General features: G+C 71.6%; 45 protein-coding genes, 2 pseudogenes and 2 CRISPR repeat arrays (1 of these 49 cut by a window edge). Of the genes and pseudogenes, 22 read left to right on the top strand and 25 right to left on the bottom strand.

The features are described 5' to 3' along the window. Positions 1 to 347 precede the first annotated feature (347 nt). On the bottom strand, positions 348 to 2,339 hold the full coding sequence (locus tag FOF52_RS07055) for a beta-galactosidase (protein WP_248593025.1): 1,992 nt from the start codon (positions 2,337 to 2,339) through the stop codon (positions 348 to 350). Between the two features lie 72 nt (positions 2,340 to 2,411). Here FOF52_RS07055 and FOF52_RS07050 point away from each other — a divergent pair, with 72 nt between their 5' ends. The 4 genes from FOF52_RS07050 to FOF52_RS07035 all read left to right on the top strand — a co-directional run bounded on the left by FOF52_RS07050 (position 2,412) and on the right by FOF52_RS07035 (position 11,075). Beyond that, on the top strand, positions 2,412 to 4,673 hold the full coding sequence (locus FOF52_RS07050) for a glycosyl hydrolase family 95 catalytic domain-containing protein (protein ID WP_248593024.1): 2,262 nt from the start codon (positions 2,412 to 2,414) through the stop codon (positions 4,671 to 4,673). Positions 4,674 to 4,872: 199 nt separating this feature from the next. Further along, positions 4,873 to 5,781 carry a fructosamine kinase family protein gene (locus FOF52_RS07045; protein WP_248593023.1) on the top strand — a complete coding sequence of 303 codons (909 nt, stop codon included), beginning with the start codon at positions 4,873 to 4,875 and terminating at the stop codon, positions 5,779 to 5,781. A 151-nt stretch (positions 5,782 to 5,932) separates the two neighbouring features. Further along, positions 5,933 to 8,230, top strand: a complete 2,298-nt coding sequence (locus FOF52_RS07040; RefSeq protein ID WP_248593022.1) for a TIM-barrel domain-containing protein — start codon at positions 5,933 to 5,935, stop codon at positions 8,228 to 8,230. Between the two features lie 64 nt (positions 8,231 to 8,294). Then, a complete protein-coding gene (locus FOF52_RS07035; protein WP_282573918.1) occupies positions 8,295 to 11,075 on the top strand; it encodes a cellulose binding domain-containing protein in 2,781 nt (926 codons plus the stop codon). A gap of 294 nt (positions 11,076 to 11,369) precedes the next feature. Continuing rightward, positions 11,370 to 14,635: a CRISPR direct-repeat array (repeat unit 29 nt; unit sequence CGGTCCATCCCCACGTGCGTGGGGTTCAC). A gap of 204 nt (positions 14,636 to 14,839) precedes the next feature. Here the strand turns inward: FOF52_RS07035 and FOF52_RS07030 are convergent. The 4 genes from FOF52_RS07030 to FOF52_RS07015 all read right to left on the bottom strand — a co-directional run bounded on the left by FOF52_RS07030 (position 14,840) and on the right by FOF52_RS07015 (position 16,140). Continuing rightward, the gene (locus tag FOF52_RS07030; RefSeq protein ID WP_248593021.1) at positions 14,840 to 15,151 is read right to left on the bottom strand and encodes a hypothetical protein; all 312 of its coding nucleotides are present in this window, start codon (positions 15,149 to 15,151) and stop codon (positions 14,840 to 14,842) included. Beyond that, positions 15,148 to 15,360 (bottom strand): hypothetical protein, encoded by a 213-nt coding sequence (locus tag FOF52_RS07025; RefSeq protein ID WP_248593020.1) that lies wholly within the window; start codon positions 15,358 to 15,360, stop codon positions 15,148 to 15,150. Before FOF52_RS07025 ends, FOF52_RS07030 begins: the two co-directional genes overlap by 4 nt. 85 nt (positions 15,361 to 15,445) lie before the next feature. After that, positions 15,446 to 15,685, bottom strand: coding sequence for a hypothetical protein (locus FOF52_RS07020; RefSeq protein ID WP_248593019.1), 240 nt, complete (start codon positions 15,683 to 15,685; stop codon positions 15,446 to 15,448). A 2-nt stretch (positions 15,686 to 15,687) separates the two neighbouring features. After that, on the bottom strand, positions 15,688 to 16,140 hold the full coding sequence (locus FOF52_RS07015) for an ATP-binding protein (RefSeq protein WP_248593018.1): 453 nt from the start codon (positions 16,138 to 16,140) through the stop codon (positions 15,688 to 15,690). 331 nt (positions 16,141 to 16,471) lie between these two features. On the opposite strand from FOF52_RS07015, the gene FOF52_RS07010 reads away from it, so the two are divergent. Together FOF52_RS07010 and FOF52_RS07005 are read left to right on the top strand one after the other, a co-directional pair. Then, complete coding sequence (locus tag FOF52_RS07010; RefSeq protein WP_248593017.1) at positions 16,472 to 17,272, top strand: helix-turn-helix domain-containing protein; 801 nt, start codon at positions 16,472 to 16,474, stop codon at positions 17,270 to 17,272. Beyond that, the gene (locus FOF52_RS07005; RefSeq protein WP_248593016.1) at positions 17,269 to 17,460 is read left to right on the top strand and encodes a DUF397 domain-containing protein; all 192 of its coding nucleotides are present in this window, start codon (positions 17,269 to 17,271) and stop codon (positions 17,458 to 17,460) included. Before FOF52_RS07010 ends, FOF52_RS07005 begins: the two co-directional genes overlap by 4 nt. A gap of 143 nt (positions 17,461 to 17,603) precedes the next feature. Further along, a CRISPR array of direct repeats spans positions 17,604 to 20,558; the repeat unit is 29 nt; unit sequence CGGTCCATCCCCACGTGCGTGGGGCTCGG. A 452-nt stretch (positions 20,559 to 21,010) separates the two neighbouring features. Here FOF52_RS07005 and FOF52_RS07000 read toward each other — a convergent pair. From FOF52_RS07000 to FOF52_RS06990, 3 genes are all read right to left on the bottom strand, one after another. Continuing rightward, entirely contained in the window at positions 21,011 to 23,944 is a 2,934-nt protein-coding gene (locus FOF52_RS07000) for a type I polyketide synthase (protein ID WP_248593015.1), read from the bottom strand. Positions 23,945 to 24,096: 152 nt separating this feature from the next. Continuing rightward, positions 24,097 to 24,762, bottom strand: coding sequence for a class I SAM-dependent methyltransferase (locus tag FOF52_RS06995; protein WP_248593014.1), 666 nt, complete (start codon positions 24,760 to 24,762; stop codon positions 24,097 to 24,099). A gap of 296 nt (positions 24,763 to 25,058) precedes the next feature. Next, positions 25,059 to 26,354, bottom strand: a complete 1,296-nt coding sequence (locus FOF52_RS06990; protein WP_248593013.1) for a styrene monooxygenase/indole monooxygenase family protein — start codon at positions 26,352 to 26,354, stop codon at positions 25,059 to 25,061. 193 nt (positions 26,355 to 26,547) lie between these two features. Between FOF52_RS06990 and FOF52_RS06985 the strand changes: the two genes are divergently transcribed. After that, a complete protein-coding gene (locus tag FOF52_RS06985) occupies positions 26,548 to 27,342 on the top strand; it encodes a hypothetical protein (RefSeq protein ID WP_248593012.1) in 795 nt (264 codons plus the stop codon). Between the two features lie 33 nt (positions 27,343 to 27,375). Here FOF52_RS06985 and FOF52_RS06980 read toward each other — a convergent pair whose 3' ends face one another. Together FOF52_RS06980 and FOF52_RS06975 are read right to left on the bottom strand one after the other, a co-directional pair. Then, entirely contained in the window at positions 27,376 to 28,038 is a 663-nt protein-coding gene (locus tag FOF52_RS06980) for a response regulator (protein ID WP_248593770.1), read from the bottom strand. Further along, a complete protein-coding gene (locus FOF52_RS06975; RefSeq protein WP_248593011.1) occupies positions 28,026 to 29,186 on the bottom strand; it encodes a sensor histidine kinase in 1,161 nt (386 codons plus the stop codon). The genes FOF52_RS06980 and FOF52_RS06975 overlap by 13 nt, the downstream gene beginning before the upstream one ends. 175 nt (positions 29,187 to 29,361) lie before the next feature. Between FOF52_RS06975 and FOF52_RS06970 the strand changes: the two genes are divergently transcribed. Beyond that, complete coding sequence (locus FOF52_RS06970) at positions 29,362 to 29,784, top strand: DUF6069 family protein (RefSeq protein WP_248593010.1); 423 nt, start codon at positions 29,362 to 29,364, stop codon at positions 29,782 to 29,784. A gap of 13 nt (positions 29,785 to 29,797) precedes the next feature. Here the strand turns inward: FOF52_RS06970 and FOF52_RS06965 are convergent, their stop codons facing one another. Beyond that, the gene (locus FOF52_RS06965) at positions 29,798 to 30,205 is read right to left on the bottom strand and encodes a hypothetical protein (protein WP_248593009.1); all 408 of its coding nucleotides are present in this window, start codon (positions 30,203 to 30,205) and stop codon (positions 29,798 to 29,800) included. Here FOF52_RS06965 and FOF52_RS22145 point away from each other — a divergent pair. Together FOF52_RS22145 and FOF52_RS06960 are read left to right on the top strand one after the other, a co-directional pair. Beyond that, positions 30,111 to 30,509: pseudogene (locus FOF52_RS22145) on the top strand (alpha/beta hydrolase); the annotation flags it as partial. The gene FOF52_RS06965 and the pseudogene FOF52_RS22145 sit on opposite strands and share 95 nt — an antisense overlap. Before the next feature lie 94 nt (positions 30,510 to 30,603). Continuing rightward, the gene (locus FOF52_RS06960) at positions 30,604 to 30,918 is read left to right on the top strand and encodes a prolyl oligopeptidase family serine peptidase (RefSeq protein WP_248593008.1); all 315 of its coding nucleotides are present in this window, start codon (positions 30,604 to 30,606) and stop codon (positions 30,916 to 30,918) included. A gap of 720 nt (positions 30,919 to 31,638) precedes the next feature. Here FOF52_RS06960 and FOF52_RS06955 read toward each other — a convergent pair. From FOF52_RS06955 to FOF52_RS06910, 10 genes are all read right to left on the bottom strand, one after another. Next, a complete protein-coding gene (locus FOF52_RS06955; protein ID WP_248593007.1) occupies positions 31,639 to 32,394 on the bottom strand; it encodes an ABC transporter ATP-binding protein in 756 nt (251 codons plus the stop codon). Between the two features lie 100 nt (positions 32,395 to 32,494). Further along, entirely contained in the window at positions 32,495 to 33,952 is a 1,458-nt protein-coding gene (locus FOF52_RS06950; RefSeq protein ID WP_248593006.1) for an ABC transporter permease, read from the bottom strand. Positions 33,953 to 33,990: 38 nt separating this feature from the next. Beyond that, entirely contained in the window at positions 33,991 to 35,037 is a 1,047-nt protein-coding gene (locus tag FOF52_RS06945; protein WP_248593005.1) for an ABC transporter permease, read from the bottom strand. 498 nt (positions 35,038 to 35,535) lie between these two features. Continuing rightward, the gene (locus FOF52_RS06940; RefSeq protein ID WP_157080130.1) at positions 35,536 to 35,865 is read right to left on the bottom strand and encodes a hypothetical protein; all 330 of its coding nucleotides are present in this window, start codon (positions 35,863 to 35,865) and stop codon (positions 35,536 to 35,538) included. After that, positions 35,810 to 37,336, bottom strand: a complete 1,527-nt coding sequence (locus FOF52_RS06935) for a hypothetical protein (protein ID WP_248593004.1) — start codon at positions 37,334 to 37,336, stop codon at positions 35,810 to 35,812. The genes FOF52_RS06940 and FOF52_RS06935 overlap by 56 nt, the downstream gene beginning before the upstream one ends. After that, entirely contained in the window at positions 37,321 to 38,076 is a 756-nt protein-coding gene (locus tag FOF52_RS06930; RefSeq protein WP_248593003.1) for an ABC transporter ATP-binding protein, read from the bottom strand. The genes FOF52_RS06935 and FOF52_RS06930 overlap by 16 nt, the downstream gene beginning before the upstream one ends. A gap of 227 nt (positions 38,077 to 38,303) precedes the next feature. After that, a complete protein-coding gene (locus FOF52_RS06925) occupies positions 38,304 to 38,510 on the bottom strand; it encodes a hypothetical protein (RefSeq protein WP_157080131.1) in 207 nt (68 codons plus the stop codon). Positions 38,511 to 38,840: 330 nt separating this feature from the next. Next, positions 38,841 to 39,752, bottom strand: a complete 912-nt coding sequence (locus FOF52_RS06920) for a carbohydrate ABC transporter permease (protein ID WP_248593002.1) — start codon at positions 39,750 to 39,752, stop codon at positions 38,841 to 38,843. After that, positions 39,749 to 40,768, bottom strand: a complete 1,020-nt coding sequence (locus tag FOF52_RS06915; RefSeq protein ID WP_248593001.1) for an ABC transporter permease — start codon at positions 40,766 to 40,768, stop codon at positions 39,749 to 39,751. The genes FOF52_RS06920 and FOF52_RS06915 overlap by 4 nt, the downstream gene beginning before the upstream one ends. Continuing rightward, the gene (locus tag FOF52_RS06910) at positions 40,761 to 42,434 is read right to left on the bottom strand and encodes an extracellular solute-binding protein (RefSeq protein WP_248593000.1); all 1,674 of its coding nucleotides are present in this window, start codon (positions 42,432 to 42,434) and stop codon (positions 40,761 to 40,763) included. Before FOF52_RS06910 ends, FOF52_RS06915 begins: the two co-directional genes overlap by 8 nt. 169 nt (positions 42,435 to 42,603) lie before the next feature. Here FOF52_RS06910 and FOF52_RS06905 point away from each other — a divergent pair, with 169 nt between their 5' ends. Both FOF52_RS06905 and FOF52_RS06900 read left to right on the top strand, forming a co-directional pair. Beyond that, positions 42,604 to 43,854 carry an ROK family protein gene (locus tag FOF52_RS06905; RefSeq protein ID WP_248592999.1) on the top strand — a complete coding sequence of 417 codons (1,251 nt, stop codon included), beginning with the start codon at positions 42,604 to 42,606 and terminating at the stop codon, positions 43,852 to 43,854. Positions 43,855 to 43,890: 36 nt separating this feature from the next. Beyond that, complete coding sequence (locus FOF52_RS06900; RefSeq protein WP_248592998.1) at positions 43,891 to 46,677, top strand: glycoside hydrolase family 3 protein; 2,787 nt, start codon at positions 43,891 to 43,893, stop codon at positions 46,675 to 46,677. Between the two features lie 45 nt (positions 46,678 to 46,722). On the opposite strand, the gene FOF52_RS06895 is transcribed toward FOF52_RS06900, so the two are convergent. Then, positions 46,723 to 47,391, bottom strand: a complete 669-nt coding sequence (locus FOF52_RS06895) for a hypothetical protein (RefSeq protein WP_248592997.1) — start codon at positions 47,389 to 47,391, stop codon at positions 46,723 to 46,725. A gap of 439 nt (positions 47,392 to 47,830) precedes the next feature. On the opposite strand from FOF52_RS06895, the gene FOF52_RS06890 reads away from it, so the two are divergent. The 8 genes and pseudogenes from FOF52_RS06890 to FOF52_RS06855 all read left to right on the top strand — a co-directional run bounded on the left by FOF52_RS06890 (position 47,831) and on the right by FOF52_RS06855 (position 52,777). After that, the gene (locus FOF52_RS06890; RefSeq protein ID WP_248592996.1) at positions 47,831 to 47,980 is read left to right on the top strand and encodes a hypothetical protein; all 150 of its coding nucleotides are present in this window, start codon (positions 47,831 to 47,833) and stop codon (positions 47,978 to 47,980) included. Beyond that, positions 47,980 to 48,819, top strand: a complete 840-nt coding sequence (locus FOF52_RS06885; RefSeq protein WP_341849769.1) for a helix-turn-helix domain-containing protein — start codon at positions 47,980 to 47,982, stop codon at positions 48,817 to 48,819. The genes FOF52_RS06890 and FOF52_RS06885 overlap by 1 nt, the downstream gene beginning before the upstream one ends. Positions 48,820 to 48,933: 114 nt before the next feature. Next, positions 48,934 to 49,068 (top strand): lasso RiPP family leader peptide-containing protein, encoded by a 135-nt coding sequence (locus FOF52_RS06880; protein ID WP_232306654.1) that lies wholly within the window; start codon positions 48,934 to 48,936, stop codon positions 49,066 to 49,068. Positions 49,069 to 49,194: 126 nt separating this feature from the next. Next, a pseudogene (locus tag FOF52_RS22140) lies at positions 49,195 to 50,343 on the top strand (asparagine synthase-related protein); the annotation flags it as partial. Between the two features lie 184 nt (positions 50,344 to 50,527). After that, the gene (locus FOF52_RS06870) at positions 50,528 to 51,031 is read left to right on the top strand and encodes an asparagine synthase-related protein (RefSeq protein ID WP_248592994.1); all 504 of its coding nucleotides are present in this window, start codon (positions 50,528 to 50,530) and stop codon (positions 51,029 to 51,031) included. Next, positions 51,031 to 51,306 (top strand): PqqD family protein, encoded by a 276-nt coding sequence (locus FOF52_RS06865; protein ID WP_068755505.1) that lies wholly within the window; start codon positions 51,031 to 51,033, stop codon positions 51,304 to 51,306. The genes FOF52_RS06870 and FOF52_RS06865 overlap by 1 nt, the downstream gene beginning before the upstream one ends. Positions 51,307 to 51,308: 2 nt before the next feature. After that, the gene (locus FOF52_RS06860) at positions 51,309 to 51,722 is read left to right on the top strand and encodes a lasso peptide biosynthesis B2 protein (RefSeq protein ID WP_341849824.1); all 414 of its coding nucleotides are present in this window, start codon (positions 51,309 to 51,311) and stop codon (positions 51,720 to 51,722) included. A gap of 29 nt (positions 51,723 to 51,751) precedes the next feature. Continuing rightward, positions 51,752 to 52,777 carry a protein-L-isoaspartate O-methyltransferase family protein gene (locus FOF52_RS06855; protein ID WP_068755506.1) on the top strand — a complete coding sequence of 342 codons (1,026 nt, stop codon included), beginning with the start codon at positions 51,752 to 51,754 and terminating at the stop codon, positions 52,775 to 52,777. A gap of 44 nt (positions 52,778 to 52,821) precedes the next feature. Here the strand turns inward: FOF52_RS06855 and gltX are convergent, their stop codons facing one another. Further along, positions 52,822 to 54,237 (bottom strand): glutamate--tRNA ligase, encoded by a 1,416-nt coding sequence (gene gltX / locus FOF52_RS06850; RefSeq protein WP_083948052.1) that lies wholly within the window; start codon positions 54,235 to 54,237, stop codon positions 52,822 to 52,824. 1,085 nt (positions 54,238 to 55,322) lie between these two features. Between gltX and FOF52_RS06845 the strand changes: the two genes are divergently transcribed. Further along, the gene (locus FOF52_RS06845) at positions 55,323 to 55,625 is read left to right on the top strand and encodes a sigma factor-like helix-turn-helix DNA-binding protein (RefSeq protein ID WP_248592993.1); all 303 of its coding nucleotides are present in this window, start codon (positions 55,323 to 55,325) and stop codon (positions 55,623 to 55,625) included. A 170-nt stretch (positions 55,626 to 55,795) separates the two neighbouring features. Then, positions 55,796 to 55,978 carry a hypothetical protein gene (locus FOF52_RS06840; RefSeq protein ID WP_068755510.1) on the top strand — a complete coding sequence of 61 codons (183 nt, stop codon included), beginning with the start codon at positions 55,796 to 55,798 and terminating at the stop codon, positions 55,976 to 55,978. A gap of 179 nt (positions 55,979 to 56,157) precedes the next feature. On the opposite strand, the gene FOF52_RS06835 is transcribed toward FOF52_RS06840, so the two are convergent. Further along, entirely contained in the window at positions 56,158 to 57,429 is a 1,272-nt protein-coding gene (locus FOF52_RS06835; protein ID WP_248592992.1) for a TIGR02679 family protein, read from the bottom strand. Next, a protein-coding gene (locus tag FOF52_RS06830; RefSeq protein WP_248592991.1) for a TIGR02680 family protein crosses the window boundary here: on the bottom strand, positions 57,426 to 57,671 show its final stretch. 3,966 nt of this gene lie beyond the right edge of the window; only the last 246 of its 4,212 coding nucleotides appear in the window; the start codon falls outside the window, past its right edge; the stop codon is at positions 57,426 to 57,428. The genes FOF52_RS06835 and FOF52_RS06830 overlap by 4 nt, the downstream gene beginning before the upstream one ends.

The raw sequence follows: 57,671 nt of genomic DNA, 5'->3' as shown, positions 1-57,671 counted from the left end.
ACCCCCTCGACGTGACGGGCCGGACCGTCCGTGGTCCCTCCCGCAGCCCCGGACCCCCTCCCGGGCACGGGGGAGCGTCGGCCGTGGCCGCCACGGCCGCGGCCGACGCGGCACACGGACGGCTGTGACGGACCCGACCCCTCGGTGCTCCCCGCCGAAGCCCCGGCCTTTCCTCCCGGGCCGGGCAGGGCGGAGACGGGTCGGCCGCGGTTCCTCCTCCTCCCGACCGCGCCGACCCGTCACCGTCCGGGCGTGAGGGCCGGGCCGTCCAGATCCCCCCGCCTGGCTCCGTTCCCCTCCCCGGGACCAGGCGGGGGAGAGCGTCGGCCGTGACCTTCCCCTCCCGGTCACGGCCGACGCGCCCCCCGGAACACGGCAACCCCTCCGGGGGGCACGGTCAGCGCCGCGGCGTCGACGCCGGAGAGCACGTCCTGGCCGTTGCCGGGCAGGTCCACAGCGGCCGCGGGCACCGGCCGACCGCCGTGGTTGAGCACGAACACCCAGGTCTCCTCCCGGGTGTGCCGACGTACCACCTCCACGTCGGGGGGAGGGGTGGTGCGCGCGGGCGGGCAGGCGCGGGACAGGACCTTCCCCAGGGCGTCGTCTCCCAGATCGCAGGAGACGTACCAGACCTGTCCCGCGCCCCGCCCGGTGCGGGTCACGGCCGCGCGGCCGGCCAGCGGACCGTCCGCGTAGCGCGCCTCAACACGGGCGTCGACCACGTCGAGGTACTCGCTCCAGGACCGGGCGCACCCCCAGTCGGAGCCGTCGGCGCCGCGCACCCCCACCCGCTCCTCGCGCGGGTCCAGCGGGTGGTGCTGCAGGACGCGCACCCCCAGCAGGTCGCGCAGCGCCCCCGGACAGCCCCCGCGGTGCACCCGCGCGTGCTCGTCGGCGGTGCCGCTGAGATAGGTGGCCACCAGGGTGCCGCCGCGCGCGACGTAGTCGGCCAGGGCCCGCGCGGTCTGCTGCGAGGCCAGGTACAGCATGGGCGCCACCAGCAGCGGCAGGTCGGGCAGCGGCGCGCGCGGGGAGGCGAAGGCGGTGGTGCGGCCCTGGCGCCACAGCACCCGGTGGACCTGGCGGACCGCGGCGAGGTAGTCCAGGTCGGGGGAGGGCAGGGAGGGCGACTGCAGCGCCCACCAGCACTCCGGGTCCCACAGCACGGCCGCGTCCTCGGCCACCCGGGCCCCGCCCACGTCGGCCAGGCGGCCCAGCAGCGCCCCCAGTTCGCACACCTCGGCGAAGACCGGGGAGTCGGTCCCCGAGTGCGGCAGCATCGCCGGATGCCACTGCTCGGCGCCGCCCGCGGAGGCCCGCCACTGGAAGAACATCGCCCCCCGGGAGCCGCGCGCCACGTGGGTGAGGCTGTGCCGGAGGACCTCGCCGGGGGCCTTGGGGCGGGTGCGCGGGCCGAGGTGGCCGGTGGCCTGCTCCATCAGCAGCCAGGGGCGCCCCCCGCCCCAGGAGCGGGCCAGGTCGGCGGCGAAGGCGTGCTGGTGGGCGGCGTCGAGTCCGGTGCTGTCGGGGTAGACGTCGACGGCCACCAGGTCGGTGTCCGGAGCCCACCGCCACGGGTCGACCGGCACCCAGGAGCCGAACGCGAAGTTGGTGGTGACGGGCACGTCGGGAGCGGCGGCGCGCAGCACGGCGCGCAGGGCCCGGTAGTGGCCGCGCATCGCCTCGGCGAGGAAGCGGCGGAAGTCCAGCAGGTGGCCGGGGTTGGGCAGGTACTGGGTGGCGCGGGGCGGCTGGACCTGCTCCCAGGCCGAGTAGCGCTGGCCCCAGAAGGCGGTGGTCCAGGCGTCGTTGAGCGCATCCAGGCTGCCGTGGCGTTCGCGCAGCCAGGCGCGGAAGGCGCGGGCGGCGTGCTCGCCGTGGGTGTGGGTGCCGTACTCGTTGTGGACCCGCCACAGCCGCAGGGCGGGATGGCGGGCGTAGCGTTCGGCGAGGGCGCGGGTGATCCGCAGGGACGCCTCCCGGTAGGCGGGGGCGCACACGTCGTAGGTGTCGCGGCTGCCGTGGGTCAGCCGCACCCCCTGCGCGGTCACCGGCATGGCGTCGGGGTGGGCCAGGGTGAACCAGGGCGGCGGGGAGGCGGTGGGGGTGGCCAGGGCGGCGCCGATCCCGTTGTCGTGCAGCAGGTCCAGGACGCGGTCCAGCCAGCCGAAGTCGTAGCGGCCCTCCTCCGGTTCCAGCAGGCTCCAGGAGAACACGCCCACGGTGGCCAGGGTGACCCCGGCGCGCCGCATGAGCCGCATGTCCTCCTGCCAGACCGGTTCGGGCCACTGGTCGGGGTTGTAGTCGCCGCCGAACCACAGGGACGCTGGACCGGGCATACCCGTCCTCCTTATTTTGGCTACTAAACAAACTAACTATCCGGTCCCGACGCCCGGCACAAGGGAGCAGCCATGACCCGACCCGCCCCCCACGGGGTCACCACCCGCCTGCCCGCCGCCGACTGGGAGGAGGGCCTCGTCACCGGCAACGGCCGCCAGGGCGTCCTGGCGCACTCCGTGCAGACCCAGGTGCGCCTCACCCTCAGCCACGAACGGCTGTTCTGGCCGCTGGAGGAGCCGCTGCCCGCCCCGCACACCGCCCCCGCCCTGGCACAGCTGCGCGCCCTGCTGCGCTCGGGCGCCCCGCAGGCCGCCGCCGAACGCGTCGTGGAACTGGCCCGCGCCCAGCACCCCGGATACGCCCGCACCCGCTGGATCGACCCGCTCACCGGCGCGGGCACCCTCACCTTCACCCCCGCCGCCCCCGCCTGGGGCTCCCTGGTCCGCCACTGCGACCACGGCAGCGCCGTGGTGCGCGAGGAACTGCCCTGCGGGCTGCGCAGCGAGGTCTTCGTCTCCCGCGCCGACGACGTCGTGGTACTGCGCCTCAGCGCCGCCGACGGCGTTGACGGCACCCTCGGACTCGGACCGATCCCCGGCACCCCGCCCACCCCCGCCGACACCGTCCTGACCGCCGACGGCGACACGCTGGCCCTGCGCACCGCCTTCCCGCGCCCCTGGCCCACCACCCCCAGCGGCTACACGCTGACCTGCCGGATCACCGCCCCCGGCGCACGGGTGGAGCAGCGGGGCCCAGGACGGCTGCGCATCAGCGGCGCGGAACACGTGCTGGTCCTGGCCCGCACCACCCCCGCCCCGAGCCGCGGCCCGGACGGATTCGGGGCCGCCCTGGACGCGCTGGACCCCGACTTCGCCGCGCTACTGGACCGCCACACCCCCCGCCACGCCGACCTGGTGGGACGCGCCCGCATCCGCCTGACCCCCGCCGGGCAGGCCGCCCGGCCCCCCGCCACAGGAGAGGAACTGCTCGCCGCGGGCCCGAGCCCGCACCTCACCGAACGCCTCGTGCAGGCCGGCCACTACGCCGTCGTGTGCGCCACCGGGGAACGGCCGCCCACCCTGCAGGGCGTGTGGAGCGGCACCCACTCGCCGCCGTGGAGCTCCGGCTACACCCTCGACGGCAACCTCGCCTCCGCGGTGGCCGCCCTGCACCCGCTGGGCGCGCCGGAGCTGATGCTGCCGGTGTTCGACCTGGTGGAGTCCCTCGTCGACGACTTCACCGACAACGCCCGCCGCCTCTACGGCTGCCGCGGCGTGCTGGTGCCCGCGCACGTGTCCACCCACGGCCGCCACAACCACTTCGGCCCCACCTGGTGCCTGACCCTGTGGACCGCGGGCGCGGCCTGGCTGGCCCGCCTGTACTGGGACCACTACAGCCACACCCGCGACACCGGTTTCCTGCGGGAGCGGGCGCTGCCGTTCCTGCGCGCCGCCGCGGAGTTCTACGAGGACTTCCTCACCGACGACGGCTTCGTCCCCTCCTACTCGCCGGAGAACACCCCCGCCGACTCCGACTCCCAGGCCTGCGCCAACGCCACCATGGACGTCGCCGCCGTCCGCGACCTGGTCCGCAACCTGCTGCGCGCCCACCGCGTGCTCGGCCTGCCCGGGGCGCGGCGCTGGGCGGCGCTGGGCGCGCGACTGCCCGGCTACCGCGTCTCACCCGCCGGGGAACTGGCCGAGTGGGCCAGCGGCGCCGGGGGGCTGGCGCAGACCGACCGCCACGCCCACCGCCACGCCTCCCACCTGTTCCCGTTCTGGTACGAGGGCGATCCGGCCTTCGCCGACCCCCGGCTGCGCGCCGCCGCGGTGCGCGCCGTGCGCGCCCGCCTGGCCTGGTGGCGTTCGGCCGAGTCCGACGAGATGGCGTTCGGACTGGTCCAGCTGGGCCTGGCAGCGGCCCACCTGGGACTGGCGGGCGAGGCCCACGAGACGCTGGAGCTCATGGCCACCCGCTACTGGAGGCCCACCCTGGTCTCCACCCACAACCGGGGCGCGCTGTTCAACACCGACCTGTGCGGCGGGTTCCCGGCGGTGGTGGCGGCCATGCTGCTGCGGTCCCGGGAGGGCGGCGTCGACCTGCTGCCGGCGCTGCCCGCAGCCTGGCCCGAGGGGGAGGCGCACGGGTTGTGCGGGCGCGGCGGCGTCGTCGTGGAGCACCTGGAGTGGGCGGACGGGCGGATGCGGGCCCGGCTGAGCGCGCGCGAGCCCGTGCGCGTGCGCGTCGGCCTGCCCGACGGCACGGCGCGTGCGGTGGGACTGGCACCGGGCAGGACCGGGGAGGTGGCCGCACCGCTCACCCCGCGACCGTGAACGGGGAACGCGCCCCCGGCGCCTTCGTGGTCGTTTCCGGGGAGTCAGCCCCGGGCCGGGAGGGGCGCGAGTCGGTTGTCCGGCGGTGGCTGCGATTCCTCTGCTGCCGCACGTTCCGGTGCCCGTTCCGCTGCACGGGGCACACCGTCATCGAAAGTTCGGAGACGCCCTTGTGCGGAACAGGAACGGAGTGGTCTGCATGACCGGACGGTCCCCCCAGCCCGACCGCGACGTCGACGCCCTGCTGCGGCGCCGCCTGGCCGCGGCGGGCCTGGACGGAGTGGCCTCCCTGCGGCCGGTCGAGGGCGGTGTGGCCGCCGTCGCGCGCATCGCCGAGCTGTCCGACGGCTCCCGGGTCTTCGTCAAGACCCTGGCCGAGGCCCCCGGGGACGACCTGTTCCCCGTCGAGGCCGAGGGGCTGGCGGCGCTGCGCGACCTCGGCGGCGTCGCCACCCCCGAGGTGCTGCTGGTCACCCCCGAGATACTGGTGCTCCGGGCGCTGCGCCCCCGCCCCGACACCCCCGGCTTCTGGGAGCGGCTCGGGCACGCCGTGGCCGCCCTGCACACCACCACGGTCCACGACCGCTTCGGCTGGCACCGCGACGGCTGGCTGGGACGGAAACGCCAGTACAACGAGTGGCACACCGACGGCCACGAGTTCTACGCCCGGTGCCGCATCCTGCGCTGGCTGGACGAACCGCAGGTGGCCGCCGCCTTCGACCACGCCGAGCGCCGCGCGCTGGAGCGGCTGTGCGAGCGGCTTCCCGAGATCGTCCCCGCCGTCCCCGCGTCCCTGACCCACGGCGACCTGTGGACCAGCAACATCATCGCCGGAGTGGACGGCGAGCCGGTGCTCGTCGACCCGGCGGTCTCCTACAACTGGCCGGAGACCGACCTCAGCATGCTGTGGTGCACCCACCGCCCGCCCGAGTCCGCCCGCTTCTTCGACGCCTACGTCGAGGCCGCCCGGCCCGAGCCGGGCTGGCGGGAGCGGCTGCCCGTGCTGTACCTGCGGCAGCTGCTGTGCCTGATCGCCCACGACTATCCCGACCGGTCGCCGGCGGAGCGGGTCCGCGAGGTGATCGCGCCGTTCCACCGTCGCGCCTGAGGCAGGGCCGGGGCCGCACCCCCGGCGCCCCCGCCTGTCCCACCAGCCCCGCACGCCGGCGCGTGTTCTCTTTTGTACGGAACGTTGATTTTTGTTCGTTTGGAAGCCAAACTAATCGGGAGTGTCGTCCGCGCCCCCGCAAGGAGCCGTCATGCTCTACCGGCCTCCCATGGTCCCCCACGAGCGCTTCGTCGCCGACCCCCCGGCGCTGCCCGTCCCCCGCCCCGGCGATGCAGGCCCCGCCGCCGTCACCCGGGCCGACCTCGTCGAGGTCACCGACCGGGGGATCGAACTCAAGGCCGCCACCGCCACGGGCGAGACCCTCACCGCCAGCATCACCGCCTCCGCCGCCGGCGTCCTCCGCGTCCGCCTCGGCGCCCGCCCCGACGCCACCACCCGCGCCGCACGCGCCATCACCCTGGTCCACCCCGACCCCGACGCCACCGCCCAGGTCACCGTCGCCGACGACCACGTCGTCGTGGCCAGCGGCCCACTGCGCGCCCACCTCAGCCTCGACCCCTGGCACCTGCGCTTCCTCGACGACTCCGGCCGCCTGCTCACCGAACAGGACCGCGGCCACGTCGACATCAGCGGACGCTGCCGCACCCTGCCGTTCGGTCGCAGCACCGTCGAGGGCACCACCGCCTACCACGAGTCCCTCGCGCTGGCCGCGGACGAGCGCCTCGGCGGGCTCGGTGAACGCTTCACCCCCTTCGACCTGCGCGGACGACGGGTGCGCATGTGGAACTTCGACGCCTTCGGCGCCGAGTCCGACCGCGCCTACAAGAACGTGCCGCTGTACGTGTCCAGCCGCGGCTACGGCCTGCTGCTGGACACCGGCAGCCCCGCCGAGTTCGACATGGGCCAGTCCACGCACAGCTGCGTGCAGCTGGTCGTCCCCGACGACGTGCTCGACTACCACGTCATCGCGGGCCCCGGCCCCCGCGAGGTCTTGGACCGGTTCACCACCCTCACCTGCCGCCCCTCCCTGCCGCCCAAGTGGGCGCTGGGCGCCTGGATCTCCTCCGGGTTCATCCACGACACCCAGCAGCGCGTCATGGAACGCGCCCGCACCATCCGCGAGCGCGGCATCCCCTGCGACGTGCTGCACCTGGACTGCTACTGGCAGGCCGAGGGGCACTGGTCGGACCTGGACTGGGACCGCGAGGCCTTCCCCGACCCCGAACAGATGCTGGCTGACCTCGCCGAGCTGGGCTTCCGCGTCTGCCTGTGGATCAACCCCTACATCTCGCACCTCAGCCCGCACTATACGCACGCCGTCGAACGCGGCTACTTCCTGCGCCGCAGCTCCGGAGAGGTCTACCTCGCCGACGCCTGGCACGGCTCCCACCCGCCCGTGGGCATCGTCGACTTCACCAACCCCGAGGCCGCCGAATGGTACGCCTCCCGGCTGCGCCCCCTGCTCCAGCAGGGCGTGGCGGTGTTCAAGACCGACTTCGGCGAGGGCGTGCCCGCCGACGCGGTGGCCGCCAACGGCATGACCGGAACCGAGCTGCATAACGTCTACACGCTGCTGTTCAACGACGTCGTCGCCGAGACCACCCGCGAGGTCAGGGGCCACGACCTGGTCTGGGCGCGCTCCTCCTACCTGGGCGGGCAGCGCCACTCCGCCCAGTGGAGCGGCGACAGCCAGTGCAGCTTCCCCGCCATGGCCGCCACCCTGCGCGGCGGCCTCAGCCACGGACTCAGCGGCGTGCCGTTCTGGAGCCACGACGCCGGGGGGTTCAACGGCACCCCCGACACCGTGCTGTACGCGCGCTGGGCCCAGTTCGGCGCGTTCTCCCCGCTGGTGCGCTTCCACGGCACCACCACCCGCGAGCCCTGGCGCTTCGCCCCCGAGGCGGAGGAGGCGGCCAGGCAGGCGCTGCTGCTGCGCTACCGGCTCATGCCCTACCTGTACTCGGCGGCCGCGGTCTCGGCGCGCACCGGCACCCCGCTGATGCGCGCACTGTGCGTCGACCACCCCGACGACCCGCTGTCCTGGCAGGCCGAACTGGAGTACCTGCTCGGCCCCGACCTGCTGGTGGCGCCCGTCTGCGGCCCCGAGGGCGTGCGCGACGTCTACCTGCCGCCCGGCCGCTGGGTGGATTACTGGAGCGGACGCGTCCACGACGGCGGCCGCTCGGTGCGGCTGCACAGCCCGCTCGACCGCTTCCCGCTGTTCGTGCGCCTGGGCGCGCTCATCCCGGTGGCGGAGGCGGCCACCACCGTTGCCGACGGCCCGTTCTCCTCGATCACCCTGGTCAGCTGGGGCGGTCAGGGACGGCGCACCGTCCTCACCGACGTCGACGGCGACACCGTCGTCACCGCCGTCCGCGAAGGCGACACCCTGCGCGTCACCGTGGACGGCCCGGCCCCCGTCACCGGTGTCGAGATCGTTCCCGTCCACGGGCTCACCCCGCCCGAGCACGTGGAACTGCACCGCTGAGGGGCCCCAACCCCGGGCCCGGGACCGTCCCGGGCAGGCTCCACCCCCACATCAGGAGCATGACGTGACAACGACCGACCACCTGTCACCACCATCCTCGCCCGCTTCCCCGGGCAGACGCGGCGTCCTGGCCCGCGCGCTGGCCTGCGTCGCGACGGCGGCCACCGTGGCCGCGCTCGGCGCGGTCCACTCCGCAGCCGCCCCGGCCGTCGCGGACACCGGCTACACCTGGGGCAACGTCGAGATCGTCGGCGGCGGCTTCGTCCCCGGCATCGTCTTCAACCAGAGCGAACCCGACCTCATCTACGCGCGCACCGACATCGGCGGCGCCTACCGCTGGAACCCCGACACCGAGCGGTGGATCCCGCTGCTGGACCACGTCGGCTGGGACGACTGGGGCCACAGCGGCGTCGTCAGCATCGCCACCGACCCGGTCGACACCGACCGGGTGTACGCGGCCGTGGGCACCTACACCAACGACTGGGACCCCAACAACGGCGCGATCAAACGCTCCACCGACCGCGGGCGGACCTGGCAGACCACCGAACTGCCGTTCAAACTGGGCGGCAACATGCCCGGCCGCGGCATGGGCGAACGGCTGGCCGTCGACCCCAACGACAACAGCGTGCTGTACTTCGGCGCGCCCAGCGGCCACGGCCTGTGGAAGAGCACCGACCACGGCGCGACCTGGAACGAGGTCACCAACTTCCCCAACCCGGGCAACTACGCCGCCGACCCCTCCGACGTCGGCGGCTACCAGGGCGACAACCAGGGCGTGGTGTGGGTGACCTTCGACCCCTCCAGCGCCTCCCCCGGCCAGGTCACCCAGGACATCTACGTCGGGGTCGCCGACAAGGACAACACCGTCTACCGCTCCACCGACGGCGGCGCCACCTGGGAGCGCATCCCCGGCCAGCCCACCGGCTTCCTGGCGCAGAAGGGCGTGTTCGACCACGTCAACGGGCTGCTCTACATCGCCACCAGCGACACCGGAGGCCCCTACGACGGCTCCGACGGAGAGGTGTGGCGCTACGACGCCGCCACCGGCGCCTGGACCGACATCACCCCCGCCGACCCCGACGGCTTCGAGTACGGCTTCAGCGGCCTGACCATCGACCGGCAGAACCCCGACACGATCATGGTGGTCAGCCAAATCCTGTGGTGGCCCGACATCCAGGTGTGGCGCTCCACCGACCGCGGCGCCACCTGGAGCCGCATCTGGGAGTTCAGCGGCTACCCCGACCGGACCCTGCGCTACGACCACGACATCTCCGGGGCACCCTGGCTGCACTTCAACAACCAGGACAACCCGCCCGAGGTCAGCCCCAAGCTCGGCTGGATGACGCAGGCCTTCGAGATCGACCCGTTCGACTCCGACCGCATGATGTACGGCACCGGGGCCACCATCTACGGCAGCGACAACCTCACCGACTGGGACTCCGGCGGCACCGTCGACATCAGGGTCCGCGCCCAGGGCATCGAGGAGACCGCCGTGCAGGACCTCATCGCCCCGCCCGGCGCCACCGAACTGGTCTCCGCGCTGGGCGACATCGGCGGGTTCGTGCACGAGGACATCGACGTCGTCCCCGACGCGATGTTCGACGCGCCCTTCCACGGCAACACCCGCAGCATCGACTTCGCGGAACTGAGCCCGAACGTCATGGCCCGCGTCGGCGAGGCCGTCGACGGCGAGGTCGACTCCCACATCGGCATCTCCACCAGCGGCGGGTCCAGCTGGTGGGCGGGCCAGGAGCCGCCCGGCGTCACCGGGGCGGGCACCGTGGCGGTCAACGCCGACGGTTCGCGCATCGTGTGGAGCCCCGACGGCACGGGCGTGCACCACTCCACCACGCTGGGCTCGTCGTGGACCGCGTCGACGGGGGTTCCCGCGGGGGCGCGCGTGGAGGCCGACCGGGTCAACCCGGACAAGTTCTACGCCTTCGCCGACGGCGCGTTCTACACCAGCACCGACGGCGGCGCAACGTTCACCAAGTCCGCGGCCACCGGCCTGCCCACGCAGGGCAACATCCGCTTCGCGGCGGTGCCCGGCCACGAGGGCGACGTCTGGCTGGCGGGCGGCGAGGCCAACAGCACCTACGGCCTGTGGCGCTCCACCGACTCCGGGGCCACCTTCACCCGCTTCGGCGAGGTGGACGAGGGCGACGTGGTCGGCTTCGGCAAGCCCGCTCCCGGCAGGAGCTACCCGGCGGTCTACACCTCGTCGAAGATCAACGGGGTGCGCGGCATCTTCCGCTCCGACGACGCCGGGCAGACCTGGACGCGCATCAACGACGACCAGCACCAGTGGGCGTGGACCGGCGCGGCCATCACCGGCGACCCCGAGGTCTACGGCCGCGTCTACATCGGCACCAACGGCCGCGGCGTGGTCGTCGGCGACCTGACCGACCCGCCCACCGAGCCCACGGACCCGCCGACCGAGGACCCGACGGACCCGCCGACGGAGCCCACGGATCCGCCCACTGAGGAGCCGACCGACCCGCCGACGGAGCCCACGGACCCGCCCGGCGACGGCGCCTCCTGCGAGGTCTCCTACCGCGTCGCCAACGAGTGGGGCAACGGCTTCCAGAGCGAGGTGACGATCACCAACACCGGTGACAGCACGATCAGCGGCTGGGAACTGACGTGGTCCTTCCCCGGCAGCCAGCAGATCGCGCAGGCGTGGAACGCCGAGGTCACCCAGACCGGAGCGGACGTGACCGCCCGCGACGCCGGCTGGAACGGCACCATCGCCCCCGGCGGGACCGCGAGCTTCGGCTTCATCGGCTCCACCGCCCCGGGCACCGCTCCCAGCGAGTTCACCCTCAACGGCGAGCCCTGCGCCTGACCCGACCCCCGGCCCGCCCCAACCCCGCCCGGGGCGGGCCGGGACCCTCATCGACCACCGGACCCCGGCGGCCCGCACCCCTGACCCCGGTGCGGGCCGCCGCCCTGTCCGCCCGCTGGAGAAAGGGGCACCGCCCCGTGACCGTTCCAGGAGACGCGGGCCCGCGGCACTCACCGTGCCCGACGCCGCATCTCTGCTGACTACGCACGCCGACGGCACCACCCGCCACTGGCTGCCCACCCTCAACTCGTGGGGCTCGGGCACGTCCGGACGTCGACCTGGCGGTGCGGAGCAGGGTCCATCCCCACGTGCGTGGGGTTCACCGCTGGGCGGCCAGGCGGAGCCGGTCGTACTGCGGTCCATCCCCACGTGCGTGGGGTTCACCAGGCGCGCCGCCGCGCCGCCTCCTTGTTGGCCGGTCCATCCCCACGTGCGTGGGGTTCACGAACCGGGCTTTCGCGATCTGGCCTCGGTCGGCGGTCCATCCCCACGTGCGTGGGGTTCACGCGCACCCCGTTGCGGTCGGGCCGCTGTGGGGAGGTCCATCCCCACGTGCGTGGGGTTCACGCCGTCCATGCGGATCTTCACGCGGGCTCCTTCGGTCCATCCCCACGTGCGTGGGGTTCACGACCTGTCGACAGTCCTCCACAGAGGCAACACCGGTCCATCCCCACGTGCGTGGGGTTCACTCTCCCGGAGTCTGAGCCGTCCGCTTCTTGGCCGGTCCATCCCCACGTGCGTGGGGTTCACCCCACGCGGGCAGGAACAGGAAAAACCACGTGCGGTCCATCCCCACGTGCGTGGGGTTCACGCCACCCCCGACGGGCGGGCGGCGTGGCCACGGCGGTCCATCCCCACGTGCGTGGGGTTCACGACGGGTTGGCGGCGTCGAACTGGCCCACGGACGGTCCATCCCCACGTGCGTGGGGTTCACACGTAGGCGCCCACCCCGGGGCCGGTGCGGGTCGGTCCATCCCCACGTGCGTGGGGTTCACATCGAACCCGCGCCAGATGGCAGCAGGAAAACCGGTCCATCCCCACGTGCGTGGGGTTCACTGTCAGCCCCCACGTGCGCCCACACGTGGGGGCGGTCCATCCCCACGTGCGTGGGGTTCACCGCAGGGAACTGGCGTCGGGGTGATTCACCCCCGGTCCATCCCCACGTGCGTGGGGTTCACAGCATGAAGCTGTCGGCCACGCAGGCCGGAATCGGTCCATCCCCACGTGCGTGGGGTTCACAGCTCGGCAGCCAGACTCACAGCCGTGGTGGTCGGTCCATCCCCACGTGCGTGGGGTTCACCGGGCGGCAGCCCGCAGCCCGCGCGACCGCCGCCGGTCCATCCCCACGTGCGTGGGGTTCACACCCGCGTGCGGCGTCTCCGGGGGAATGGCTGCGGTCCATCCCCACGTGCGTGGGGTTCACCGGAGTCCAGCACGTATTCGGGCAGCGCGAACCGGTCCATCCCCACGTGCGTGGGGTTCACGCGCGTCACCGCCCGGCCGAGACCACAGAAAGCGGTCCATCCCCACGTGCGTGGGGTTCACGGTGGTGAGGACGTCGCGGGTGGCCTCGCCGCCGGTCCATCCCCACGTGCGTGGGGTTCACGCTTGCACTTGCGGGAGCGGCAAACCGGTTTGCGGTCCATCCCCACGTGCGTGGGGTTCACTCCGGCCGGATCAGTCCGCGCGCCGCTAGGGCCGGTCCATCCCCACGTGCGTGGGGTTCACCCAGCCTCCACGATCCTGCCCTTGTAGGAGCGCGGTCCATCCCCACGTGCGTGGGGTTCACCGCGTCGGCGGCGAGCACCTCGGCGAGCGCGTCGGTCCATCCCCACGTGCGTGGGGTTCACTAGTAGGCGACGACGTCCGCGGCGTCGCCGCACGGTCCATCCCCACGTGCGTGGGGTTCACACCTCCGCGCTCACGCTCGCCGAGACGTTTGGTGGTCCATCCCCACGTGCGTGGGGTTCACCGCGTCGGCGGCGAGCACCTCGGCGAGCGCGTCGGTCCATCCCCACGTGCGTGGGGTTCACTAGTAGGCGACGACGTCCGCGGCGTCGCCGCACGGTCCATCCCCACGTGCGTGGGGTTCACACCTCCGCGCTCACGCTCGCCGAGACGTTTGGTGGTCCATCCCCACGTGCGTGGGGTTCACCGCGTCGGCGGCGAGCACCTCGGCGAGCGCGTCGGTCCATCCCCACGTGCGTGGGGTTCACTAGTAGGCGACGACGTCCGCGGCGTCGCCGCACGGTCCATCCCCACGTGCGTGGGGTTCACACCTCCGCGCTCACGCTCGCCGAGACGTTTGGTGGTCCATCCCCACGTGCGTGGGGTTCACGAGCCCCCACAGACCACGGTCAGCCCTGAGTGCGGTCCATCCCCACGTGCGTGGGGTTCACGGAATCAACCACGGAGTACGCGAACCAAAATCCGGTCCATCCCCACGTGCGTGGGGTTCACCGCGGCGCGGAGTCCTCGAAATCGTCGAGCAGCGGTCCATCCCCACGTGCGTGGGGTTCACCGCACCGGCCCCGCCGAAACCGTCATCAAGGACGGTCCATCCCCACGTGCGTGGGGTTCACATCCTCGGTTTCCTGCTCGAGGAGCGGGGGGATCGGTCCATCCCCACGTGCGTGGGGTTCACTCTGGTCGGCGCTGCCACGGCCATGTTCGGTCCGGTCCATCCCCACGTGCGTGGGGTTCACCACGACTTCGACATCGACGGCGTCGTGTCCGACGGTCCATCCCCACGTGCGTGGGGTTCACGCGTGCCTGACCTCCCGCACGTGGTGGTGGTACGGTCCATCCCCACGTGCGTGGGGTTCACGTAACGCGCACGAGAAAAGCCCCGGAGAATCGCGGTCCATCCCCACGTGCGTGGGGTTCACACCTCACCCAACGGCGGCAGATCCAGCGTCACCGGTCCATCCCCACGTGCGTGGGGTTCACCGTGGGCCGGTCGTTCGCGGAAAGAATCGCGTCGGTCCATCCCCACGTGCGTGGGGTTCACGCCCAGCACGGGGACGCCGCATCCCGCGTGTCCCGGTCCATCCCCACGTGCGTGGGGTTCACTAGTAGGCGACGACGTCCGCGGCGTCGCCGCTCGGTCCATCCCCACGTGCGTGGGGTTCACGTCACCGCCACCAGACACAGGCGCCACCTGGACGGTCCATCCCCACGTGCGTGGGGTTCACCCGGCCCTGTACAGCAAGGCGCGCAAGAAGCGCGGTCCATCCCCACGTGCGTGGGGTTCACGCCTCCAGTGCGACCAGGCGGGCTGCGGCGTCCGGTCCATCCCCACGTGCGTGGGGTTCACCTGTGGCTCTCCCGCGCAGGGAAACTCCTCGCCGGTCCATCCCCACGTGCGTGGGGTTCACGTGGCGGTCCCGCAGGCGAGCCGGGCCGCCACCGGTCCATCCCCACGTGCGTGGGGTTCACACTGGATGATCCGCGCGTTCGTGCCGTCGACCTGGTCCATCCCCACGTGCGTGGGGTTCACGTTCGCCCGACGAGCGACGAGCGCCGCCGGGATGGTCCATCCCCACGTGCGTGGGGTTCACAGAAGATGACCTGCGGTTTTGTGGCGTGTTATCTCCGCGTGATCAGCCTTGCGGGGTGGGCTTTGCCTGTGGGGTTCAGCCTAGACCAGTTTCGCGGTGGCATTCCGCCTGTTTTGCTTGCCCGCCGTGTTCCGTGCAGCGGTTGGTCGTGTCGGTCGAGGGACTCCGGTGGGTGTCTGGTGAGGGAAGTTCTCACACGACTGGTCACGTGTGTGGGTGTTTGCGGACATCGTTGGGGTGGGCGATGACGTTGCCGGACAGTCTGAGCATGGGGGGCAGGCCGGGGGAGTTGGTGTAGCCCATGACCACATAGGGGTTTTGAGCGCGCCACACCCGGGTGCCGACGGGGTAGGCGTCGCGGAGTGCGGCCTGTTCCCGGCTGCGGGCGATGGCGACCAGCGAGGCGGCCAGGGTGCGGATCTGGGCGGGGGACAGTTCTTTGCCCTCGCGCCAGACTCGGTGTCCGCTGATGCGGTAGGCGCGGATTTCTTCGGGCGGGTTCGAGCTCTTGGTCACGGGGCCTCCTCTTCTTCTTCGTTGAGGAGTCCGGGGGTGGCGTAGGTCCAACGCTCGCCGGTCTGCTGGTAGAGGCCGGAGGCTCCGTGATGGGTGAGGAACAGGAAGCGTTCGGTGCCGTAGTCCTGGACCAGGGAGGCCAACTCGGTGCGGGTGAGGGCCAGTCCGTCCAGGGGACCGGCGTACAGGGTCACGAACTCGTCGGGCATGGAAGACGGGTACTCCGGGCGTGGCAGGAAATCGGGGGGTGGCCGGGGCCGGGGAAGGAACAGCCCCGGCCACGCTTGCGGGCGGCTACGGGAAGTACCAGTCGCGTCGGGGCAGCGGGGGCCGGGGCTGGCCGTCCAGGACCTCGGCGAGTTCCGCGACGGTGGCGGCGCAGACCAGCACGGCCGACCCGGTGCGCTGGAACCGCGGTGTGAGCACGGCAACCACTCCGGGCGCTTCGGAGGCGTCGTGGCACCGGCAGATCTCGCCGTACGGGAACCTGGCCCGGGCACGGAGCACCTCGACGGGGGGTGTGAGGGGGTACACGCTCACTCCCCCTCGGTTCCGTGCTGGTCGGTGGGCCAGCACAAAGCGAAGTAGACGCCGTCCTGCCAGGGGGCGAGAGTGCCCCACCGGGTGGCCAACTGCTCGACCAGGAACAGGCCGCGGCCGTGTTCGGTGAACGGGTCGCAACCGGTCATGGCCACGTGGGGGACGGAGCAGCGCACGCGGGGGGCCAGGGTGCTTATCTGGGTCCACACTCCCCAGTCGTCCAGACTCACGCGGATTGTGAAGGTCTGGCCGGGGTCGCCGGAGCGGGTGTGGCGGATCGCGTTGGTGGCCAGCTCCGAGGTGATCAACTCGGCCTGGTCGATCACCTCGTCGAGCATCGCGGCCGGGGCGGTGGTCCAGGGGTAGAGCCGGATGACACCGGTGACGAACCGGCGGGCGGCGGCCACGCTGGTGGGGAGTCCGGGAAACGACGTGAATGCGACGGTCACGGCTGCACCTCCGCCAGGACGCGCAGCACATAGGGACGCACACGGGATGCATGGCGCATTCCGGGCATGCGTCGGGAGATAGCCTTGGGCATAAGTCCTCAACCTGCTCTCTTCAGGTAGGGGGCCAGGCCCTGCAGCAGTGTTCGCCGCACTGGTGCAGGGCCGTTTGGCTTCTGGGGCGGAAACCCCAGGTCCTTGGTATCCCGGTGGACGCATCAAATATGGACGTTGTTGAAGGGGGTTGCCAGACCTTCAACTGAAGTGCTTACCTAAGTCCAAGAGTGTAAGTACTAGTAATTGAAGGCATCCAACTGGTGAAAGGGCAGTAGAATTGAGTAGAGGGCGCTGGATCAAGATTGGCAGGCAGTTACGTGCTCACCGTGAAAGAGCAGGTCTGTCCCAAACTGACCTGGCCCGCAGAGTTCTACTCTCTCCTGCCATGCTCAGTGCAATGGAACGCGGTGCCCGGGGGATCAAACGGGAGCACCTGGAGCGCGTAGATCGCGAACTCGACACAGGGAACGCCCTGGTCAACCTCTGGGACAGTACCTCCGACTCTGCGCTGCCCACGTGGTATCAGGATGCCGCTAAGCGTGAACGCGCTTCTACAGAGATCTGGGAGTACCATCCGCTTCTTGTTCCCGGCCTGTTGCAGACAGAGGCGTATGCCAGGTGCCTGCTCACGATGGGTCTCCCCCGCGAGAGTCCGGCTGAAATCGATGACCTGCTCCAAGCACGCATGGACCGGAAGACGATCTTGAGGTCTGATCGTCCGCCATTCATCGTGGTCGTGTTAGACGGGTCAGTGCTCATCCGTCCAGTGGGAGGAAAACGGGTCATGCATGAACAGCTTGGCCATCTCTTGGACCTGAGTGAACGCCCAAACGTCTCTATCCAGGTCATCCCATTCGAGACCGAGTATCACCCCGGCTTGTACCATGCGTTTTCCCTGTTCATGGTGCCCAACCAGGGAACGGTGCTGTACACGGAGAACCGGCATTCCGGCGCACCCACCGACGATCCGGTCATAGTGGCCGATTACGCTCGACACTATGGAGACCTCCGGGGAGCTGCTCTCCCCCGTGAGGCTTCCCTTCAGCTCATCGCACAAGCTCAGCGGGAGTTTTCATGAGTACGCACGATCTGAGCTGGCACAAGTCCAGCCACAGCAATCCCAGTGGTGGACACTGTGTCGAGGTCGCGGAGACTCCGCGTGCGGTGCTGGTGCGCGACACGCAGCACCGGGAACTGGGGCACCTGGACTTCACTCCCGGCGAGTGGGCGGCGTTCCTGGCGGAGGCCAAGGCAGGGCGACTGTAGCTTCCGCCCATTGATTCTGAGTGCCCCGGGGTTTCTAGCTCCGGGGTGCTGTCATGTCCGAGGTGCGGCGTCAGCACAGTAGACGGCTCGCTCCACGTGAGTGGGGCTCGGGACCAGGGTCCGGATGTAGACGATCCGCACCCCGGTCCATCCCCACGTGCGTGGGGCTCGGAGGAAGGGTGAAAACTGATGAGGCCCATAAAACGGTCCATCCCCACGTGCGTGGGGCTCGGGCGCCGCGGCCCGTCCCGGTCCCGGGGCTCTGCGGTCCATCCCCACGTGCGTGGGGCTCGGCACTCCACGTCGCGGGTCTCGACGTCGTCGGCCGGTCCATCCCCACGTGCGTGGGGCTCGGCCGGACTGTGACATGTGCCTTGGCCGGGCGTACGGTCCATCCCCACGTGCGTGGGGCTCGGCGCTGGGGGGATCTGGCAGCGTGTCGCTGACGGTCCATCCCCACGTGCGTGGGGCTCGGGTCGCGCCCAACGGCAAGGCCGTGAAGAAGCACGGTCCATCCCCACGTGCGTGGGGCTCGGTCCGCATCGGTGCGCTCGTCGACCTCGGTCAGCGGTCCATCCCCACGTGCGTGGGGCTCGGGTCGCGCCCAACGGCAAGGCCGTGAAGAAGCACGGTCCATCCCCACGTGCGTGGGGCTCGGTCCGCATCGGTGCGCTCGTCGACCTCGGTCAGCGGTCCATCCCCACGTGCGTGGGGCTCGGGCGTAGCGCTCCCGACGCCGCTCCTTGGCCGCCGGTCCATCCCCACGTGCGTGGGGCTCGGGCGGCGGCCGTCAGGAGGATGTTCTCGTCCTCCGGTCCATCCCCACGTGCGTGGGGCTCGGTCCACCGGCTCCGGCCAGACGTCGGCGTACCGCGGTCCATCCCCACGTGCGTGGGGCTCGGCAGCCCGTCGAACGCGCCCCAGTCCGGTTTGGCGGTCCATCCCCACGTGCGTGGGGCTCGGCGCGGTTTCGCTTTCCTGCCGCGCTTCCCCGTAGGTCCATCCCCACGTGCGTGGGGCTCGGTCGGTGGACTCCACGAACGCGGCCGGGTCGAACGGTCCATCCCCACGTGCGTGGGGCTCGGGCCGTACTGGTCGAGGGTGGCGGCCCAGTCGGCGGTCCATCCCCACGTGCGTGGGGCTCGGTTGCGCGACCAGCCGATGATCTCCCGCGACGGCGGTCCATCCCCACGTGCGTGGGGCTCGGCCACTGGTCGCGGTCGACGAGCTGTTCAACCTGCGGTCCATCCCCACGTGCGTGGGGCTCGGCCAGCAGCCGCCGGGCGCCGGTCGACGACAGGCGGTCCATCCCCACGTGCGTGGGGCTCGGGCCTCCGGCAACGTGCGTGGGTTCGATGAGATCGGTCCATCCCCACGTGCGTGGGGCTCGGTGCGCTGACGCGCCGACGAGGCGACGAGGCGACGGTCCATCCCCACGTGCGTGGGGCTCGGGTTCGGGGAATCCTCCCCATCTCCTGGGTAATCGGTCCATCCCCACGTGCGTGGGGCTCGGTCGTCCACTATGTGGACAGCGGAAAGAGGAACCGGTCCATCCCCACGTGCGTGGGGCTCGGGTACAGGGTTAAGTTCACTACCGTCAGGCTGACGGTCCATCCCCACGTGCGTGGGGCTCGGCTGATCGGCAGCAGCGAGGCGTTGGCCTGCATCGGTCCATCCCCACGTGCGTGGGGCTCGGCGCAACATCAACGGGTCGAACGGCGCGGAGTCCGGTCCATCCCCACGTGCGTGGGGCTCGGATGCTGGTGTCAGGGGGCGGGCGGCGCGTGGTCGGTCCATCCCCACGTGCGTGGGGCTCGGCTCCCACCGCTCCCGCATCCGGACGAAGTTGGCGGTCCATCCCCACGTGCGTGGGGCTCGGCGCGCCGACGAGGCGACGAGGCGACGAGGCGACGGTCCATCCCCACGTGCGTGGGGCTCGGGGCCGGGGCGGAATGGGGGAGGTCTGGCAGGGCGGTCCATCCCCACGTGCGTGGGGCTCGGTGTGAGGCGGTTGTGTTGACGGATGTGTGTGTCGGTCCATCCCCACGTGCGTGGGGCTCGGGCGCAGCGCGGGGCCGATCTTGTCCACCTCGACGGTCCATCCCCACGTGCGTGGGGCTCGGGATGCGCACCCCCCCGCGGGGGCGGGGGGCGGTCCATCCCCACGTGCGTGGGGCTCGGTTCATCGCGTTCGCTGACCTCGGTGTCCTGGACGGTCCATCCCCACGTGCGTGGGGCTCGGCCAGCCCGGGGCTGGGCGGATCTCGGCTACAGCGGTCCATCCCCACGTGCGTGGGGCTCGGGCCAGGGGTCCGGGGCTTGCTTGCAACCGCGGCGGTCCATCCCCACGTGCGTGGGGCTCGGAACACCGTAAGCGGCAGAAGCGTCACCTAGCGCGGTCCATCCCCACGTGCGTGGGGCTCGGTACGCACATACGCGTGCCCGACCTCATCCATGTCGGTCCATCCCCACGTGCGTGGGGCTCGGGCGGAGTGTTCCGCCCCTACCTGCGGCCGTGGCGGTCCATCCCCACGTGCGTGGGGCTCGGTCCAGAGTGACAGTTGCCCCCGTGTGCGGCTGCGGTCCATCCCCACGTGCGTGGGGCTCGGTGCAAAATCTCCGATCGGGGAATGGTGACGTACGGTCCATCCCCACGTGCGTGGGGCTCGGTCCACCGGCTCCGGCCAGACGTCGGCGTACCGCGGTCCATCCCCACGTGCGTGGGGCTCGGACCAGCATCCACACCGCGTCCACATCGGACGCCGGTCCATCCCCACGTGCGTGGGGCTCGGGACGGTGCGGAGGATGTCGACGGCGAGCACGCTCGGTCCATCCCCACGTGCGTGGGGCTCGGACGGGTGGGCAGAGTCAGCGGCATATGCAACACGGTCCATCCCCACGTGCGTGGGGCTCGGCGCGAGTTGCCGCCCTCGAACCCGAAGGCTGCCGGTCCATCCCCACGTGCGTGGGGCTCGGAACCTGCGGTTGGTCGCGACGATCACGCACGGCGGTCCATCCCCACGTGCGTGGGGCTCGGTGTGTGATGCGCACCCCCCGCCACGGGGCGGGCGGTCCATCCCCACGTGCGTGGGGCTCGGAGAAGCTGACCTGCGACTTTGCGAGGCGTTATCTGCGCGTTACCTGTGTTGCGGGCAGTCTTCTCTCTGGCACCACTCTAGGCCAGTTTCGCGGAGGTGTCCCACTCGTGGTGGTTCGCTCGCTACGTTCTGCGCTACCGGGACAGCGGGATGTGAGAGGAAACGTGCCCGAGCGCGGTCCTGCGAGCGGGAAGCAGGGCCGGTCGCAAGTTCGGAGGTGGGACTTCGGCTCTCACGGTCTCGTTGGTCGAAGTCGAACCTGACAACGAGCCGAACAGTTCTTCGGTCTCTGGCTCCGACGCCCACCGTCCCGACCGCTTGGTGCAGCCCGGGCTGTGAGCCTCCCTGCGGTGGCGCAACTCCCGTGTCCGCGTCCCGGGCGTGCTCGCGGCCCAGTGCCGAGAGCACGCCCGGGTGCCTGCCTCAAGGGAGAGGGCGGGGAGTGCGTGGCGTCAGCCCACGGGCACGCCGTGGCAGTGGTCGAGGATGGCCTCGGAGAGTTGGGTGAGGGTGACGGTGGGGTCGAACAGCAGACGCACGCCGAAGGTGGACAGAGCCGGATGCGCTTCGTGGAAGAGGTCGCGCAGGCCGATCATCGCGACCGAGGACAGGCCCAAGTCGATGGGGGAGCGGTCCACGTCCACCTCCTCGGGGGTGATGCCCAGGGTGTCGGCGACCAGGTGCACGAGGGCCTCGAGGACCGTGGCCGGGTCGGGCTCGGACACGGTGAGGGCCTCGGCCAGGGTGGGCGCGGCCGCGGCGGTGTCGGACAGCTGGCCGTGGTCCCAGCGCACGGGCAGCCGCACCGGGGAGCGCACCGGTTCAGGCCAGCGGGCGGGGGAGTGGCCGCGGGTGTGCAGGGCGGCGAGCTGGTCCAGCAGCGCGGCGTGGTCACCGCGGTCGGCGTCGCCCGCGGACACCACGGCCGCATCCGTGCCGCGCTCGGCCAGGGTGGCGGTGGCACCACGGCCCAGGGTGGAGCGTCCGCCCAGCTCCAGCACTGTCGCGCCGTCGTCCACCGCCTGGGCGAGGGCGTCGGTGAAGCGGACGGGGGAGCGCAGCTGCCGCGCCCAGTAGGCGGCGTCCAGCGCCGCGCCGTCGACGACGGCGGCCTCGGCGGTGGAGTGGAAGACGACGTCGCTGCCGCGGGGGGCGATGCCGTCCAGGGCGGCGGCCAGGCGCGCGGTGAGCGGTGCCACGCTGGGGGAGTGGGCGGGCACGTCGTTGGGCACCCGGCGGGTGAACACGCCCTGGGCGTCCAGGGCGGCGCGCAGCTCCTCCAAGGGTTCTTCGGGACCGCTGAGGACGGTGGTGTCGGGGGCGTTGTAGGCCGCCGCCACCAGTGTGCCGACCCGGCCGTGCGCGGCGATGACCTCCTCGGCGCGCTCGGCGGTCAGGTCGGTGACCAGCAGGCCGCCGACCGGTTCGAGTTCGGCGAGCAGGGCGCTGCGCGCGGCCACCACCCGGGCGGCGTCGTCCAGGCTGAGGGCTCCGGCGGCGTGCGCGGCGGCGACCTCGCCCAGGGAGTGGCCGATCACCGCGTCGGGCACGTAGCCCCAGTGCCGCCAGGTCGCGGCCTGGGCGACCTGGGTGAGCCAGATGGCGTGCTGGGCGGTCTCGAAGTCGGGGATCGGCTCGCCCGGACGCCACGGCTGCCGTCCCAGGTGCGCGGCCAGGGCCGCGCGGGCCTCCTCCAGCGCCTCGCGGAACACCGGCAGTTCGGCGTGGCAGGCGCGGGCCATGTCGGCGTGCTGGGAACCCTGGCCGGCGAACATCCACACCAGCCGTCCCGGTTGGGACGGTGCGCCGGCCGGGCCGACCAGGGCGGGGTGGGAGCGGCCCTCGCCCAGGGCGGTCAGGGCCGCGGCGGCCTGCTGCGGGCTCTCGGCGACGACGGCGGCGCGCACGGGGTGGTGGTCGCGGCGGTGCTGCGCGGTGGAGGCCGCCCGGCCCAGGTCGGTGCTGTCGGCCAGGACCGGGGCCCAGGCCGCGGCGAGGTCGCGCAGCCGGGGCTCCGACAGCGCGCTGACGGGGATGAGGCGGGGGCGCGCGGCCGTGTCGTCCGCGTCCTCGGCTACGGGTTCGGGGGCCTGTTCCAGGACGATGTGGACGTTGGAGCCGCCCAGGCCGAAGGCGCTCACGCCCGCGGTACGCGGCCGCCCGGTCTGCGGCCACGGCTCCGGGGCGGTGGGCACCCGAAGGGGGAGCCGTTTGAGGGTGGAGCGGATCGTCTCGTGGCACGCTGTGGGCGGGATGGTGGCGTGGTACAGCGACAGCGCGGCCGCGATCACCCCGACCACGCCGGAGGCTCCCTCGGTGTGGCCGATCAGGGACTTGACCGAGCCGATGACCAGCGGCCCCTCGCGGCCCGGGGCCAGGACGCGGGCCAGGGCGCGGCCCTCGGAGGAGTCCCCGGCCTTGGTGCCGGTGCCGTGGCACTGCACGTAGTCGACGTGGGCGGGGTCCATGCCCGCGCTGTCGTAGGCCTGCTTCAGCAGTTCCAGGTGCACCGACGGGTTGGGGGCGTACAGGCCGGCGGGCGAGTAGCCGTCGCAGTTGGCGGCCGAGCCGCGGACGAGCGCGTAGACGCGGTCGCGGGACTCCTGTGCGGCGTCCAGGCGGCGCAGCACGAGGGCCGCGGTCGCCTCGGCGCGCACGTACCCCTTGCCGTCCTCGTCGAAGGGGCGGCACATCCCGTCGGTGGCGATCACCCCGCCGTCGACGAAGCCCGCGGTGATGCCGGAGAACTGCATGAGGTTGACGCCGATGACGATGGCGGTGTCGACCTCTCCCAGGAGCAGGGACTGGCGGGCCAGGTGCAGGGCGGTGCCCGAGGCGGAACAGGCGGTGTCGACGTTCATGGACGGCCCGCGCAGGTTGAGGTGGTAGGAGACGCGGTTGGCCAGCATCGCCATGGCCGCTCCGGCCATGGTCGTCATCCGCTGGAGCCGTCCCGGCTGCATGGTCATCAGGCCCTGGTCGAAGCAGGCCGATCCCGTCCACACCCCGGTGCGGCTCCCGGCCAGTGAGGAGGGGGGAAGGCCCGCGTCGTTCAGCGCCTCGACGACGACCTCCAGCACCATGCGCTGCTGCGGGTCGAGTTGTGCGGCCTCGTGGGCGGGGATGGAGAACGCCTGGTGGTCGAACGCCTCGATGTCGTCGATCACCCCGATGGTCCACGGCTGCTCCGGACGCTGTTCGGGGTGCAGTTGCGAGGACATCTGCTCCCAGCGTTCGCCCCGGACCGGGGAGAGGAGGGATTCGCCCCTGACCATGGCGTCCCACAGGGCGGTGGGGGAGTCGACGCCCCCGGGCAGTCGGCAGCCGATGCCGGTGATCGCGATGAGCGGTCCTGACGGACGGGGGGACTGACTGTTTTCGGGCACGACAAAACCTCGTCACGAGAACGGTTGAACAGAGACCTGGACAGAAGTGACGTGTGGTTGCTGGTTGGGGGATGTGCCGAAGAGAGGCGGCGGGGGCCGCGGTGTGCGGGCGGGGGCGGCCGGTGGAGCGGAGAGCCCGGCCGCCCCGATGTCTACTTGGTCGCCACCCACACGCCCACGGCGCCGACCACCCGGAAGTCGACCGCGGAGAAGTGCTTCTCCAGGACCTTCCGCAGGTCCTCGGGGGTGTCGTCGAGGTTGCAGAAGGTGTTCTCCTGGCTGTTGTAGAGGTCGAGGAACCTGCGCGCCAGCGGGTTGATGCGCAGCTCCTCGCCCTTGCCGAGGACGGTGCAGCCGAAGAAGCGGCCGCCGGGCTTGAGGGCGCGGGCCGCCTCGGCCATCAGCGGCTCCTTGTCCCACATGTCCTTGCCGCGCACGGTGTGCAGCATCATGTGGGAGTCGACCGAGTCGAGGCTGTCCGGCTCCACCGGCCACGGCTTGAGGGCGTCCTGCTCGGCGGTGCGGACGTCGAACCGGTTGCCGAGACGCTTGCGGGTGATCTCCAGGCAGGCCGGGTTGAGGTCGAGCAGGTGCAGGGTGCGCAGCGGGGTGTCCTTGGGGAGTTTGCCCAGGAAGTAGCCGTTGCCGGGACCGACGGTCAGGTGGTTCTGGCCGACGTTGTCGCGGTGGTTGCGGTGCAGGATGCTGTTGGGCACCTGCCACACGCAGGCGTGGCTGAACCAGATCACACCGAGGGTGTAGCCCTTGCTCATCCACCAGTGGCTGTACAGCTTGCTGTTCGCCCTGTTTTCGGTCACGACACAACCTCTTCCAGATGGGGGAAAAATTGTCGAGTTGGGCTCGATGGGGACGAGGTGAGAGGGTGGCCAGGGAGCGCGTCCTGCCGGGGAGGGCGCCGGCACGCACGAAAAACCGGATGCGACTTCCATGAGGATCCGCATCCGGTTTTCACATAAGCCATGCCCGAAACTTTACCAATGGTCGGCATTTGCACCATAAGAAACAAATTTGACTTTTCTCATGGTTTATTCGCGGGGAAACGGGGCCGCTCCGGTTCGGGCCGGTACCGAGGGCCCCGACGGAACGGCCCCGCTCAGCTTCCGGCCCGGGCGGCGACCTCGGCGATGTAGTCCTGTGCGGCCTGCGGGTCGAACATCCACCGCTCGTAGTCGGCCGGGTCGTTGAAGCCGCTGATCCACCGGTCGGCGACCTCCGGGTAGCGCAGGACCGCCTCGACCAGGGCACCGAAGTGGGGCGGCAGCGTCCCCCGCCAGAAGTTGTGCACCATCTCGGCCAGGACCGCGCTGTGGCGTCCCCGCTCCTGGTAGAACCGCTCGAACGCGCTCTCCATGAACTCCGCGTCGAACGGCTGTCCCGAGTGGGCGTGCTCGGCGATCGCGTCCGCGTAGATCTGGGCGCAGAAGGTCGAGTTCGCCCACCCCTGCCCGGCGATCGGGTCGGAGGTGACGACCACGTCGGCCATGCCCAGCATGGGGACGCCGTCGAGGAAGGCGACCGGCTTGCGCACCATCGGGGTGAACTTCGAGTACGTGATGTCCTTGGGGCCGCCCACCAGGTCGTCGATCCCCAGGTGCGCGATGCGCTCGTAGACCTCGGGCAGGTGCTCGCGCAGCAGGGTCTGCATGCCCGCCAGCAGCGGTCCGGGATGGCGTCCAGCCATGCCCTCGGCGTCCAGTCCGCCCCCCGGAGTGCTGAGCATGGTCACGCTGGTGGCCTCCCCCTGGGAGGTCAGGAACGGGGTCAGGAACACCTCCCCGTGGGGGGAGGTGTAGACGTCGAGCTGCCGCTCGCCCTCCCAGGCCACCCCGTCGAGAATCGCCTGGACCATCACCCGCTCGTGCGCGCCGGAGAAGCGGCTCTGGTCGATCTGGAACAGGTCGCCGAGCTGGCCGGCGCCCACGGCCACCACCACCAGGTCGTACATCCTGACGTAGTACTTCAGGTCGGCCAGGGTGGCGGTCTGGATGTGGACCTTGGCGCCCTTGTCCTCCAGGTACTCCAACCAGTCGGCCATCTTGACGCGGCGGTCCACGCTGACCGCGTGCCCGCCGATCCGCTCACCGATGGCGGAGGCGCCCAGGCGCCCGGAGAAGCGGAAGGCATCCCCCTGCGGGGGGATCATCGACAGGTGGACCCGTTCGAACCGCGGCGCCTGCTCACGCCACAGGTCCAGTCCGGCCTGCTCCTCCAGGGCCCGCGTGGACGGTGCGGCGAACTGGGTGACCGAAGCCGGGCTCTCCCGGATCTCCAGGGAGGTCTGGTTGGTGATCAGTTCGACCCGGAAGCCCAGGTCGAGCAGGCGGTGTCCGAGGAAAAGACCGGACTGTCCGGCCCCGACGATCAACACCCGGGGTGACAAGGGGGGCATGTGCGTGGTCTCCATAACACAGGACGGTTGTGGAACCCCTGTGCCTCAGGGGTTTGAGGATACTTCGGATGATTTCAGATTCCTCGGAGGGGCGCATCCGAACCGGCGCAGCCCGACCTGGGCACTCCCGGGTTGATCCCGCCGTCCGTTGCGGCGACACTATGGACGGCTCGCCCCCTCCCGGAGGAACCCCGTGACCGTCCCCACCAGCAGCCTCCGCCCTCTCCTGGGCCTTCCCTCCCGCTGGTCGCAGCGCCCCCTCAGACACACCGAGACCCTGCGCCTGACCGAGACCACCGACGCCGTCGGCCACGCGGTCACCCACGCGCACTCCCTGTGTCCCAGCCCCGCCACCCCCGCGATCGTCGCCAGACTGCACCGGGGCCCCGCGGTGCTGGCCGAGCTCGCGGCCGAGACCGGCCTGCCGCTCGGCCTGGTCGCCAAGGTCTGCCAGGACCTGGCCGAGGCCGGGATGGTCGGGATCGACCTCGACCACGACCGCAGCGGAGCCCGCAAGGTCGTGGTCGTCGCGGCCACCCTGGAACAGGAACGCGCCTTCGTCGCCGCGCTCACCGGGGACCGGGGCGCTCTGCTGTGCATGGACTACCCGGTCGACCCGTACACGCCCGTCACCGTGGAGCTCACCGTCAGCCGGGCCGTGCGCCGCCCCGACTGGCCCGTCCCGCTGTGCCTGATGGGCAGCCCCCGCGACGTGGACAACGCGGCGCTGTGGCGCGAGGCGCTGCGCGACGCCGCGGCACTGGTCCTGCTGCTCGGCCCCGACTGCGAGCAGGCCGTCGGCAACGTGCTCGCCCACGCGCCCGACCGCTCGGGCCGTGTGGCGGCCGTGGCCTTCCCGCACGCCCCCGAACAGGTCCGGTCACGGCTGCGGGAGGCGGGGGTGCTCAGCGGGCCCGACGGGATCTGGTCGGCCGCCGACCCCCGCCTGCCGGAGGCCGTCGCCCGGATCGCCGCGACCCGGGGATGAGGCGTACACCCGGGCTCCGGGGGTGCGCCCCGTTCACTCCAGTCCGGCGTCGTGGGCGAGCAGGGCCAGCTGGGTGCGGTTGTCCAGGGCGAGTTTGGCCAGAACGGTCGAGACGTGGGCCTTGACCGTGGCCACGCTCAACAGCAGTTCCGCGGCGATCTCGGCGTTGCTGCGGCCCCGGGCCACCGCCAGCGCCACCTCGTACTCGCGGGGGCTGAGGGCGGCCAGCGCGGCCCGCGCCCGCCGACGGGACTCGGCGTGCACGGCCACCCGGTCCATGAGGCGGCGGGCGACCCGGGGAGACAGCACCGGCTCCCCGTCGGCGGCCCGGCGGACGGCCTCCGCGATCCGTGGCGGCGGGGTGTCCTTGAGCAGGTAGCCGCTGGCCCCGGCGCGCAGCGCGCGCAGGATGTCGTCGTCGGAGTCGAAGGTGGTCAGCACGACGACCTCGGGCGGACGGGGAGTGCCGCGCAGCCTGCGGGTGGCGGCGACGCCGTCCACCCCCGGCATCCGCAGGTCCATGAGCACCACGTCGGGGAAGCGGGTGCCGGCGAGCGCGACCGCCTCCTCGCCGTCGGCGGCCTCGCCCACCACGGCGATGCCCTCGGCGCCGTCGAGCATCATCGCCAGTCCCGCGCGCACCAGCGCGTCGTCGTCGACGATCAGCACCCGCAGCGGACGGCTCACGCAGGCCATGCTAGCCGGGCGCACAACCGGAACTCCCCCGAGAAGGCCCCGTGGTCCAGCTGTCCGCCGCACAGGCGCACCCGTTCGGTCAGGCCGACCAGGCCGGTGCCGCTGCCGGGGACGGACTGCGGCACGTCCCCGGCGACGAGCCGATTGCGCACCTCCAGCACCAGGTGCTGCCCGGGCCGCCCCTCCAGCACCAGCCGCACCGGCTGGCCGGGAGCGTGCTTGCGGGCGTTGGTCAGCCCCTCCTGCAGCACACGGTAGGCGGTGCGGACCACCGAGGCGGGCAGCGTCTCCGGCTCGACCGTCCTGTCGCTGAGCACCACCTGCGCCCCGGCGGCGCGGGACTCCTCGACCAACCCGGCCAGATCGGCCCAGACCGGGGCCGGCCCCGCCGCGCCGTCGGAGTCCCGCAGCAGGCCGATGACCTCACGGAGCTCCTCCAGCGCCTGGTGGGCGCCGGCGCGCACCACCCCCGCGGCGTGCGCCAGCTTCTCCGGCGCCGAGTCGGGGCGGTACTCCAGCGCACCCGCGTAGGTGGCGAGCAGGGACAGCCGGTGCGCCAGCACGTCGTGCATCTCGCGGGCCAGGCGGGTGCGTTCCAGCATCCGCGCCTCGGCCACCCGCCGCCCCTGCTCGGCCTCGGCGCGGCGGGCCCGCTCCCGCAGCACCCAGGCCAGCGCGCGGTGGGTCCGCAGCAGCACCCCCCAGCCGACCAGCGCGCCGTAGCCCACCGCCACCAGCGCCAGCCACCAGCCCAGGGAGACGTCCTCGTGCGGTCGCCACACCCCCTGCGCGGCGTGCGCCGCGACGCCCGCCGCGGCCACCGCGGCCGCGACCGGCAGACCGCGCCGCTGCGCGACCAGGAGCACGCCCAGCGAAGCCGCCGGGGTGAGGGACACCGACAGGGTCGCCGCCGCGGTGAGCCCGAGCGTGCCCGCCAGCGGGTACCGCAGCAGCAGCGGCACGGCCAGACCGCCCAGCACCGCCAGCGCCAGGTCGAGCGGCAGCAGGCCCTCGGCGGGAGCGGTGGCGTGGCGCGCCCAGGCCGCCAGCGCCGCCAGCGCGGCCACCCCGGCGGCCGCGCCGAGCGCGCCGGGAAGGGGGACGCGTCGCTGTACGGGCCCCGATCCGTCGGGGAACAGGTCGGTCACCCGGAAAGGGTAAGCCCCGCGCGGTCGGCGCCGCCTCCCACCGGGGGAGGGGCCGCCCCCGACCAAAGTCGGGGGCGGCCTGGCCGCGCGACCGATGCGGGTTTTACACCGGCGCGGCGACGCTGGGGGAGCCGGGCGGACCGTCCGTCCGGCTCCGATGAGGGGAGCAGGACCCATGTCGACGCAGAACACGGGACCGCGGCGTGCGACGGGCGGCACGGCCGTGCGGCGGGGGGTGACGGTGGTCGCCGCGACGGCCGCCGCGCTGGTGGTGTGGTGGCTGGCGGTCGTGGTGGCCGGGGTCGACCTGTCCGTCCGCACCGGCGCGACGGTCCAGCAGGTGGGGGCGGGTGCGGTGGCCGTCGCGAGCCTGGCCGCCGCGTCGGCGGCCTGGGCGCTGCTCGCGCTGTTGGAACGGTTCCTGCGGCGGCCGCGGCGGGTCTGGACGGGGATCGCCGTCGCGGTGGGCGCGGTGTCGCTGCTCGGACCGCTGGGCGCCACCAGCACCGCGGCCCTGGCGGTGCTGGTGGCGCTGCACCTGGTGGTCGCCGTGGTGCTCGTGGCCGGCCTGGCCCCTTCAGCCGGGACGCGCGGGTGAGCGTGCCCGTCGGCTACCTGGCCACCGTGGCACTCGTCGCGTGGTGCACGGGGTTCGCCCTGGCCGCGCCGTCCCGGCCCCGCGTGCTCGCCGTCGTCGCCTTCTGGTCGGGGCTGCTGCTCAACGAGCAGCCGTTCCTCGCGCTGGTCTGGCTGTCGGCCGCGACCGCGCTGGTCTTCGCCCAGGGCGACGTCGCCTCACCCGCCGCCTGGGCGGCCGTCGCCCTGGCCGCCGCGACCTCGGTGGGACTCGTGCTCCTGGCACGGCGGGGCCTGCGCGCCAGGCCCGTCCTGGACCGGGCCCTGGCCGAAGGGTTCGGCGCGCCCGTGCGCACCCCCGCGCCCCGGCGGCGCGACCTCCTGCGGACCCTGCTCGTGCCGCTGCCGGTGCGGCCCCGCGGAGTCGAACGGATCGCGGACATCCCCTACGGGGACGCGGGCAGACGCCACCTGCTCGACGTCTACCGGCACCGCTCCCGGCCCGGGGGCCGCCCCGCGCTGGTGTACCTGCACGGCGGCGGGTACACCGGCGGAGGCAAGGACCGTGAGGCGCGTGCCCTGCTCCACCGGTTCGCCGCGCGGGGGTGGGTGTGCGTCAGCGCGAACGACCGGCTGCGTCCCGGGGCGGGCCTCGCCGAGCACCTGGCCGACGCCAGGCAGGTGGTCGCCTGGGTGCGCGAACACGGTGCGGTCCACGGCGCGGACGGGGACACGGTGGTGGTGGCGGGCAGCTCCGCGGGCGCCCACCCGGCCGCGCTGCTCGCCCTCACCGCCAAGAAGCCCCGCCCACCGGTCCGCTGCCGCGGACACCGGCCCCCCGGTGGCCGCCGCCGTGTGCCTGTACGGCTACTTCGGCGCCTACTACGGGATGAGCGAGGCCGAGACCTCGCCGACGGCGCGGGTCCACGCCGGCGCGCCGCCGTTCCTCGTGGTCCACGGCGACCACGACACGCTGGTGCCCGCGGCGGACGCCCGCCGCTTCGTCTCGGCGCTGCGGCAGGTCTCGGCTGCCCCGGTCTGCCACGCGGAGCTGCCGGGGGCGCAGCACTCCTTCGACGTGCTCCGCTCCGTGCGCTTCGACGCGGTCGAGGTCTTCGCCGCCCGGGTGGCCGAGACGGGCGGAGGCGGCCGGTAGCCGTCGCGCTGCCGAGCCGGAGGGGCGGTGCGACCGTCCACCGCGGGGGCCGCGGCGGTCGGGGCCGCGGCGGGGTTCGGGGAACCGCGGAGGCCCCGGGCCGGTACGGCTGTCCCCCGGCCCGGGGAAGCCCGTCGGGAACGGACCCTCTCGTGTGCGCGGGAAGGGGCGGCAGTGGTCGTACGGAGGCCTGTCTGCCAGGCCGTGGCGTGGTTCTCGCCCCTGTTCACGCTTCTTCCCGGGACCGCGATGGGAACAGAGGCCCGGTCTCCGGGGCAGGTGTTCCTCGGCTCCGGGACGTTCGGCGGACTCCCGGCCGCTCTCTGGCCGCCGGGGTGGTACTCCCGGGTCCGACTCGACGAGCGGGGCGTCGTGGTCGTCGACGGCTTCTTCCACAGCACGGCCCCGTGGCGGCACGTGGAGCCGGTGGAGCGCAACGGCGCCTTCGCCGTCCGGCCCGCCTCGGGGGAGGAGGCGGGCTCGGTGCAGCACGGGGGATCGCTGACCGGCTCCCCCACCCACCGCCGGCCGGTGCGGACCGCACGGGGGCTCCTCGAACGCTCCCGCTCCTCCCCTAAACCGGGGACGGGGCCGAGCGAGCCGGTGCGGGGCCGGTCGGGGCCCCGTGGGGGCGGGCATCCTGGCGGTCGCGGGCGCCTGCACGGGCTTCTGCACCGCCCGCTTTCCGGGCCGCCCGGTGGCCGGGAGCCCGCGGCGTGGTCACCGGGCGCGTTCCAGCGCGTCCAGGTGGGCCCTGAGCGATGCGGCGGTCGGCTGCTCCAGGGTGCCGGCGATGCGGCCGTCACGCAGGAACAGCACCCGGTCGGCGCAGGCCGCGGCCGCCGGCTCGTGGGTCACCATGACCACCGTCTGGTCGAGTTCGTCCACCGAGGCCCGCAGCAGCGCGAGGATCTCCTCCCCGGTGCGGCTGTCCAGCGCCCCGGTCGGCTCGTCCGCGAAGATCACCTCGGGACGGGCCAGCAGTGCCCGGCAGACCGCCACCCGCTGCTGCTGGCCCCCGGACAGTTCGTGCGGATAGCGGTCGATGTGCTCGCGCATCCCGGTCCGCTCCAGGATCAGCTCCAGCCAGTCCCGGTCCACGCCGCGGCCGGCCAGCTGCAGCGGCAGCACCGTGTTCTCCCGGCCGGTCAGTGCCGGAAGCAGGTTGAACGACTGGAAGACGAAGCCCATCCGCTGCCGCCGTACCAGCGCCAGTTCCTTCTCCTGCAGGCCCGCGATGTCGGTGCCGCCGAGCCTGACCGAGCCCCTGGTGGGTTCGGCCAGTCCGGCCGCGCACGGCAGGAGCGTGGTCTTGCCCGACCCGGAGGGGCCCATGACCGCGGTGAAGGAGGAGGCGGGGAAGTCGACCGTGACGTCCCGCAGCGCCACCACCTCGGCCTGGCCTGTGCCGTACACCTTCCACAGCGACTCCAGGCGCACCGCCGCCCCGGCCGTGGTTCCGTTCCGCCGTGCCATCTCGTCCTGCCTCTCTGTCGTCCCGCCGCGCACCGGCGGGACCCGTGCCCGTGGCGTGTGCGTTCCGCCGCGCCGGTTGCGTGGAGAAGCGGCCCCGCGCTCACCGGCCCCTCCGGATGCCGCGCACCGTGCCCAGCGTCCCCACCGTGGAGAGCAGCAGCGCCACCCCGCCGAGCGCGGCCACCGAAGCGACCGGGAGGAGCTGCGGGAGCAGGGACAGGGCGGCCGCCCCGGACCGCAGCGCCGTCAGGACGGCGATCCACAGGACCACGAGCACCGCCACACCGAACGCCAGCGTGACGGTGAGGACGGTCTCGGCCGTCACGGTGCGGTGGATCTGCCGCCAGGTGAACCCCAGCAGGCGCATGCCGCGGAACTCGTTCCTCCGGTCGAACTGGGCGACGCTGACGGAGTTGGCCGCCCCCAGCACCAGGAAGACCCCGATGAGGACGACGGCGGTGGTGCCGGCGCGGTTCTGCTCGGCCCACTGCTCGGTGGCGACCCGGCGGATGTCGTCGCGGTCGTGGAGCTGGAACGGGGCCTGCTCGAACCCCGAGGGGAAGCGGGCCCGCAGCTCCTGCCGCACGGCCTGCGGGGACGCCGAGTCCTCGATCGTGAGGAAGATGCCGTCGGGCAGTCCGCGGTCCGCGCCGACCGTCTGCGCCGCGGCGGCCCCCAGCGTCAGCGGACGGTTCAGGAACCCGTGGCCCCCGTAGATCCCCGAGACGCGGAACACCCGTTCGGCGGCGGGGCCGGCGACCGAGACCGCGTCCCCGACCGACAGGCCGTTGCTCTCGGCGAAGAAGGTGGTGACCAGGACCGCGTCCGCGTCAAGGGGGTCGAAGGCCCCGTCGACCAGGTCCAGGTCGACGGCCGCGGCCGCGTCGCCGTGCACCACCATCGCGCCCGTCTCCTGCGGAGCCGCGGCGGCCACGGAGACGTCGACAGGCACCCCGTAGGAGAACACCGCCGCCGCCACGCCCGGAAGGTCCTCGACGGCGGCCCTGGCCTCCTCGGCGAACCCGTCGCCCGGTGCGGCCACGACCACGAGGTCCGAGACGAAGCGGTCGCTCTCCTGCTCCCCGAACATCCAGTTGTTGTGCAGTTGCAGTGCTCCCGCGGTGCCGACCAGCGTGATCCCCAGGACCAGCGGTCCGGCCGCACCGGCGAACCTGCGGTGGTAGAAGGCCGTGTTCGCCACGGCCAGGCCGGGGCCGCCGCGAAGGGCGCGGCCCGCGGCCGACCTCAGCAGGGAGGTGGCGCCGCGCATCAGCCAGGGGGCCAGCAGGCCCGCGCCGGCCACCGCCAGCAGCACCACCGCTCCGCTCAGGTAGGAGCCGACCGTGTCCTCCGGCAGGTCGAACAGTGCCAGGACCACGGCTCCGAGCAGTGTGCCGCCGAAGGCGAGGAGCCCGGCGAGGATCCGTCCCCGGCGCAGGACACGTCCCTCGGTGACGGCTTCGGCGAGCGCCTCGGAGGGGCGGACACGCAGCGCGTGCCGTGCGGCGATCACTCCCGCGACCTGGGCCGAGACGGCGACCAGCAGCACGGTCGACACGATCGCCGATCCGGTGTAGTGCAGCCGGAAGGCGGCGCTCAGGTTGCTGGTGAGGCCGATCCCCCGGCGGCCAGGAGGCGGGCGAGGAGGGCGCCGAGCGGCAGTCCCACGACCAGTGCCACGGCGGACAGGACCGCCACCTCTCCCGCCAGCATGAGCCGGACCTGGCGCGGGGTGGCTCCCACCGCGCGCAGCACGGCGATCTCCCTGCCCCGGCTGCGGACGGCCAGGCCGACCGCGCCGGCCACCACCCCGGTGGTGACGACCATGGTCCACACCAGGAGGGTCTGCATCGAGGAGGCGACGAAGCGGTCGTTCTCCGCCGAGACCGCTCCTTCGAACTCGCCCTGGTCGGTGCCGGCCAGGACCGTGTAGCGGCCCCCGGTGGCGGTGAGCACGTCGTCGACCGCCGCTGTGAGGGCCGCCTCGCTGACCCCGTCGGCCGGACGGACCCCCAGGGCGTCGGCGTGGCCGGGATCCAGGCCGCCCAGTTCTGCGGCCCGGGAGTCGGTGAAGAAGAGCGCGGACTGGTGGCGCCACCGCACCGGGTCGGCCGGATCGGCGATTCCCGACACCCGGTACTCCTCGATCGTGCCCAGGACCAGAACGGTGACCGTCTGCCCGACGGCCAGGCCGCCCGCTTCGGCCAGGGGACGGTCGACCACCACCTCTCCGTCCGCCGCGGGCGGTTCTCCCTCACCCACCTCGAACGGGGTGAGCGCGGCGCTGCCCCAACCGTGTCCGAAACCGCGTTCGGTGCCGGGGACGCGGACCACGCGGCCGTCGGGGTCCAGCAGTGTCGCCGGGAAGGTCGTCTCGGGCACCGTCTCGGCCACCTGCGCAAGCTCGTCGAGGGCGGCGGCCAGGGAGAGCGGGACCTGCCCGCCCGGATGCTCCGGGACGACGACCAGAGGAACGCCCGCATAGCGTTCGACCGTCGGCTCCTGGCGGTCCGCCGAGAAGTAGACGAAGGAGAGGCCGCTCACCAGAGCGGCGCTGATCACCAGCACGATCGCGGCGCCCAGAACGGATCCGGGACGGTGCCGCACCGAACGCCAGCCCAGCCACACCGAGGTCAGCCGCATGACGAAGAGAATTCCTGGTCGGGGGCGGAAGGGAAGAGCACGCCACCGGTACGGGGGTGCCGCGTGGACACGGCCGAGTCTAATCCGCGCAGAAGGCACAAAAAAATCCGGCTTTCGTCGCGGAGTGCGGCAGATGAGCGGTCGGCGCAGCTCAACCAGGGTGGAATGCACCGCGAGGCCGTTTCCGGCCATTCGGGAAATCGGTGAGCCGCGGGTTCTCCCGTGTGTCGAGGGTGAGAATTTCGGAGAAATCCTCACCGTGGAGACCGCGGTGCCCACCGGGGAGTCCACAGAAAAGGAAGAAAAAGGGGTCGACTGCCCCAAAGACGCGTACCATCCGGCACCGGAGGCAGGGCGCGGAACACGGCCCTTTTCCGGGAATTCTCCGACAGGGGAAACAGTGCCGTGCGGGCCGTGCCGTCGGGGCGGCAACCGGCGGCCCGCTGCGGCAGCCCTGCCGTGGGACCTCCCCGACGGCCCCTGTGCCGGGCCGGCCGGTCAGGAGCCCGCGGCCTCCTCCGCCGCGTCCTGTCCGGGCCGGCGGTCCTGCTGCATCAGACGCAGACCGGCCACGCCCAGCGCCACCCCCAGGGCGACCATGACGGCGATCACCGGCCACTGCGTCCACGGCGGCAGGTACAGGGCCAGGAACCAGGCCCTGCTGTCCATCCCGGTGACCTTGAACACGCCCGGCACGATGCCCTGCGGGAACAGCGCGACCGGGCACAGCGTCATGCACACGCCCACCAGGAACTGTTTCTGCCGGGGCAGTTCACCGAAGTCCGCCAGCCGGGACGTGCCCGGGTCGCGGCGCCCGGTGCGCATCATGTGCAGCAGTTCGGGGCCGCGCGCGCAGCCCGCGTGCGGCCAGCGCCCCCAGTCCCCACCAGCACAGCAGCCCCGTGGCCAGGCCCACGGGCACCCCCGCCCAGCCGTACAGGACGGCCGCGACCGCGGCGGGCACCGCAGGAAGCAGGCCCAGCAGCATCATGACGTACATCATCCCGGTCGCCGACCCCTCGTCCTCGGTGAGGCGCAGCGGGTTGCCGGAACGCCGGTGCGGGTCGACGCCGGGCACGAGCGCGTACACCGACACCAGCGGCACCAGGCCCGCGCAGCCGCCCAGCAGGGCGGACAGGACCGCCAGCAGCAGCGGCCACGGCCCGCCGACCAGGACGGTGAACCCGACGGTCAGCGCCAGTGCCGCCGGCGTGACGAACAGCAGCCAGGCCAGCTGGCGGCCGCGCACGTCGTCGCCCCCGGGGGTGAGCAGCAGCAGCCACAGCGCGGTTCCGTCGACGCCGTAGACGTTGGCCGACAGCATGGCGGCCATGAGCACGAAGACCGGCCCCGACCACGGCAGCATCTGCTCCCAGCCCGTCAACAGCGGCAGCGCGGCGAAGAACACCCCGTAGGCCAGCGCGAACGTCAACTGGTGGCTGCGCACCGGGTCGCGGGACCAGGTGCGCAGCTCCCGGCCCAGCACCGCGCCCGAGGCCGTGGCGGCGCGCATGCGGCCGCGGCCGCCGGCCGTGGTCCGCGCCACCCCGACCCGCCGGGTCAGCAGCGCCGCCCACGCCGCGAGCAGCAGCGCGACGAGCAGGACCTGGCCGGCGAGCACACCCGCCGACAGCGCCCAGCGGCCCTGGGCCGCCGACTCCACCGCGACCACGCCCCAGCCCGAGGGCAGGGCGTGCAGCACGGCGTCCACCGCCGGAGGCAGGCCCCCGGCCTCGCCGTAGGCGACCGCGACCACCCCGCCCTGGCTGAGCAGCGCCAGGACCAGGGCGTTGAGCACCCCCGAGGCGATCGCGCCCGCCCGGCTGCGCAGGACCAGGCCGAACAGCGCGACCACGACCTTGGACAGCAGGACGAACAGCGCCAACTGCAGCACCGCGGCGGGGAGGGCGACGGCGGCGGCCGCCGCGCCGCGGCCGGCGCCGAGCACGACCAGCCCGCCCAGGGCCAGCAGGCTGAGAGCGGGGCCGGCGCCGACGAACGCGGCCGCCAGCAGTCCGGCCGCCAGCCGCCGGGGCAACAGGCCCAGGGGGGTGAAGAACTCCGGGCGGACCGTCTCGTCCCCGCCGCCCGTGAAGATCGGGCCGAGCAGCCAGCCCAGCAGCCACACCGCGTAGCCGGCGGCGAGCAGTTCGGCCCCGGTGAAGGCGAGTGCGACCGTGCCCGCCGCCCCGGCGGCGCCGAGCAGGACGCCGACGGCGGCGAACCCGGCGCGCCGCCCGCTCATCGAGTGGCGGACGACGGCCAGCTTCATACGGGCCATGGTCAGCGCGACAGCCACGACAACTCCCGTATCCCGCCGGTGTCGGTGCCGACCAGCGACACGAACCGCTCCTCCAGGGTCGACGACCCCCTGACCTCGGCGAGGGGGCCGGCCGCCGCGACCCTGCCCCGGTCGATCACGCCGACGTGGTCGCACAGCTCCTCCACCAGCGCCATGACGTGGCTGGACAGCACGACCGACCCGCCGCCCGCGACGAAGCCCCGCAGGATCGTCTTGATCGTGGCGGCCGAGACCGGGTCGACGGCCTCGAACGGCTCGTCCAGCACCAGCAGCCGCGGGGCGTGCAGCAGCGCGGTGGCCAGGCCGATCTTCTTGCGCATGCCGGTGGAGTAGTCGATGACCAGCGTGGTCTCCGCCCGGTCCAGCTCCAGGACGGCCAGCAGCTCCCCGGTCCGTTCGGCGACCACGTCCTCGTCCAGTCCGCGCAGCGCTCCCAGGTAGGTCAGCACCTCGCGGCCGGTCAGCCACTCCGGCATGGCCAGCCCGTCGGAAAGCACTCCGACCAGCGCCTTGGCGCGTGCGGGGTCCTCCCACACGTCGACGCCGAGGATGCGGGAGCGCCCGGAGTCGGGGCGCAGCAGGCCGACGGCCATCGACAGGGTGGTGGTCTTGCCCGCGCCGTTCTGGCCCACCAGGCCGTAGAACGACCCCTGGGGGACGGACAGGGTGATGCGGTCGACGGCGGTGGCCCCGCCGAACCGTTTGGTCAGCTCGATGGTCTCCAACGCGGCGGTCATGGGCGCTCCGGACGTGGGGGGGCGGGTTCCGGCAGGCCCGGGGGCGAACCGGTCGAGCAGGGAGGACGACTCCGGCGGGTGGGGCCGGTCGGCACGGACCGTGACGGCCGGCCCTTCGAACATGACAGCCATCGGCGGGGAAGGCAAGACCGTGCAGCCCCTTGGAGCGGGATCCGCCGCCCTGGCCGGCCGGAAACCGCGGAGGGACCGGGGCCGGCCGGCGCGTCTCAGTCGGTCCGGTGCGCGCAGGGGTGCGGGGCCGCGGGGTGGGGGCCCAGGTGGACGTGGACCGCGTCGATCCGTCCGCTCTGCACCACCGTTCCGGTGACCGGGCCGCAGACCGTGTTCGCCGTGCCCTGCGGAGCCGTCCCGAGCTCTCCACGGAGTCGTAGTCGCCGCAGCAGCAGGCGGGCGCAGCCCCAGCCGAAGGCCACGGAGAAGACCGTCAGGCCGCACAGCAGGGCGAAGAGGACGACGAGGAGGAGGGCGTCGAGCAGAAAGAGGGCACGCTGACTGGCGTGGGGACCTAGGTCAGATAAAAGCTGTGCGTCACGGCGCCGTGCGCCTGCTCCCGCATCGAGCTGTCCGTGGTCCCGAACCTTTCCGTGATGAGCCTTTGCGTCGGGAATTGTAGCGGTGTGCGGCAGACCGTGTCCACCCGGTGACGTCCTGCCGGGGGTGCCGCAGGCCCCGCCCCCGCGAGGGCCCGCGGCACCCGTGCCCGCCGCCCCGGCACAACCGGGGCGGCGGGCACGGGCAGGCCCTCAGCCCTTCACCGCGCCGATGATGACGCCCTTGGTGAAGTGGCGCTGCACGAACGGGTACATGGCCAGGACGGGTACCAGCGCGATCACCACGATCGCCATCTGCAGGGCCAGGCTGGGCGGCAGGGCACTGGCCGCCTGGGAGGCGTCGGCGAGGGCGCCGACGCTGATGTTCTGGCCCTGCTGCACGTACTGGCGCAGCACCAGTTGCAGCGGCCACTTGGCGTTGTCGTTGATGTAGAGGATCGCGTTGAAGAACGCGTTCCAGTAGCCGACCGCGTAGAACAGTCCGACCACCGCGACCACCCCCTTGGACATGGGCAGCACCAGGCGGGTGAGGATCTTCCACTCGCTGGCGCCGTCCACCCGGGCGCTGTCGGAGACCTCGCGGGGGATGTTCATGAAGAACGCGCGCATCACCACCAGGTTGAACGCGTTGACCGCGGTGGGCAGGACGAGCGCCCAGTAGCTGTCGATCAGCCCCAGCGAGCTGACCATCAGGTAGCTGGGGATCATGCCGGGGCCGAACAGGAAGGTCAGCAGCACCAGGAACAGCAGGGGGCGGTGCAGCAGCGATCCGGGGCGCGCCAGCCCGTAGGCGGCCAGGACGGTGGCGGCCAGGCTGATCGCGGTGCCCACCGCGGTGACGCCGATGCTGACCGCGACGGCGCGGGTCACCACGCCGCCCGCGAACAGTTCGGCGTAGGCGGCCAGGGAGAGCCCGCGGGGGATCACCACCAGGCCGCCCGCGTCGTTGATCGCCGCGGCGGGGGAGAGGCTGGTCAGCACCACCACGTAGAGGGGGAACAGCACCGCCAGCGCGATCGCGGCCAGCACCGCCGCCTTGACGGCGCGTTCGGGCAGGGAGGGGGTCTCGGCCCAGACCGGGCGCTGCCGTGTCGGTGTCGTCATGATGTCCGCCGGTAGATTCCGTTCTCGCCCATCATGTGGGCGACCTTGTTGGCCACCAGGATCAGCGCCAGGCCGACCACGCCCTTGACCAGGCCGGCCGCCGCGCCGTAGCTCCACTCGCCCACCGCGAGGGTCTGCCAGTAGATGAAGGTGTCCAGCACCTCGGCGGCCTGCTGGCCCACGGCGTCGCGTTGCAGGAAGAACTGTTCGAAGCCCACGTTGAGGGCGTCGCCCAGGCGCAGGATGAGCAGCAGCACGATGACCGGGCGCAGGCCCGGCAGGGTGATGTGCCACAGGCGGCGCCACCGGTTGGCCCCGTCCACCGCCGCGGCCTCGTACAGGTTGGGGTTGATGGCGGCCAGCGCGGCGAGGAACACGATCATCCCCCAGCCGGCGTCCTTCCACACCACTTCGGCGGTGACCAGCAGCAGGAACGTGTCGGGGTTGGTCATGATGTCCAACCCGTCGTAGCCGTGCTGGCGCAGCACCTGGGAGATGAGGCCCGCTCCGCCGATGATCTGCTGGAACAGGGTGATGACCAGCACCCAGGAGAAGAAGTGCGGCATGTAGACCACGGTCTGCAGCAGCATGCGGATCCGCGGGGAGAGCACACTGTCCAGCAGGATCGCCAGCGCGATGGGCACGGGGAAGTAGAACACCAGCTGGAACGCGGTGATGGTGAGGGTGTTGAGGGTCGCGTCCCAGAAGGCGGGGTCGGTCAGCAGCCAGTAGAAGTTGTCGAAGCCGATGAACGGGCTGTCCCAGATCCCCCGGTAGGGGGAGTAGTCCTGGAAGGCGATGACGTTGCCCAGGGTCGGGATGTAGTGGAAGACCGTGAGCAGGCCCAGGGCGGGCACCGTCATCAGCAGCAGCTGCCAGTCCTGGCGCAGGCGGGAGCGCAGCGGCTTCCTGCGCGGCTGTGGGTCCCGGCGGGCGCGCGCGGCCTCCCCGCGCTCCCCGGTGGGAGGGGGAGGCGCGGGGGCGGCGGGGCGGGGCCGGGACGTCCGGTCAATCACGGCCGTACTCGGCGAGGACCTCGCCGTAGAAGTCGCGGGCCGCGTCGCCGCCGTCGCGTCGCCACTGGGCGACGATGTCGCCGAGTTCGCTCACCTCGCGGCGGCCGCGCAGGATGTCGGTGATCCTGTCCTCGGTGGGCTGCTCGGCGCTGGCGTAGGAGGAGGGGCGCTGGATGCGGATGCCCTCGAAGGGGTTGTCCTCGGTGTACTGCGCGGCGTCGTTGAACCAGGCGGTGAAGGACTCCACGTAGTCGGGGTACTCGCTTTCGGCGATGGCGTTGTTGCGGCCGCTGATGAACAGGTAGCCGTTGGACACCTCCTTGTGCCCGAGTTCGGTCAGCTCGGGGGCGCCGTCGTCGTTGAGCTCGTGGTGCGTGCCCTCCTCGCCGTAGCGGTAGGCCATGTACTCGGCGGTGCCGAAGGGGGCGGCGCAGTAGTTGAGGATCGCCAGGATCTCGGTGACCTTCTCCTCGCCCAGGCCCTTCTTGATGAACACGCTCTGGTTGGAGGGGTCGTTGCCGTGCAGGGACGGGGTGCCGCCGTCGTGGGCGAAGGCGGGCACCAGGTCCATGCGGAAGTCGGGGTTCTGCGGCAGGATCGCCTGGTAGGCCTCGGTCCAGCCGCCGAAGCCGTCCTGGGTGAGGAGGATCTTGCCGCTGTTGAACAGCTCCTTGGAGTTGGCGCCGGAGCCCGAGGCGATGTCGGGGTGGACGAGTCTGGCGTCGTAGACGCGGCGCATGAACGCCACGGCCTCCTCGAACTCGGGGGTCTCGTAGCGGTGCACGAGCTCACCGTCCTCCAGGCGCCACTCGCGGGGGGCGCGGAAGATCTGGCGGGCCACCCGGTAGAAGTCGCCGAAGGCCCAGCGGTTGTTGCTGGGGTCGTTGATCTCCGCGCCGAGCGCGAACAGCTCCTCGGCGGTGGTGGGCAGGGCCCAGCCGTGCTGGTCGAACAGGTCCTTGCGGTAGAAGATCCACTCCGACAGCGGGTCGGTGGGCCAGGGCACGCCGTGCAGTCGGTCGCCGAAGACGCTCCACTTCCAGGCGTTGGTGGGCAGGCTGGCCAGCATCGGGTAGGGCTCGACCGCAGCTCCGGCCAGGTAGGGGGTGAGGTCCTCGAACAGCTGGGGGGCGGCCTCGGCGAAGTCGGGGATGAGGTTGATGGCCCAGTCGGGGATCATCGTGATGTCGACGACGTCGCCGGCGGCGATCACCGCGTTCATCTTGTCGATGATGGTGTTGCCGTCCTGGAACTGGAAGTCGACGGTGGCGCCCAGCTGGCCGTTGACGAAGTCGTAGAAGGAGTTCTCCCCCAGTCCCGGCGGGATGGGGCCCCACAGCGGGGCCATCGCCTTGTAGGTCCCGCCCCTGCCCGGGGTGCCCTCCACCGCGCGGACCAGCTGGTCGGGGTAGGAGGTGAAGCCGGGCGGGGCGCCGTGCCGGCCGGGGATGTCGGGTTCGACGGCCTCGAACGGGATGTAGTCGGGGACGAGCGCGTCCAGTTTGTCGAGGTCGGCGGCCGATCCGCTGCTGCCCGGGCGGGGTCCGTCGGGGGCGCAGGCCGACAGCAGGCCGCCGCCGGCCAGCAGTGCGGCGGCGGTGCCGGTCAGGCCGAGGAAGCGGCGCCGGCTCGTCGTCCAGGCGGGTGAGGGGCGGGAGTGTCTCATGGTGGTCCCTTCGGGGGAGGGAGGCCCTGTTGTTTTGCGGTCACTCTCTGGAGTCCGGAGGGCGACCGCGATAGAATTAGTTCGGGTTATAGACAAACAAATTACTCGTGAGTGATGCGGACCACAAGATCCGCAACCGAAGCGCTGCGAAACGGGAACGGGACACACGGTGATCGGCAGGACAAGAGACCCCAACAAGGCAGAGGTGGGCGACGTCCGCGCCACCAACCTGGCCCTGGTGCTGCGCTGCGTCCGCGAACAGGGCCCCTGCTCGCGGGCCGACATCGCCGCGGCCACCGGACTGAACAAGACCACCGTCTCCAGCCTGGTCTCCGAACTGCTGCGGCGCCGGCTGCTGCGCGAGACCGGCACCACCGAGAACCGGGTGGGCCGCCCCGCCATCATGCTCACCCTGGACGGCGCCTCGTGCGCGGCCATCGGCATCGAGGTCAACGCCGACTACCTCACCGCCGTCGCCGTCGACCTGGCCGGCCGCCCCGTGCTGTCGTGGCGGCGCGCCTTCCCCGCCAGCACCGTCCCCCCCGCGCGCGCCGTCACCGCCGTCACCGCCCTGGCCCGCCGCGTCGTCACCCGCATCGAGCACGACGGCCGCCAGGTCCTCGGCCTGGGCGTGGCCCTGCCCGGCCTGGTCGACCCCGACGGCCGAGCCCGCCTCGTCCCCGCCCTCCACTGGCGCGACGTCGACTTCGCCGCCGAACTCGTCGACGCGCTGCGCGGCCCCGGCTTCCCCGTGGAGATCGGCAACGACGCCAACTACGCGGTCCTGGCCGAACACCGCTTCGGCGAGCACGTCGGCACCCGCGACCTCGTCTACCTCACCGGCGGCACCAGCCTGGGCGCGGGCCTGCTCGTCGACGGGGCACTGCGCCGCGGCCACTCCGGCTACAGCGGCGAGGCCGGACACATCCCGGTGCCCGCCCCCGGCGGCTCGGCGCGCCTGGAGACGGTCGCGTCGGTGACCGCGATCGCCCGCCGCACCCTGCCCGACGAGGCCCGCGATGACGGACACCTGTCGCTGGCCGAGGTGGAACTACGCATCGACGAGATCGTCGCCCGTGCCCGCGCCGGCGACACCACCACCCTGACCCGCCTCGACGAGGCCGCCCACGACCTGGCCGCAGGTGTGTTCACCCTGGTCAGCGTGCTCGACCCCGAACGCGTCATCCTCGGCGGCTACTACGCCGAACTCGCGCCCTGGCTGCTGCCCGTGGTCAACGGCCTGCTCGACACGCGCGGCGTGGCGGTCGAGGAGCCCATCGCGGTGCCCTCCACCCTCGGCCTGGACGCCCCCGCGCTGGGTGCTGCCGCCCGCATCCTCGACGCCGTCGAGGAGGGCCGCCTCCCCGACGGCACCACCCCGACCCACGACCTCGCCGCGGCCGCCCGCGCCCCCCGCTGACCCCGGCCCGCCCCCACGACCAGATTGGGACCCACCGTGACCGAACCCTTCCGCGACCCCTCCCTCAGCCCCCGAGAGCGGGTCCGCGACCTCGTGGCCCGGCTCACCACCGAGGAGAAGATCGGCCTGCTCCACCAGTACCAGCGGCCCGTGCCCCGCCTGGGCATCGGCCCGTTCCGCACCGGAACCGAGGCCCTGCACGGCCTGGCCTGGCTGGGCCCGGCCACCGTGTTCCCCCAGGCCATCGGCCTGGCCAGCACCTGGGACCCCGACCTGGTGCGCCGGGTGGGCGCGGCCACCGCCGCCGAAGTGCTCGCCTTCCACACCAAGGACCCCGCCGGAGCGGGCCGCAACGTCTGGGCGCCGGTCGTCAACCCGCTGCGCGACCCCCGCTGGGGCCGCAACGAGGAGGGCTACTCCGAGGACCCCTGGCTCACCGGCGTCATGGCCGTCGCCTACGCCCGCGGCCTGGCCGGGGACGACCCCGACCGGCTGGACACCGCCCCCACCCTCAAGCACTTCCTCGCCTACAACAACGAGACCGACCGCTGCACCAGCTCCAGCCACCTGCCCCCGCGCGTACTGCACGAGTACGAACTGCCCGCGTTCCTGCCCGCGCTGCGCGACGGCTCCGCGGTCGCCGTCATGCCCTCCTACAACCTGGTCAACGGCCGCCCCGCGCACCTGAGCCCCCTCATCAACGAGGTGCTGCGCGCCGCCGCCCCCGACGAGCTGATGGTGGTCAGCGACGCCATGGCCCCCGGCAACCTCGTCGACCCGCAGCACTACCACGCCGACCACGCCACCGCCTACGCCCACGCCCTGCGCGCCGGGGTCGACAGCTTCACCCAGGACGACGACCGCGCCGAGGCCACCCTCGGCCACCTCCGCGACGCCCTGGCCCGCGGCCTGCTCACCGAGGCCGACCTGGACCGGGCCGTCACCCACATCCTGTCGGTGCGCACCCGCCTGGGCGAGTTCGACCCCGGCCTGCCGCTCCGCGTCGGCACCGACGTCGTCAACTGCCCGGCCCACCAGGCGCTGGCGCGCACCGCCGCCCGCCGCTCCATGGTGCTGCTCAAGAACGACGGCCTGCTGCCGCTGTGCGCCCCGCGCCGCGTCGCCGTCATCGGCCAGCTCGCCGACACCCTCATGGAGGACTGGTACAGCGGCACCCTGCCCTACGCCGTCACCGCCCGGACGGGACTGGCCGAACGCACCGAGACCGTGTTCTGCGAGGGCGTGGACCGCATCGCGCTGCGCACCGACGAGGGGTACCTGACCGCCGGAGCCGAGGGCACGCCGCTGACGCTGACCCCCGCCCCCGGGTTCGGACCCGTCGCCGAGTCCGCGGCCTTCGACCTGTTCGACTGGGGCGGGGCGTGGGCGCTGCGCGCGGTCGTCAACGGCCGCTACGTCTCCGAGACCGAGGACGGCCACCTCACCAACGACCAGCCCGGACCCAACGGCTGGGAGGTGCGCCAGACCTTCCGCTGGCAGCCCGACCCCGGCGGCACCGGCGTGCTGCAGCACCTCGCCACCGGCCGCTACGTCGCCGTCGGCGAGGGCGGCGTGGTGACGCTGACCCCCGACGCCGACGCGGCGGCGGTGTTCACCGTGGACGTGCTGCGCTCGGGCGCGGCCGAGGCCGCCGCGGTCGCCGCCACCGCCGAGGTCGCGATCGTGGTCGCCGGAGACCACCCGCTGGTCAACGGACGCGAGACCGAGGACCGCACCGACCTGGACCTGCCCGCCGCCCAGGAGGAGGTGCTGCGCGCGGTGCGCGCCGCCAACCCCGCCACCGTCCTGGTGCTCAGCAGCGGCTACCCCTTCGGAGTGGTCTGGGCCGACGAGCACGTCCCGGCGATCCTGTGGTCGGCGCACGGCGGACAGGAGTACGGGCGGGCACTGGCCGAGGTGCTCTTCGGCGACGCCGACCCGGCCGGGCGCCTCACCCAGACCTGGTACCGCTCCGCCGCCGAACTGCCCGACCTGTTCGACTACGACATCATCGCCAACGACGCCACCTACCTGTACTACCTGGGCTCGCCGCTGTACCCCTTCGGGCACGGGCTGAGCTACACCACCTTCGACTACGCCGACCCCCGGGTGCACGTGGACGGCGACCGGGTGGCGGTGGAGGTGAGCGTCGCCAACACCGGGGACCGCTTCGGCGAGGAGGTCGTGCAGTGCTACACCCACCAGCGGGTCTCCCGGGTCAAGCAGCCGCTGCGCAAACTCCAGGGGTTCGCCCGGGTGGCCCTGGAACCGGGGGAGACCCGGCGGGTGCGCGTGGAGTTCCCCGTCGCGGCGCTGGCGGTCTGGGACGTCACCCGATCCCGGTTCGTGGTGGAGGACGCGCCCCGCACCGTGCACCTGGGACGCTCCGCCAAGGACCTGCGGGTGTGCGCGCCGCTCCAGGTCCCGGGTGAGGCCATCGGGCCGCGCGCGGCCGCACGCATCCAGGCCGCCGACAACGACGAGTACCACGGGGTGGTGCTGTGCGCCGCGGCGAAGGAGAGCGGCGACGCGGTGCGCGCCACCGAGTCCGCGGCGTGGGTGGCCTTCCTCGACGTGGACTTCTCCGCGCGGCCCGAGCAGGCGGTGCTGTCGGTCAACGCCGCCGAGGCGGGACGGCTGACCCTGCGGGTGGACAACCCGATCGGCGGACCCGTGGTCGGCACCGCCGAGGTGGCGGCATCAGCTGACCGGTTCGACTTCACCGAGGTCCGCGTCCCGGTGGCCGGCCTGTCCCAGCGGCGCGACCTCTACGTGGTGTTCGAGACCGCCGGGACGGCCCTGGCCTGGGTCGACCTGTCCTGACAGGCGCGGGTGGGCGGCGTCGCGCGCAACGCCGCCCACCCCGGGTCACGCCGCGCCCATGCCCAGGCCCATCTTGGACCCCAGACCCATCTTGGACCCCAGGCCCATGCGGGAACCCGTCTTGGCTCCCATGCCCATGCGCGAGCCCATCGCCCGCATGAACCCCAGCTTCTGCTGGGTGGCCTTCTGCTGTTCGCCGTGCAGGGCGTTGAGCACCACCAGGGCGCCGGTCAGGGCGGGCACCGCCCACTGCGCGATCCGCAGCTTGCGCGAGGTGTCCTCCAGCGTCTCGGGGCTGTTCGCGGAGGACGCGCTGTCGAGCGGCTCGGGCGAGGTGGCGGCCTCCTCGGCGCGCCGTCCCAGCATCCGGGAGTAGGCGGTGGCGCCCAGCGCCGCGGCGGTCACCGCGGTCTTGGCGACGGTCGAGGCGCCCACGCCCTTCTGGTTCATCACCCGTTCCCGGTTGGCGCCCAGCAGTCCGGCGCCGCCGACCAGGTGCGCGCCGATCGCGGCGAGGTTGAGCGGGGCCCACTTGTCCCATCCCGCGCCGGAGATGCGGATCGACTCGTTGAGTCCTTTGGACTCCTGGTCCGCGGCCTTGTTCAGACCGACCGCCCCCATGAGGGAACCGCCGAACCACGCGGCCAGGCCCAGGTCGTGCAGTCCGCGCACCACGGTGTTGCGCTGGGCCATCTGCATCATCTGCATCTGCATCGCAAGCGCCTCCAAAGGCGAGAAGCAGGGTTGAAGGTCGTGCGGCCCGCTAGCCGAGAAAGCCCAAAGCAATCACTGCTTCGTGTATGGATTTCCCTTCGCGGTCCCTTTGTCCGAGGGGTCTGCTTTGCTTCGGACAGCAGGGCAGGGGCGGCGCCGGTGCGGCCGTGGACGGTGGAGCGGACCTGGTCGGGTGCGCCGGGTGGTTGGTGTGGAGTCCTTCAGTGCGTGACTCCAGGCTTTCGGGGCCCCGGTGTCCGTGGCCGAGGACGGTCCGTGGGCCGCGTCCCACCGCCAGTCCCCCCGGGGGACCGCAGCCGCCCGCTGCCATGTCCTCGGCCCGCAGCCACCAGACCGGTCGGGACGGGAGGCTCGCACCGTCTCCACCGGTGGACCGAGTGGGCGTGGGGTGTGTGCGGTCCAGTGGCCGTGTTGCCATGTGGTGCTGATGCGCTATGAGGAGGACGGCACCCAGATCGACCGTCTGTTGCTGGAGGACGTCGACGTCGACGAGTACATCGCCCGCAAGGATGCGGCGCTCGCCATGGCCACCCCCTACCAGGAGTACCGGGCTAGGCTCGACGGATAGTGCTGGAACCAGAAGATCTCGGTAAACGCAAGAGTGACCTCGCACAGGAGTTGCGACGGCTGCGCAGGCAAGCTGGTCTCACGGGAGACCGGCTTGCCGCGCGTGCGGGTATGAGTCAGAGCAAGATCTCCAAGATCGAAACTGGCAAGATTCTGCCCTCGCTCCTCGACGTGGAGCGCCTCCTCCGCGCGCTCGGTGCCGAGCCGCGGGTCGTGGAGGAGCTGTCCGCACTCGCTCGCCGCGCCAACACCGACTACCAGGACTGGAAGGCATCCCTGCGCAGAGGCCTTCACCACAAGCAGCAGGAGCTTGCCACCCTGGAAGCCACTTCCTCGCGGTTCCGCTATTTCCTACCCGCGATGATCACCGGCCTGCTCCACACTCCCGAGTACGCCAGAGCCAGTCTCGCCACCACCCGGGGGGACCATTCCAAGGCCATAGCCAGACGTCTCGATCGACAGGCGGTGCTTTATGAGGAGGACAAGCACTTCACCTTCATCCTGACCGAACAGGCCCTGCGATGGCCACTCTGCCGGGGGAAGGCCATGTCGGTTCAGATGGGGCGTCTTTCTTCTCTTTCGGAACTGCCGAATGTTCGTATCGGAGTCATTCCGCTCCGGTCGTCTCCGATCCCCGAAGGGCCGCTCACCACGTTCACGATCTACGACGACGCTTTGGCTACCGTAGAGATGTTCACCGGGGCCCTGCTGCTCCGTGACCCTCGTGACGTCCACTACTACCTGGAACTCTTCGCTTCCTTCGAGCGCGCAGCTCTCTTCGATGGCGCGGCTCGCGGCTTTATCGCGAATATCGCCAAGGACTTCCGCAACCAGTCTTGAATCCATTTTATTCCCTTTCGGGAATAGCGTTGATCTGCTGTGCTCCGTGGCTATCCTCATGGGTGTGTCAGTTTGCTGCTGCGGACAGACACGTGTCGTATCCCTGATTTCTTCTTGCTGCGGAAGGAAAAGATGGACGAGGAGATCTATCAGCCCCCCGAACTGGTCGAACTGGGAGACGCCCGTGAAGTGACGCTGGGAGCGGCGGACGACGACACCGCCGACATGAACACGGCCAAGTACTACTAGGCCGCTCTGTCCGCAGGAACCGCGGAACAGCCGTTTCGGCGACGTGGGTGAGCAAGCGGATCTCAGCCGCAGGACGGGGTGGGCCTCCCATGAGAGGCCCACCCTTCAAACCGAAGGAACGCGTCCATGGCGATACGGAAGTTCTTCATCGGGTCCGTGCGGAAAGCCGCCGGAAGGCGGCAAACCCACAGATCGGTACCACTGGCCGAGCAGCACACACTAACCCTGGTCGGTGAATGGCCGGAATCCAGGGTTCGACGGTTGCACGCTGAGGGACGCCACGTGACCCTGCTAGGGGAGTGCTTCGCCTCCGACCAAAATCTTGTAGACGCCCTGACCGATGACGCTTCCCTCCCCGAAGCCGCGGAGGCGTTGGCAAGACTGGCGGGCTCTTACAGCACTGTTGTCACCGACGGAGTAACCACAGCGGTCACAGGAGACATCGCGGGTCTGCACCGGATCTGGTTTCGCCGTGGTGAAAGAGAAGTCCAGTACGCGTCCAGCCCACTCCCACTGGCTGCCATGAATGGGTACCGCCTGGATCAGGAGGCACTGGCCGCCCACTTGTTCTGCGCCAAGTTCAGTCCAAGCCTGGGCGGTGATTCGCTGTTCGACAGCGTCAGAGCGCTGGCACCAGATCAGATACTTCTCGTCCGGAACGGCACGGCAACGGTACTGCGACGCATGTTCCCGATCGAGCAGACGGGCTTCTTCGCCGCGAGCACAGCACTTCGTCATGCTCTGCAGGAGAGCGTGCACCACCGCACCGCGAAAGCTGCCGCTGTTTCTGCAGACTTCTCCGGTGGTCTGGACTCCTCCACGCTGGCACTGCTCGCAGCTCAGCACCACCAGGAACCAATACAAGTGGTCACCTACGCCGACCCGTTCGCCCGCAACGACGACGACATCGTCCATGCGGCGCGTTTCGCAGGAATGGAGTCCTCTCTGAGACAGACCGTTGTCGAAGGAACCACGCAAACTCTGCCCTTCACCAACATGGCGGCAACGCCGTTCACAGAGGAACCCAGCCTCGACTCGGTCATCTACGCCCGTGACCGAGCCCGGCTTCTACCCGTCGTGGGCACCTCGGTGCACTTGACCGGAGACGGAGGCGACGTGGTGCTCGGAGCCCCTCTCACCTACCTTGCTGACCTGGCTCGTCCACGTCATCTGCTCCGCTTCCTCCGAGAGTCCGGGGCCTGGGCAAGACTTCGCCACCGGCCGGTACACCGTGTTGTGCAAGCCGCCGTGGACACCGCCCGCACAAGCTATTCCGCCACACTCACACACCTGGCCCACGAACTGGAGAGCAACGATCCCCCTGAATGGAGGCGTCACCCGGCTGTCGAACGCAACATCGTGTGGGCGTCCCTCTCCCGAGCGGCAGACTGGGGGACCCGTGCGGCGCGGACAGCCGTGGCAGAACGCCTCCGCCGCGCAGCCGAAACCGTGACAGGTATTGAAGGGGCCGACGCACACACTACGCACGATCCATCGGCACACGGCTGCCTCCCGGTCCTTCATCGATATCGCCGAACACCTGGGTGTGCAGATCGCCATGCCCTTCTTCGACAACCAGGTCGTGGCAGCTTGCCTCAGCGTTCCTGCCACGCAACGGGCCTCGGTCGACCGGGTCAAACCTCTGCTCGGGGCAGCTATGACCGGTCTGCTTCCCCCTGAACTGTTCGAACGGCGAACCAAGGGCGACTACAGCGCCAGTGAGTACCACGGAATCCGCCGCAATGCGGCAGCGCTGCGCTCCTTACTCCGGGATTCCCGGCTCGGTGATCTCGGAATCATCGATCCTTCTTCGGTGCTGCGCGAACTGGAGGCCGCAGCCAGCGGTGCATACGCGGCGATGGCCTCCCTCGGGGAGGTGTTCGCCTTCGAGGTGTGGTTGCGCGGACTTGACCACCAACCCCGTGTGTCTTTCTCCCCATCGACGCTGCTGGAGGTGTGTTGATGACAGCTGTCAAGCCGGCCTCGAACGTGTGTTCCGTGGCTACCGACGACGGAGCGGTACTCCTGGACCTCGGCACCGGGAAGTTTTTCGGGCTCAATCCGACCGCTGCGGTGATCTGGGCCGAGCTCGCCACCGGCAAGGACATGGCCGCGCTTGTACCGGAGTTGGCGTCCAGATTCGAAGTTGGCGAGGAACGGATGAAAACCGATATTCGTGAGCTCGTTGAGGTTCTGCGCCGACACCGTCTCATCGACGAGAGAAGGACAGCCAAGTGAGCATGCACATGGCTCTGCCTCCTCCTCCCACCGTCCGGCTGAAAATCCGGCATCGTGCCGCGGGTCTGCTCGGCTTCGTATTGGCCCTGGTACTGCTCAGATTTCCCATAGGTCGTGCCGTGGTGGTTGTCACCCGAGTCAAAAATTGTGTGGCTTCCCCTGCCTCCCCGGATGAGGCCCTGACCGCGGTGGTTGCGGCCAGGAACGCGGCCCGCTGGTTTCCTGGCCGGGCGGCCTGTCTGGAGAATTCCCTGGCCGCCACATTCACTTCTCTTCTGCTGCGTCGCCGTCTCGACTGGTGTATCGGGGCGCGACTCATGCCCTACGCCGCGCACGCCTGGGTTGAAACCGGTAACCGACCTGTGGGGGAACCCCACACACCAGATCGCCCCTATCTACTGCTGCTTCGTGTATGACCCACCACACCTTCTTGGAAAGGCCTGCCATGTCCATCAGTCCGCCTATCGCTGCCGCTCTGGCCACTGTCGACGAGGACTACTACACGCGCCGTCCCGACGGGAGCGTGCTCGCCCAGACCACGTCGGCGCGGACGATCGCGCGCATGCTGGACGCACTCGACGTCCGCCCCGGACACCGGGTGCTGGAGATCGGCACCGGGTCGGGATTCTCCGGTGCCCTGCTGCGGGAACTGGTCGGCGAAACGGGACAGGTCGTGTCGGTGGACGTGGTGGCGGACCTGGTCGACCGGGCCCGTGACCTGCACACCAAGCGCGGGCGCGAGGACATCGACGTGCTCCTCGGCGACGGACTCCTGGGAGCGCCCACCCGCGGCCCGTTCGACCGGATCGTCGCCTGGGCGAGCGCCGAACGCATCTTTCGGGCCTGGGTGGAGCAGAGTGTCGCGGGCGCGGTGCTGGTGGTCCCGGTCGAACTGACCGCGCGGGTGCGCACCACCGCGATCGTCCGCCTGCACACCACCCCTGGCGGCGACCCGGTCGCGGACAAGGTGTTCGCAGGCGGCTACGTGGAGATGCACTCCGAAGAACTCACCCAGTGGCTGGTGCCGCCCCGGGGCGTCGACGCGCTCGTCCACGACACGCAGGGGCAGCCGTGGTGGCTCTCCGCCGACTGGGCCGGACGGGACCGGGCTGCGGCCGAACACCTACTCGCTCTTCTCGGTACCGGGGCCGAAGCCCGTCCCCTGTTGGCAGAGGACGAGTCGGGGCAGGACTTCGTGGCGTTCCTGTACGCCACCCGCCCGGAGGAGTTCGGCGTGGTCGGCCTGGGACAGACCGGATGGCGGCTCGGCGTCACCAGCCCGTCCGGGGCCGCGCTGGTCACCAGACGCCAGGCCAGTGACGCCGTGTGCGCGGGAGAACAGACCGCGTTCGACCGTCTGTGTTCCTGGGTGGAGGAATGGAGGACAGCGGGTCGGCCCGGCTACGCGGACCTGCGCCCCGTGCTGTACCGGCAGGCCGACGGCTGGACCGTGCGCGCGGAGTTGGTCTGACCGTGGCAGCGGTCCTGCTCCGAGCGGGACCGCTGCCACTGCCGTCAGGCATTCAGTCTGTCCAGGGCGGCCTGAATCCGGTGCAGGGTGCGGTCACGGCCGAGGACTTCCAGTGACTCGAACAGCGGCAGCCCGACGGTGCGGCCGGTCACGGCAACCCGTACCGGGGCCTGGGCCTTGCCGAGTTTGAGGCCGTGGCCCGCCCCGACCTCCTCCAACGCGCTCTTCAGCGAGGCGGCCTCCCAGGCCAGCGCCGGATCGGTGAAGCGGTCGAGCGTATCGGCGAGCACCGGTCGGGCGGTGTCGGACCGCATCGCCTTGGCCCAACTCTTCTCGTCCCGCACCGGTTGCTCCAGGAACAGGAAGTCGACGTAGGCGGCGATCTCACCGAGCACGGAGACACGGCTCTGCGCCAGCGGCGCCACCCGGGCGAAGGTGGCCGCGTCGTAGGCCTCCTTCGGCCAGGGCACGTTCTCGGCGTGCAGATAGGGGGTGCAGCGTTCGACGAACTCCGTGGTGTCCAGGGCGCGGATGTACTCCCCGTTGAACGCGCGCAGTTTCTTCTCGTCGAAGAAGGCCGGAGAGGAGTTGACGTCGGCCAGGTCGAACAGCGGCACCATCTGGTCCAACGGCATGATCTCGCGGTCCTCGCCCGGGGCCCAGCCCAACAGCATCAGGTAGTTGACCATCGCCTCGGGTAGAAAGCCCTCGGCCCGGTAGGACTCCAGGGAGACCTTGTCACGGCGCTTGGACAGCTTCTGCCGCCTGTCGTTGACCAGCACCGGCGCGTGCGCCCACACCGGCGGGATGTGTCCCAGGGCCTGCCACAGCAGTTGCTGCTTGGGTGTGTTGGACAGGTGCTCCTCACCGCGGATGACGTGGGCGATGCCCATCTCGGCGTCGTCGACCACATTGGCCAGCACGAACAGCGCCGAACCGTCACCGCGGGCGATGACGAAGTCCTCCAGTGCGGAGTGCGGAAACTCCACCCGACCCCGAATCCGGTCCTCCACCACCGTGGTGCCGCCCTCAGGAACCCGGAACCGCAACGCCCGGCCCGCCGCGGCCTCCAGGCCCCGCTCCCGGCAGTGGCCGTCGTAGCCGAGGTTGGGATTGTCACGGCGCTGCTGCACCTGCTCGCGAGTGCAGTCGCAGTAGTAGGCCAAACCCTCCGCGAACAGGCGCTGGGCGGCCTTGGCGTGCTTGGCGGCGTAGTCGGTCTGGAAGTAGGGGCCCTCGTACTGGCTGTCGTCCACACCCAGCCAGGCCATGGCCTGCAGAATGCCCTCGGTCCACTCGGGACGGGAGCGGGCCGTGTCGGTGTCCTCGATCCGCAGCACCATGGTTCCACCGGATTGTCGCGCGACCACCCAGTTCAGCAGTAGCGACCGGGCGTTGCCCACGTGGAACATGCCGGTCGGTGACGGAGCGAACCTGGTGCGAATCGAAGAGTCAACCACAAGGAAACCCTAGCGCCATTGGAAGGGAACAGAGTACGGACTGATTGGTGAGAGCTCACTCTTCTGAAAGTCGGAGTGTGGACCATGGTTTTTCTGCGGTCGTTGCGACCAACGTTGTGGCTTCCCCTCGGTTCCATGCGACCAGCACCGTCGGAGGGGAAACGACCCGAGGTGTCGTGGCCGGAGAACCGAGGACGAGTAGTTGGAAGGACCGCGGGAAAGCGAAGGAACACAAGGTGAGGAAGGTTCTCGCCGTGATTGGGGAAACGGCAGGGACAGGAGGAGCATCGTGGACCACCACACCTACCGTGTATTGGTCAGCAGGGGACGAGCCCCAGGTCGACACCGCCGCAGAACTGCTATTCGCCTCCCTGGGGCGTATTCGCCTAAATCAAGGCATTTGGAGGAATTGGGCAGTTCGCTGCCGAAGTCGTTGACGACACGTCCGCTTGGGAAGCGGAGTGGAAGGGTGTCCGCTGAGCAGCAGGCTTTATGACTCGTGGCGACGCGGGACGGGTGTCGGGCACTGGGGTTTCTCAGAGTCTGCGGCGGTGCGCTGGTCCGGAGGAACCGGGGCGCCATTGCTCGGCGAGTACGGTCCTGATGGCCTCGGCCACTGTGGCGGGGGGTGACGGCCACGGATGGTGCGCCCGTTCAGTTGCTCGGGTGGGGGAGTGGGGCAGTGACCATGAGAGCCTGCCCGGGGTTGTCGGCGAGTTCCACGGTGAAGGCCAGCGGTGTCGCACAGAACCCTTGGGTGTAGGCCGGCCGGTGGCGTCCGCGCCATCGGTGGGTGTCACCGTCAAACGGTGATGAGGCTCGCCCTCTTCTTACCAGTGTCACGCGTTTTCCTTTGGGGATGGCGTCGGCACTTCGGCGACAGTGGGGTTTTCATGTCTGCCCGGCCCGGGACATCCGCAACCACAACGGCGAGCAACCACGAACCGGGAACAGGCCGCCGGGCGCGTGGCCGGATCCTGCCAGTTTCCGCGATGGTCTGACGGCCCGGCCCGTGCTGTGGTGGGATACCGGTCGGCGAAGCCCAGCCCCGTAGCGGCGTGGCTGGGGTCGAGAGGAGGGGGCAGGTGCCGGGCGAGTACGAGCGCATCGCGTCGATCGACGATCCGTTCGCTCTGCTCCGGGCGGCGACCGAACGCCTTGCCCGGGCACAGCAGGAGGTGACCGATCTGGCTCGGTTGCGTCGCCGTGTGATTCAGGACCTGCACGCTCAGGGGTTGTCGTATGCCCAGATCGCCGAGCAGGCGGGGTTGAGTCGAGGGCGCATCCACCAGATCCGGCACACCGATCCGGCTTCGGAGGGGACGTTCCCCGCTCCTGTCCCGGAGTCTGGTGAGGCGGACGTGGACCCAACAGTCAGCCGTCGGTGATGGTGTCCCCAGCGCCCTTGGGACAGCTCAGGATGGCACTGGGGACACCATCACCCGCGATCCGGACGCTGGGGACATGCCCGACGTGTGATCCTGGCTCCAGGGACACGATCACGCCGGGTTGGCGGACCAAGTCCCGTGGGTAGTTGGCCACAGAGAGTGGGTGGAGAGTGAAGCCGACACCGCATCCGACCTTCGGCCTGCTCGCTGCGGCCCTGTCCGCATCGATCCTCGCCGTCGACCTCCCCTACTACGCCGTCGCGGCATCGGCGGCTCTGGTCGTTCTTATCGCCGTCTGGCTCGTGGTGGCGGTCCGCGACGCGAAGAAGAGAGCCCGCGGCGGCCCCCGCTAGCCGCCTCGCGGACCCCCGCGCCACCGCCGTGCTCCTTCCGGACAGTTCCCGGAGGATGGCGGGCGCCGCGTCGAGGCCGCCGGGGCCTCCGGGACTGTCCCGGGCCGGGATCCCCGGAACCGTCGCCTCGGACATGCGGGCTTCACCCCCGCAGACCAGGCCGCCTTCTCCCCGGCCTCTCACCCGCTCAGGTCGGAAACCAGCAGGTCCAGAGCGGACTCCTCGTGGACGGCCACTCCCAGGGAGTGCATGGCCGCCGCCAGTTCGGGGTCCCAGTCAGCCTCGCGGGCGGGACCGGAGAGCGGATTCAGCGGAGTCCTCCGCTGCCGGGCGCGGGTGACGTGCTCCTCGTAGTCACCGGCGCGCATCCGCCACGGTTGGACGTTGTAGCGGGCCACCAGGCGGTTCATCATCGCCACCCCGGGCCAGTCGAAGTCGCAGCGTCCGTGCAGCACCGCTCCGGCCGCGCAGAGCGCGTCCAGCAGGGTGAGAACCACCGTCGTGGCGTTGCCCGAGGTGCACACGACCGGTGCCGCGCAGCCGTGGTCTGCGGCGGCCTCCACGATCCGAGGATTCTCGCAGACGTACACCACCGGATCGGTTCCGGGGAAGCCCCACCGCAGCCGGCGGAGGTCCCGCAGGCTCAGATGGGTCTCGGCATGGTGTTCGGCCCGTTCGCGGAGTTGTCGGGCGAGCCAGTCCGGGCCGGCGGGGCGCAGACCGTACGTCAGCACGGTGCTGGACACGTTGTCCGTGCTCACCCCGGCCTCGGCCCACAGCCAGCGGCGTTGCGCGGCGTCGGCAGGCAGTGGAAGGTCCAGGGCCAGGGCGAGGGCACGCTGTACGGTCCGCGCCAGCAGCGAGGTGTCGTCGAGGCCGTGCGCGGTGCCGGTGACCCGCTCGGCGAGTTCGTGGCGTCCCACGGTCCCCGTGCCGTTCCCGGAGAGTGCGGGGATTCCCTCCAGCACGCGTACGGCCCGATCGACGAGGTCGGCTGCCTCCGTTGGGGTCAGACGGCCCAGGATTCCCGACCGGAAGAGTTCGTCCAGCCACTGCTGCACCCAAGGGTCCGCCCCCAGGCGTGCGGCACTCGACTGGGCGGACTCGCGCAGATGCTGTCGCGCGTCTCTTTGATCGCGCAGCTCACGGGGGCGGTCGGTGATCGTGCCGCGTAGTTCGGCCACCACGTCCACCAGACCGCGCCGGGCGGCGCTGGCCCGCAGCCGGGCGTCGAGGTCCGCCAGGTCCACGGTCACGTTCTCGGCCGTGAGAGTGCGTCGCATCAGCAAGGACAGCGCCTCGCGTTCCTCCGGAGTCGTTCCGGGCACGCGCAGCCGTCCCCGCACCGCCAGCCCGTTGCGGCGCAGCCGGTCGTGCAGCAGGTCCCACAGCCGCGACAGTTGCGGCCGGTCGAGGTGGCGTCGGATCTGCGGGGGCAGACCGTCGGTCATGTGGAGACCAGCCTCCGTTCCCTGCCGTTCCAGGTGAAGTGGACGGTGGCGACCCCGCGCCGGGCCGGGTCGCGCAGGCACTCGTAGATGTGCAGGTCGGGGACGTTGGGAAAAGTGCCCCACAGGCGTTCGCTGGTGATGACGAAGTCGAGGTCGAAGTCGATGAGCAGCCCCAGCAGGCGGGCGTGGGTGGGCTCGTCGACCTTGGCGAAGGCGTCGTCGAGCAGGATGAGCCGGGGGGC

Origin of the sequence: Thermobifida alba (assembly GCF_023208015.1) — a bacterium.
GTDB classification, from domain to species: Bacteria; Actinomycetota; Actinomycetes; order Streptosporangiales; family Streptosporangiaceae; genus Thermobifida; species Thermobifida alba.
Note: the sequence above shows the minus strand (reverse complement) of the source record. Positions and strands in the feature narration are given on the sequence as shown.

Coding starts and splice junctions, on each gene's coding strand:
- FOF52_RS07055 (WP_248593025.1), bottom strand. CDS start 2,339: ATGCCCGGTCCAGCGTCCCTGTGGTTCGGCGGCGACTACAACCCCGAC.
- FOF52_RS07050 (WP_248593024.1), top strand. CDS start 2,412: ATGACCCGACCCGCCCCCCACGGGGTCACCACCCGCCTGCCCGCCGCC.
- FOF52_RS07045 (WP_248593023.1), top strand. CDS start 4,873: ATGACCGGACGGTCCCCCCAGCCCGACCGCGACGTCGACGCCCTGCTG.
- FOF52_RS07040 (WP_248593022.1), top strand. CDS start 5,933: ATGCTCTACCGGCCTCCCATGGTCCCCCACGAGCGCTTCGTCGCCGAC.
- FOF52_RS07025 (WP_248593020.1), bottom strand. CDS start 15,360: ATGCCCGACGAGTTCGTGACCCTGTACGCCGGTCCCCTGGACGGACTG.
- FOF52_RS07005 (WP_248593016.1), top strand. CDS start 17,269: ATGAGTACGCACGATCTGAGCTGGCACAAGTCCAGCCACAGCAATCCC.
- FOF52_RS06990 (WP_248593013.1), bottom strand. CDS start 26,354: ATGCCCCCCTTGTCACCCCGGGTGTTGATCGTCGGGGCCGGACAGTCC.
- FOF52_RS06980 (WP_248593770.1), bottom strand. CDS start 28,038: ATGGCCTGCGTGAGCCGTCCGCTGCGGGTGCTGATCGTCGACGACGAC.
- FOF52_RS06970 (WP_248593010.1), top strand. CDS start 29,362: ATGTCGACGCAGAACACGGGACCGCGGCGTGCGACGGGCGGCACGGCC.
- FOF52_RS06965 (WP_248593009.1), bottom strand. CDS start 30,205: ATGTCCGCGATCCGTTCGACTCCGCGGGGCCGCACCGGCAGCGGCACG.
- FOF52_RS06955 (WP_248593007.1), bottom strand. CDS start 32,394: ATGGCACGGCGGAACGGAACCACGGCCGGGGCGGCGGTGCGCCTGGAG.
- FOF52_RS06945 (WP_248593005.1), bottom strand. CDS start 35,037: ATGCGGCTGACCTCGGTGTGGCTGGGCTGGCGTTCGGTGCGGCACCGT.
- FOF52_RS06940 (WP_157080130.1), bottom strand. CDS start 35,865: ATGATGCGCACCGGGCGCCGCGACCCGGGCACGTCCCGGCTGGCGGAC.
- FOF52_RS06930 (WP_248593003.1), bottom strand. CDS start 38,076: ATGACCGCCGCGTTGGAGACCATCGAGCTGACCAAACGGTTCGGCGGG.
- FOF52_RS06920 (WP_248593002.1), bottom strand. CDS start 39,752: ATGACGACACCGACACGGCAGCGCCCGGTCTGGGCCGAGACCCCCTCC.
- FOF52_RS06910 (WP_248593000.1), bottom strand. CDS start 42,434: ATGAGACACTCCCGCCCCTCACCCGCCTGGACGACGAGCCGGCGCCGC.
- FOF52_RS06895 (WP_248592997.1), bottom strand. CDS start 47,391: ATGCAGATGCAGATGATGCAGATGGCCCAGCGCAACACCGTGGTGCGC.
- FOF52_RS06865 (WP_068755505.1), top strand. CDS start 51,031: ATGACAGCTGTCAAGCCGGCCTCGAACGTGTGTTCCGTGGCTACCGAC.
- FOF52_RS06860 (WP_341849824.1), top strand. CDS start 51,309: ATGCACATGGCTCTGCCTCCTCCTCCCACCGTCCGGCTGAAAATCCGG.
- FOF52_RS06855 (WP_068755506.1), top strand. CDS start 51,752: ATGTCCATCAGTCCGCCTATCGCTGCCGCTCTGGCCACTGTCGACGAG.
- FOF52_RS06835 (WP_248592992.1), bottom strand. CDS start 57,429: ATGACCGACGGTCTGCCCCCGCAGATCCGACGCCACCTCGACCGGCCG.